Source organism: Caldicellulosiruptor bescii DSM 6725 (assembly GCF_000022325.1).
In the GTDB taxonomy this organism is placed as follows: domain Bacteria; phylum Bacillota; class Thermoanaerobacteria; order Caldicellulosiruptorales; family Caldicellulosiruptoraceae; genus Caldicellulosiruptor; species Caldicellulosiruptor bescii.
Genome location: NC_012034.1, coordinates 567,844 through 625,514, shown reverse-complemented (window position 1 = coordinate 625,514; position 57,671 = coordinate 567,844). Strand labels below are relative to the sequence as shown.

Annotated in this window: 56 protein-coding genes, 1 tRNA gene, 1 other RNA gene and 1 pseudogene (2 of these 59 only partly in view); 15 read left to right on the top strand and 44 right to left on the bottom strand. The window is 35.9% G+C overall.

Annotated elements, in window-relative coordinates:
* Window positions 1–2,098: the 3' portion of a glycogen/starch/alpha-glucan phosphorylase gene (locus tag ATHE_RS02745; protein WP_015907135.1), read on the top strand. It extends 365 nt beyond the left edge of the window; 2,098 of the gene's 2,463 nt are visible here — the last part of the coding sequence; the start codon falls outside the window, past its left edge; it ends in the stop codon at window positions 2,096–2,098.
* Window positions 2,099–2,169: 71 nt separating this feature from the next.
* On the opposite strand, the gene ATHE_RS02740 is transcribed toward ATHE_RS02745, so the two are convergent.
* Together ATHE_RS02740 and ATHE_RS02735 are read right to left on the bottom strand one after the other, a co-directional pair.
* Entirely contained in the window at window positions 2,170–2,814 is a 645-nt protein-coding gene (locus ATHE_RS02740; protein ID WP_015907134.1) for an SGNH/GDSL hydrolase family protein, read from the bottom strand.
* Window positions 2,815–2,848: 34 nt separating this feature from the next.
* On the bottom strand, window positions 2,849–3,799 hold the full coding sequence (locus ATHE_RS02735; RefSeq protein WP_015907133.1) for an ROK family protein: 951 nt from the start codon (window positions 3,797–3,799) through the stop codon (window positions 2,849–2,851).
* 205 nt (window positions 3,800–4,004) lie between these two features.
* Between ATHE_RS02735 and ATHE_RS02730 the strand changes: the two genes are divergently transcribed.
* From ATHE_RS02730 to ATHE_RS02720, 3 genes are all read left to right on the top strand, one after another.
* Window positions 4,005–4,259 (top strand): DUF4176 domain-containing protein, encoded by a 255-nt coding sequence (locus ATHE_RS02730; protein WP_013289825.1) that lies wholly within the window; start codon window positions 4,005–4,007, stop codon window positions 4,257–4,259.
* A gap of 228 nt (window positions 4,260–4,487) precedes the next feature.
* Window positions 4,488–4,937: a hypothetical protein gene (locus ATHE_RS02725; protein ID WP_015907132.1), complete on the top strand. Its 450-nt coding sequence runs from the start codon at window positions 4,488–4,490 to the stop codon at window positions 4,935–4,937.
* A 14-nt stretch (window positions 4,938–4,951) separates the two neighbouring features.
* A complete protein-coding gene (locus ATHE_RS02720) occupies window positions 4,952–5,350 on the top strand; it encodes a hypothetical protein (RefSeq protein WP_015907131.1) in 399 nt (132 codons plus the stop codon).
* Window positions 5,351–5,412: 62 nt separating this feature from the next.
* Here the strand turns inward: ATHE_RS02720 and ATHE_RS02715 are convergent, their stop codons facing one another.
* Both ATHE_RS02715 and ATHE_RS02710 read right to left on the bottom strand, forming a co-directional pair.
* On the bottom strand, window positions 5,413–7,500 hold the full coding sequence (locus tag ATHE_RS02715; protein WP_015907130.1) for a ribonucleoside triphosphate reductase: 2,088 nt from the start codon (window positions 7,498–7,500) through the stop codon (window positions 5,413–5,415).
* Window positions 7,501–7,718: 218 nt separating this feature from the next.
* On the bottom strand, window positions 7,719–8,393 hold the full coding sequence (locus tag ATHE_RS02710) for a 4Fe-4S binding protein (RefSeq protein WP_015907129.1): 675 nt from the start codon (window positions 8,391–8,393) through the stop codon (window positions 7,719–7,721).
* A 329-nt stretch (window positions 8,394–8,722) separates the two neighbouring features.
* Between ATHE_RS02710 and ATHE_RS02705 the strand changes: the two genes are divergently transcribed.
* Genes ATHE_RS02705 through ATHE_RS02695 form a run of 3 tightly spaced genes read left to right on the top strand, consistent with a single transcriptional unit; the run spans window position 8,723 to window position 11,102 of the window.
* Window positions 8,723–9,958 carry an LL-diaminopimelate aminotransferase gene (locus ATHE_RS02705; RefSeq protein WP_015907128.1) on the top strand — a complete coding sequence of 412 codons (1,236 nt, stop codon included), beginning with the start codon at window positions 8,723–8,725 and terminating at the stop codon, window positions 9,956–9,958.
* Window positions 9,959–9,970: 12 nt separating this feature from the next.
* The gene (locus ATHE_RS02700; protein ID WP_013431005.1) at window positions 9,971–10,291 is read left to right on the top strand and encodes a heavy metal-binding domain-containing protein; all 321 of its coding nucleotides are present in this window, start codon (window positions 9,971–9,973) and stop codon (window positions 10,289–10,291) included.
* 22 nt (window positions 10,292–10,313) lie between these two features.
* Window positions 10,314–11,102, top strand: coding sequence for a type III pantothenate kinase (locus tag ATHE_RS02695; RefSeq protein WP_015907127.1), 789 nt, complete (start codon window positions 10,314–10,316; stop codon window positions 11,100–11,102).
* Window positions 11,103–11,169: 67 nt separating this feature from the next.
* Here the strand turns inward: ATHE_RS02695 and ATHE_RS02690 are convergent, their stop codons facing one another.
* From ATHE_RS02690 to ATHE_RS02675, 4 genes are read right to left on the bottom strand one after another with little or no spacing between them, the layout of a single operon-like run.
* Window positions 11,170–12,162, bottom strand: coding sequence for a CotS family spore coat protein (locus ATHE_RS02690; protein ID WP_015907126.1), 993 nt, complete (start codon window positions 12,160–12,162; stop codon window positions 11,170–11,172).
* A gap of 45 nt (window positions 12,163–12,207) precedes the next feature.
* Window positions 12,208–13,176: a protein kinase family protein gene (locus tag ATHE_RS02685; RefSeq protein ID WP_015907125.1), complete on the bottom strand. Its 969-nt coding sequence runs from the start codon at window positions 13,174–13,176 to the stop codon at window positions 12,208–12,210.
* Window positions 13,167–14,168: a CotS family spore coat protein gene (locus tag ATHE_RS02680; RefSeq protein WP_041727051.1), complete on the bottom strand. Its 1,002-nt coding sequence runs from the start codon at window positions 14,166–14,168 to the stop codon at window positions 13,167–13,169. The genes ATHE_RS02685 and ATHE_RS02680 overlap by 10 nt, the downstream gene beginning before the upstream one ends.
* Before the next feature lie 56 nt (window positions 14,169–14,224).
* Window positions 14,225–15,121 (bottom strand): DUF2156 domain-containing protein, encoded by an 897-nt coding sequence (locus ATHE_RS02675; protein WP_015907123.1) that lies wholly within the window; start codon window positions 15,119–15,121, stop codon window positions 14,225–14,227.
* A 107-nt stretch (window positions 15,122–15,228) separates the two neighbouring features.
* Here ATHE_RS02675 and ATHE_RS02670 point away from each other — a divergent pair, with 107 nt between their 5' ends.
* Both ATHE_RS02670 and ATHE_RS02665 read left to right on the top strand, forming a co-directional pair.
* Entirely contained in the window at window positions 15,229–15,735 is a 507-nt protein-coding gene (locus ATHE_RS02670) for a hypothetical protein (RefSeq protein WP_013431011.1), read from the top strand.
* Entirely contained in the window at window positions 15,722–16,594 is an 873-nt protein-coding gene (locus ATHE_RS02665) for a sensor histidine kinase (protein WP_015907122.1), read from the top strand. Before ATHE_RS02670 ends, ATHE_RS02665 begins: the two co-directional genes overlap by 14 nt.
* A 62-nt stretch (window positions 16,595–16,656) precedes the next feature.
* On the opposite strand, the gene ATHE_RS02660 is transcribed toward ATHE_RS02665, so the two are convergent.
* The 4 genes from ATHE_RS02660 to ATHE_RS02645 all read right to left on the bottom strand — a co-directional run bounded on the left by ATHE_RS02660 (window position 16,657) and on the right by ATHE_RS02645 (window position 19,977).
* Window positions 16,657–16,748 (bottom strand) — tRNA-Ser (locus tag ATHE_RS02660).
* 50 nt (window positions 16,749–16,798) lie between these two features.
* Window positions 16,799–17,776, bottom strand: a complete 978-nt coding sequence (locus ATHE_RS02655) for a zinc-dependent alcohol dehydrogenase family protein (protein WP_015907121.1) — start codon at window positions 17,774–17,776, stop codon at window positions 16,799–16,801.
* Window positions 17,777–17,850: 74 nt separating this feature from the next.
* Window positions 17,851–18,744: a glycoside hydrolase family 130 protein gene (locus ATHE_RS02650; RefSeq protein ID WP_015907120.1), complete on the bottom strand. Its 894-nt coding sequence runs from the start codon at window positions 18,742–18,744 to the stop codon at window positions 17,851–17,853.
* A 204-nt stretch (window positions 18,745–18,948) separates the two neighbouring features.
* Window positions 18,949–19,977 carry a ubiquitin-like domain-containing protein gene (locus tag ATHE_RS02645; RefSeq protein WP_015907119.1) on the bottom strand — a complete coding sequence of 343 codons (1,029 nt, stop codon included), beginning with the start codon at window positions 19,975–19,977 and terminating at the stop codon, window positions 18,949–18,951.
* A 359-nt stretch (window positions 19,978–20,336) separates the two neighbouring features.
* On the opposite strand from ATHE_RS02645, the gene ATHE_RS02640 reads away from it, so the two are divergent.
* Entirely contained in the window at window positions 20,337–20,948 is a 612-nt protein-coding gene (locus ATHE_RS02640) for a DedA family protein (RefSeq protein ID WP_015907118.1), read from the top strand.
* Here ATHE_RS02640 and ATHE_RS02635 read toward each other — a convergent pair.
* Window positions 20,910–22,610, bottom strand: coding sequence for an FAD-dependent oxidoreductase (locus ATHE_RS02635; RefSeq protein ID WP_041727328.1), 1,701 nt, complete (start codon window positions 22,608–22,610; stop codon window positions 20,910–20,912). The two genes, ATHE_RS02640 and ATHE_RS02635, sit on opposite strands and share 39 nt — an antisense overlap.
* Before the next feature lie 193 nt (window positions 22,611–22,803).
* On the opposite strand from ATHE_RS02635, the gene ATHE_RS02630 reads away from it, so the two are divergent.
* Complete coding sequence (locus ATHE_RS02630) at window positions 22,804–23,691, top strand: hypothetical protein (RefSeq protein ID WP_015907116.1); 888 nt, start codon at window positions 22,804–22,806, stop codon at window positions 23,689–23,691.
* A 49-nt stretch (window positions 23,692–23,740) separates the two neighbouring features.
* Here the strand turns inward: ATHE_RS02630 and ATHE_RS02625 are convergent, their stop codons facing one another.
* From ATHE_RS02625 to ATHE_RS15435, 12 genes and pseudogenes are all read right to left on the bottom strand, one after another.
* Window positions 23,741–25,405: a nucleoside kinase gene (locus ATHE_RS02625; RefSeq protein ID WP_015907115.1), complete on the bottom strand. Its 1,665-nt coding sequence runs from the start codon at window positions 25,403–25,405 to the stop codon at window positions 23,741–23,743.
* Complete coding sequence (locus tag ATHE_RS02620) at window positions 25,389–27,065, bottom strand: GGDEF domain-containing protein (protein ID WP_015907114.1); 1,677 nt, start codon at window positions 27,063–27,065, stop codon at window positions 25,389–25,391. The genes ATHE_RS02625 and ATHE_RS02620 overlap by 17 nt, the downstream gene beginning before the upstream one ends.
* Before the next feature lie 154 nt (window positions 27,066–27,219).
* Window positions 27,220–27,627 carry a hypothetical protein gene (locus ATHE_RS02615; protein ID WP_015907113.1) on the bottom strand — a complete coding sequence of 136 codons (408 nt, stop codon included), beginning with the start codon at window positions 27,625–27,627 and terminating at the stop codon, window positions 27,220–27,222.
* 128 nt (window positions 27,628–27,755) lie between these two features.
* Window positions 27,756–28,026, bottom strand: an RNA gene (ffs, locus tag ATHE_RS14220) — signal recognition particle sRNA large type.
* Between the two features lie 47 nt (window positions 28,027–28,073).
* Window positions 28,074–28,361, bottom strand: a complete 288-nt coding sequence (locus tag ATHE_RS02610) for a hypothetical protein (RefSeq protein WP_015907112.1) — start codon at window positions 28,359–28,361, stop codon at window positions 28,074–28,076.
* A 76-nt stretch (window positions 28,362–28,437) separates the two neighbouring features.
* Window positions 28,438–30,663: a Mur ligase gene (locus ATHE_RS02605; RefSeq protein ID WP_015907111.1), complete on the bottom strand. Its 2,226-nt coding sequence runs from the start codon at window positions 30,661–30,663 to the stop codon at window positions 28,438–28,440.
* Between the two features lie 98 nt (window positions 30,664–30,761).
* Window positions 30,762–31,457: a GntR family transcriptional regulator gene (locus ATHE_RS02600; RefSeq protein WP_013431024.1), complete on the bottom strand. Its 696-nt coding sequence runs from the start codon at window positions 31,455–31,457 to the stop codon at window positions 30,762–30,764.
* Window positions 31,458–31,485: 28 nt separating this feature from the next.
* Complete coding sequence (locus ATHE_RS02595; protein WP_015907110.1) at window positions 31,486–32,493, bottom strand: isocitrate/isopropylmalate dehydrogenase family protein; 1,008 nt, start codon at window positions 32,491–32,493, stop codon at window positions 31,486–31,488.
* A 72-nt stretch (window positions 32,494–32,565) separates the two neighbouring features.
* Entirely contained in the window at window positions 32,566–34,497 is a 1,932-nt protein-coding gene (locus ATHE_RS02590; protein ID WP_015907109.1) for an aconitate hydratase, read from the bottom strand.
* A gap of 143 nt (window positions 34,498–34,640) precedes the next feature.
* Complete coding sequence (locus tag ATHE_RS02585; RefSeq protein ID WP_015907108.1) at window positions 34,641–35,813, bottom strand: ABC transporter substrate-binding protein; 1,173 nt, start codon at window positions 35,811–35,813, stop codon at window positions 34,641–34,643.
* 190 nt (window positions 35,814–36,003) lie between these two features.
* Window positions 36,004–36,240 (bottom strand): hypothetical protein, encoded by a 237-nt coding sequence (locus ATHE_RS15440; protein WP_456297516.1) that lies wholly within the window; start codon window positions 36,238–36,240, stop codon window positions 36,004–36,006.
* 7 nt (window positions 36,241–36,247) lie between these two features.
* A pseudogene (locus tag ATHE_RS15435) lies at window positions 36,248–36,556 on the bottom strand (UPF0236 family transposase-like protein); the annotation flags it as partial.
* 397 nt (window positions 36,557–36,953) lie between these two features.
* Here ATHE_RS15435 and ATHE_RS02570 point away from each other — a divergent pair.
* Together ATHE_RS02570 and ATHE_RS02565 are read left to right on the top strand one after the other, a co-directional pair.
* Window positions 36,954–37,664: a nucleotidyl transferase AbiEii/AbiGii toxin family protein gene (locus ATHE_RS02570; RefSeq protein WP_041727048.1), complete on the top strand. Its 711-nt coding sequence runs from the start codon at window positions 36,954–36,956 to the stop codon at window positions 37,662–37,664.
* Window positions 37,661–37,990 carry a DUF6922 domain-containing protein gene (locus ATHE_RS02565; RefSeq protein WP_015907104.1) on the top strand — a complete coding sequence of 110 codons (330 nt, stop codon included), beginning with the start codon at window positions 37,661–37,663 and terminating at the stop codon, window positions 37,988–37,990. The genes ATHE_RS02570 and ATHE_RS02565 overlap by 4 nt, the downstream gene beginning before the upstream one ends.
* Before the next feature lie 51 nt (window positions 37,991–38,041).
* Here the strand turns inward: ATHE_RS02565 and ATHE_RS02560 are convergent, their stop codons facing one another.
* The 10 genes from ATHE_RS02560 to ATHE_RS02515 form a co-directional block, all read right to left on the bottom strand.
* Window positions 38,042–39,439, bottom strand: a complete 1,398-nt coding sequence (locus ATHE_RS02560; RefSeq protein WP_015907103.1) for a beta/alpha barrel domain-containing protein — start codon at window positions 39,437–39,439, stop codon at window positions 38,042–38,044.
* A gap of 177 nt (window positions 39,440–39,616) precedes the next feature.
* The gene (locus ATHE_RS02555) at window positions 39,617–40,855 is read right to left on the bottom strand and encodes a DNA recombination protein RmuC (protein ID WP_015907102.1); all 1,239 of its coding nucleotides are present in this window, start codon (window positions 40,853–40,855) and stop codon (window positions 39,617–39,619) included.
* 109 nt (window positions 40,856–40,964) lie between these two features.
* Window positions 40,965–41,852 (bottom strand): PSP1 domain-containing protein, encoded by an 888-nt coding sequence (locus tag ATHE_RS02550; protein ID WP_015907101.1) that lies wholly within the window; start codon window positions 41,850–41,852, stop codon window positions 40,965–40,967.
* 6 nt (window positions 41,853–41,858) lie between these two features.
* Complete coding sequence (locus ATHE_RS02545) at window positions 41,859–42,821, bottom strand: DNA polymerase III subunit (RefSeq protein WP_015907100.1); 963 nt, start codon at window positions 42,819–42,821, stop codon at window positions 41,859–41,861.
* A gap of 27 nt (window positions 42,822–42,848) precedes the next feature.
* The gene (locus ATHE_RS02540) at window positions 42,849–43,295 is read right to left on the bottom strand and encodes a YaaR family protein (protein ID WP_015907099.1); all 447 of its coding nucleotides are present in this window, start codon (window positions 43,293–43,295) and stop codon (window positions 42,849–42,851) included.
* 26 nt (window positions 43,296–43,321) lie between these two features.
* Window positions 43,322–43,651 carry a cyclic-di-AMP receptor gene (locus tag ATHE_RS02535; protein WP_013431048.1) on the bottom strand — a complete coding sequence of 110 codons (330 nt, stop codon included), beginning with the start codon at window positions 43,649–43,651 and terminating at the stop codon, window positions 43,322–43,324.
* Window positions 43,652–43,723: 72 nt separating this feature from the next.
* Window positions 43,724–44,350 (bottom strand): dTMP kinase, encoded by a 627-nt coding sequence (gene tmk / locus ATHE_RS02530; RefSeq protein WP_015907098.1) that lies wholly within the window; start codon window positions 44,348–44,350, stop codon window positions 43,724–43,726.
* On the bottom strand, window positions 44,337–45,731 hold the full coding sequence (locus tag ATHE_RS02525) for an aminotransferase class I/II-fold pyridoxal phosphate-dependent enzyme (RefSeq protein WP_015907097.1): 1,395 nt from the start codon (window positions 45,729–45,731) through the stop codon (window positions 44,337–44,339). Before ATHE_RS02525 ends, tmk begins: the two co-directional genes overlap by 14 nt.
* Window positions 45,691–46,248, bottom strand: a complete 558-nt coding sequence (locus ATHE_RS02520) for a FumA C-terminus/TtdB family hydratase beta subunit (protein ID WP_015907096.1) — start codon at window positions 46,246–46,248, stop codon at window positions 45,691–45,693. The genes ATHE_RS02525 and ATHE_RS02520 overlap by 41 nt, the downstream gene beginning before the upstream one ends.
* 121 nt (window positions 46,249–46,369) lie before the next feature.
* The gene (locus ATHE_RS02515; protein ID WP_013431052.1) at window positions 46,370–46,543 is read right to left on the bottom strand and encodes an indolepyruvate ferredoxin oxidoreductase subunit alpha; all 174 of its coding nucleotides are present in this window, start codon (window positions 46,541–46,543) and stop codon (window positions 46,370–46,372) included.
* A gap of 154 nt (window positions 46,544–46,697) precedes the next feature.
* Between ATHE_RS02515 and safA the strand changes: the two genes are divergently transcribed.
* A complete protein-coding gene (gene safA, locus ATHE_RS02510) occupies window positions 46,698–47,309 on the top strand; it encodes a SafA/ExsA family spore coat assembly protein (protein ID WP_015907095.1) in 612 nt (203 codons plus the stop codon).
* A 97-nt stretch (window positions 47,310–47,406) separates the two neighbouring features.
* Here the strand turns inward: safA and cimA are convergent, their stop codons facing one another.
* The 9 genes from cimA to ATHE_RS02470 form a co-directional block, all read right to left on the bottom strand.
* The gene (gene cimA / locus ATHE_RS02505) at window positions 47,407–48,987 is read right to left on the bottom strand and encodes a citramalate synthase (protein WP_015907094.1); all 1,581 of its coding nucleotides are present in this window, start codon (window positions 48,985–48,987) and stop codon (window positions 47,407–47,409) included.
* 93 nt (window positions 48,988–49,080) lie between these two features.
* On the bottom strand, window positions 49,081–49,245 hold the full coding sequence (locus ATHE_RS14745) for a hypothetical protein (protein WP_179121858.1): 165 nt from the start codon (window positions 49,243–49,245) through the stop codon (window positions 49,081–49,083).
* Window positions 49,246–49,323: 78 nt separating this feature from the next.
* Window positions 49,324–50,847, bottom strand: a complete 1,524-nt coding sequence (locus ATHE_RS02500) for a 2-isopropylmalate synthase (protein ID WP_015907092.1) — start codon at window positions 50,845–50,847, stop codon at window positions 49,324–49,326.
* A gap of 16 nt (window positions 50,848–50,863) precedes the next feature.
* Complete coding sequence (gene ilvC, locus ATHE_RS02495) at window positions 50,864–51,865, bottom strand: ketol-acid reductoisomerase (RefSeq protein ID WP_013431057.1); 1,002 nt, start codon at window positions 51,863–51,865, stop codon at window positions 50,864–50,866.
* Window positions 51,866–51,867: 2 nt separating this feature from the next.
* A complete protein-coding gene (gene ilvN / locus ATHE_RS02490; protein WP_015907091.1) occupies window positions 51,868–52,380 on the bottom strand; it encodes an acetolactate synthase small subunit in 513 nt (170 codons plus the stop codon).
* 50 nt (window positions 52,381–52,430) lie between these two features.
* The gene (gene ilvB, locus ATHE_RS02485) at window positions 52,431–54,038 is read right to left on the bottom strand and encodes a biosynthetic-type acetolactate synthase large subunit (RefSeq protein ID WP_015907090.1); all 1,608 of its coding nucleotides are present in this window, start codon (window positions 54,036–54,038) and stop codon (window positions 52,431–52,433) included.
* A gap of 173 nt (window positions 54,039–54,211) precedes the next feature.
* Complete coding sequence (locus tag ATHE_RS02480; protein WP_015907089.1) at window positions 54,212–55,006, bottom strand: SDR family NAD(P)-dependent oxidoreductase; 795 nt, start codon at window positions 55,004–55,006, stop codon at window positions 54,212–54,214.
* Between the two features lie 23 nt (window positions 55,007–55,029).
* Window positions 55,030–55,824: an MBL fold metallo-hydrolase gene (locus ATHE_RS02475; protein ID WP_015907088.1), complete on the bottom strand. Its 795-nt coding sequence runs from the start codon at window positions 55,822–55,824 to the stop codon at window positions 55,030–55,032.
* Between the two features lie 57 nt (window positions 55,825–55,881).
* Window positions 55,882–56,697: an amidohydrolase family protein gene (locus tag ATHE_RS02470; protein ID WP_015907087.1), complete on the bottom strand. Its 816-nt coding sequence runs from the start codon at window positions 56,695–56,697 to the stop codon at window positions 55,882–55,884.
* 717 nt (window positions 56,698–57,414) lie between these two features.
* On the opposite strand from ATHE_RS02470, the gene ATHE_RS02465 reads away from it, so the two are divergent.
* Window positions 57,415–57,671 carry the 5' portion of a hypothetical protein gene (locus ATHE_RS02465; RefSeq protein ID WP_015907086.1) on the top strand. Its footprint extends 1,291 nt past the window's final position, so the window shows 257 of its 1,548 coding nt (coding positions 1–257); its start codon is at window positions 57,415–57,417; the stop codon falls past the right edge of the window.

Sequence of the window (57,671 nt, the reverse complement as noted above, 5' to 3'; positions counted from 1 at the left end):
AAACGGCGGTCTTGGCAGACTTGCTGCATGTTTTTTAGATTCTATGGCATCAATGGGTCTACCTGGTCATGGAAATGGAATAAGATACCGCTACGGTCTTTTTGAACAAAAAATTCAAAACGGGTATCAGGTTGAAGTACCCGACAACTGGCTTGCAGAAGAGTATGTGTGGGAGGTAAAAAGAAGCGACAGAGCCTGCATCGTAAAGTTTGGTGGAACAGTCCGATTCGACATTGTTGATGGAAAACTAAAAGCCTTCCATGAAAACTATGAACCTGTATGGGCAATACCTTATGATATTCCTATAATAGGTTATGGTTGCAACACTGTCAACACTTTGAGGCTTTGGAGTGCAGAACCATTTGAAAATGTGTTTGACTTTGCTTCGTTTTCGAGAGGGAATTATATAAAGGCTGTGGAATACAGGTATATGGTTCAGTCCATCACTCAAGTCCTGTATCCTGATGATACAAATGAGCAAAACAGGATTTTGAGGCTCAAGCAGGAATACTTTTTTGTATCAGCCGGTGTTCAGAGTATAATAAGGACATTTAAAAAACGTAGAAAACCAATTTATGAGCTTCCAAACTATGTAATGATTCAAATCAACGACACACACCCAGCACTTGTTATACCAGAACTTATGAGGATACTAATCGACGAAGAGGGACTTCCATGGGAAGATGCATGGAATATCACAACAAAAACTGTTGCATACACAAATCATACTATAATGGTAGAAGCTCTTGAAAAGTGGCCAATTGATATGGTAAAAACTCTTCTTCCAAGGATATATACGATAATCGAAGAGATAAATAGAAGATTCTGCAGTGAAATGCTTGAACGTACTGGCGGTGACTGGCAAAAAGTATGCAATGTAGCCATTATCCATGATGGTCAAATAAACATGGCGCACTTGGCTGTTATTGGTAGCAGCTCTGTAAATGGGGTTTCAAAACTTCACACTGAAATTTTAAAGAATGAAGTTTTGAAATGTTTTTACACTATATACCCTGAAAAGTTTAACAGCAAAACAAATGGTATTACACACAGAAGATGGCTTGTTGAAGCAAACCCAGATTTGGCAAGGCTTATCTCTGAAACTTTGCAGACAGACAGGTGGATAAAAGATCCTATGCTCATGCTCAGATTCAAAGATTTTGCAGAAGATAAGCTAACACAGGAGCTTGTTGCGAATATTAAATTTAACAACAAGGTCAAACTTGCCAAGTATATAAAAGAAAAATACAACATCGTGGTTGACCCGCGTTCAATATTTGATGTGCAGGCAAAAAGACTCCATGCTTACAAACGCCAGCTTTTGAACGCTCTTCATATTTTGCATCTTTACAATATGCTAAAAGAAAATCCCAGCTTGGATATTTATCCACGAACCTTTATCTTTGCAGCAAAGGCAGCACCAGGTTATATACTTGCAAAAAAGATTATAAAGCTTATAAACTCAATTGCAGATAAAGTCAACAAAGACCCAGATGTAAAAGACAAGCTCAAAGTGGTGTTTCTGGAAAACTACTGTGTGTCTTTAGCTGAAAAGATTATCCCTGCAGCTGATGTGTCAGAGCAAATCTCAACAGCCTCAAAAGAAGCGTCTGGTACAGGCAACATGAAGTTTATGATGAACGGTGCAATTACCATTGGAACCTTAGATGGTGCAAATGTAGAAATAAAAGAAGCTGTGGGTGACGAGAACATTGTCATTTTCGGACTTTTGGCTGAAGAGGTTTTGGACTACTACAAAAATGGCGGGTATAGTAGTAGCCAGCTTTATCAAAAAGATTTGAGAATCAGAAGGCTCATTGACCAGTTAATCGGAAACTTTTTTGATGTGCCACCTGGTGAGTTTATGGATATCTACAATCACCTGATAACATACAACGATGAATACTTTGTGCTGAAAGATTTTGATTCTTACCACGAAGCTCAAATGAAAATTGATAAGCTCTACAGAAACACCAAACGCTGGCGAAAAATGATGATAATCAACATAGGAGCATCTGGAATTTTTTCAAGTGATAATACCATTCAAAAGTATGCTGATGAAATTTGGCATATAAAAAGGGTTGAAATTCCAGACTAAACTTGCATAAAAACTTAAAAAAAGGCAGGCAAAAAATTCAAAGTTCTAATGGGCCTGCCTTTTTTGTTTATTTAAAACTCTATAGCTTTTAAAAACGCATTGGCTATAATCATATGGCCTGTGAGATTTGGATGAATTCTGTCAAGCGCAAGTGCATATGAATGATAGTATTTTAAGAATTCATCAAAAGCTTCCTGAACATCAACAAATATTGCACTATGTTTTTGAGCTATTTCTTTCATTGCAAATCTGTACTCATCCATTCTCTTTCGCATAGCATCATTCTTGTTATCATCAATTATAAACGGCGACATCAAAACAAGTCCTTTTAAAGTTGGCTTTGCTTCTTCTATCAATTGGTTTAATGTTGAAACATATTCGTCTAAATATACATGACATTCAGGAATTAGAGGGTTGTCAAACTGTCTCCAAACATCATTTATACCTATCATGATAGAAAGCCAGTCAGGCTTTAAATCTAAAACATCTTTCTGCCAACGCGCTTTGAGATGCCTTACAGTATCTCCACCAACACCCATGTTTATAACTCTTATTTTGCTCTCAGGATACTTTGAAAGAAGCTGAGCTTGTACAAGAGAAACATACCCATTCCCCAAATTATTCCAATGTAGCCCTTCACCAACTGGTCTTGCTCTGCCGCAGTCTGTAATTGAATCGCCTATGAAAAGAAGTTTGCTTCCATTTTCAATCTTCATTTTTGTTGCCCACCTTCTTTTGTAATTTTACATTTCACAGCTGCTTTGCTAAAAGCGCAGCCCCAATTATACCAGCATCATTGCCCAAAACGGCAGGAATGATTTTGGGCATTGGAACCTGTTTGCAGTAGAATTTTTCATATACAAGCCTTCTCACAGGCTCTAAAAGATACTCTCCTTCTTTGCTAACTCCACCGCCAATACATATAACTTCGGGTTCAAATATATTGCAGATGTTTGCAAGGCCTTCAGCAAGGTATTTTACATACCTGTCAACAATTGCTGTACCAGTGCTGTCTCCCATTCGCTTTGCGTCAAAAGCTGTTTTTGCATCAATCTTTGAAATATCGCCATTTACAAGTTTCATGATAGTACCATTGATATTTCTTGCTGCAGCCTCTCTTGTCATACGAATAAGAGCTGTTGCAGACGCATACGCTTCCCAGCACCCTTTTCGGCCACATGTGCACTGCTCACCGTCAACACAAATCACCATATGCCCAAGCTCAGCACCTGCATGGTGCGAACCTGTGTAAATCTTACCATCAATTATAATTCCACCACCAATTCCCGTGCCAAGAGTTATTGTTACCGAAATCCTTGTGCCTTTTGCACCGCCTGCTATATACTCGCCATATGCTGCACAGTTTGCATCGTTTTCTATGTTAACAGGCTTTGGAATGTATTTTTGTATCTCTTCTCTCATAGGGACATTCAAAAACGCAATATTGTTGCTGTAAAGAATCATGCCCTTTTCATTGTCAGGTGCACCTGGACTTCCAATTCCAACAGAATGAATATCATCAAGTGTAAGTCCACATTCCTTTACAAGATTTAAAGAAAGCTCTGCCATATCCTTCATAATCTCTGTATAATGTCTGTGCGCTCCTGTTGGCACAGAACCTTTTTTTATAATCTTCCCTTCTTCATCCACAATTCCTGCTGCAATGTTTGTTCCTCCCAAGTCAATTCCTATGTAATACACTTTCTCTCTCCTTTCCAATTCTTAAGATTTTGATTTTATTATATCAACAAAAAGAGATTAAGTAAAATAGACTTTTTAGTCTTTATTTTTAGATATTTTGCATAATAAGTTTGCATAAAAATTAAATATTTTTTGTTAGCTACACGAATTGTTTTTTTTTTGATATTATGAAAACAAAGAAATTTATTACATAAAAGTGGGGTGAATGAAAATAGAAAAGTGGCTACCATTAGGAAGTGTTGTTATTCTTAAAAATGGTAGTAAACCTTTAATGATTTTTGGTAGAAAACAAATTAATGTAAAAACCCAAAAGGAATTTGATTATGTAGGATGCCTATGGCCTGAAGGCAATATAGCATCCGACTTTAATTTCTTTTTTAATAATGAAGATATTGAAAAAATTTTATTTAGAGGTTTTGAAAATGAAGTTGAAATTGAATTTAGAAAAATGCTAAAATAAGGGAGGATTGATTGGAAAAACACCATTGGAGTCAAAATTGGCGGAGTTTCTGTAGAAGTAGGCGGTTCTTTAAATGCTGGTATAGGTGGAGAGTTCAAAGTCGAGGCTGGTAAAAATGGAATTAAGTTTAAATTAGGTGGAACTCTTGGGATAGGTGGTGCCGCAATAATAGATATTAGATGGTAATTTAAATAATTTGCAAAATAACTTTATAAAGGAAGAGATACTATGAAATTAATTGGCAAGATATTCGAGTCTTTTTTTAAATATTTTGCTTTAGTTCCAGCTTTTATTGGTTTTATCGGGGGTACTATTCTTTCCATTATTAATAAATCATTTGGTGGTTTACTATTAATGTTAAGCGTTTTAGTTATCTATTTGTTTTTACCCGAATTAGCATTGCTTATTGGAAGACAGGGATTTGAGGAAGTATGGAAACAATTTAGTATTCAAGCAAAACCCGACTTTTCAAGACATTGGAAACTAACTAGAATAGCATTATTAATTTCTTCTTGTACAGCAGCATTAATTTTCATCCTGAAAACAGCTGAAACTAAAAATCTCTTTTATCTTTTTGGTATCCCAATTAGTGGTTTGTTGTTTTATCTGGTGTTGATAGCAGATAAGCTCATCCTTAGACTTATCTTAAACAAAAAATCTACAAAACAAAAATCATAAGGAGACTGAGAAATTTGAGAAGGTTGACCAAAAGTGCTATAGTAAAATTGTTGAGAATATTTGTATGGACAACACAAATTCTATTTTTAATCTTTGGAATATATTTTTCAATAACCTCAAAGAATATGTTATTTATTGAAATATTTTTAATTGTTAGTATAAGCGGTATTTTATTTTTTGAAACCATTGTCAAAAATTTTACTACAAATATCCCTGTTAAACTTAAAGTGTGGAATATGTCCAAAATATCATGGTTTATAGCCTGCGCTATCATAGCAGTGGTATTAGTAAACTATAAACCCAAAATCTCGTTGGCTTATATTCTGTTAGCAATAATCATAATAATTTTATCAATAGCAGCAGTCTTCATAATTGATATAAAAATAAAAAGTCGAAATATGAAAAAGAGCTAATCAGTGTGTGAAAAAAACACATCTGATTAGCTCTCTTTGTTTTTAAAGTAAAGTTTTCATCTTTACCTTCTCACAGCAATCTTATACTCTTTTCTAAACTTAAACTCTTCCTGCTTGCCTTTGTTCCAGCACTGAACAGGTCTGTAGTAGCCCACAACTCTTGAGTAAACCTCACATTCTTTCCCACAGGTTGGACAGCTAAAGTGCTCACCTGCAACATAGCCATGGTCTGGGCATACAGAGAATGTCGGTGTTATTGTGTAGTATGGAATTCTATAGTTGTATGCAATCTTTTTGACTATCTCTTTGCAAACCTCAATATCGTCAATCTTCTCACCAACAAAGCCGTGTAAAACAGTTCCACCTGTGTAGCGAATCTGAAGCTCTTCTTGATGGTCCAAAGCTGTAAATATATCATCTGTGTAATCAACAGGAAGCTGGGTTGAGTTTGTGTAAAATGGCTCGTCTTTGCCTGATGTAATTATGTCCGGGAACATCTGCTTGTCTTTTCTTGCAAGCCTGTAAGAGGTTCCTTCTGCAGGTGTTGCCTCAAGGTTGTAAAGAATTCCTGTCTCTTCCTGGTACTTTATAATTCTTTCTCTCATAAAGTCAAGCACTTTTATAGCAAACTCTCTTCCCTCTTTTGTATCAATACCAACGCCCATGAAGTTAAGCAGGCTTTCGTGCATTCCAACAATTCCTATTGTGTTGAAGTGATTCTTCCAGTACTCACCAAATCGTGCATAGATGTCGCGCAGATAAAATCTTGAATATGGATACAAACCTTTCTTGGTAAGATCTTCTAATACCTCTCTTTTTATCTCAAGGCTTGTCTTTGCAATGTCCATAAGCCTTGCAAGTCTTTCAAAGTATTCATCTTCAGATTTTGAAAGATACCCTATTCTTGGCAGGTTAATTGTGACAACCCCAATAGAACCAGTCAATGGATTTGCACCAAAAAGACCTCCACCACGTTTTCTGAGTTCACGGTTATCCAATCTTAATCTGCAACACATGCTTCTGGCATCTTCGGGTTTCATATCCGAATTTATAAAATTGCTGAAGTAAGGAAGACCATACTTTGCTGTCATCTCCATTATCTTGTTTACGACTGGGCTGTCCCAGTCAAAGTCCTTTGTGATGTTGTATGTTGGAATCGGGAATGAGAAAATTCTCCCTTTTGCGTCCCCTTCCATCATAACCTCAGCAAATGCCATGTTGAACATATCCATCTCGCGCTGAAATTCTTTATAGGTCCTGTCCATAATCTGCCCGCCAATGATAACAGGCTCATCCTTTAAAGTGGAAGGAGGTACCAAATCCAAGGTTATATTTGTAAATGGACTCTGGAAACCTACCCTTGTTGGCACGTTTGTATTGAACACAAACTCTTGCAGAGCCTGTTTTACATCAGAGTATGTGAGCTTGTCGTAGTATATAAAAGGTGCAAGGTATGTGTCAAAGTTAGAAAAAGCCTGTGCACCTGCTGCCTCACCTTGAAGTGTATAGAAGAAGTTTACAATCTGACCAAGAGCACTTCTAAAGTGTTTTGCAGGCTTTGATGCAACTTTTCCTTCAACTCCTGTAAAGCCATTCAAAAGAAGGTCTCTCAAATCCCAGCCACAGCAGTATACTCCAAGCACACCCAAATCATGAAGATGAAAATCACCGTTTATATGCGCCTCTGCAACCTCTTTTGGATATATCTTGTTTAGCCAGTACTTTGAAATAACTGCTGTTGATATGTGGTTGTTCAGCCCCTGGAGAGAATAGCTCATGTTGCTGTTTTCATTTACTCTCCAGTCCATCTTGCCAATGTACTGGTCAACTGTGTTTTCAATGTCCAAAAACAGGTTTTTGAACTCTCTCATATCCTGATGCTGTTTTCTGTAGAGAATATAAGCCTTTGCTGTCTTTGCATGACCGTTTTCTATCAAAACCTTTTCCACTATATCCTGAATATCCTCTACATGCGGAATTGAATAGCCGAATTTTTGCTCTAAGATTTCAATAACTTGGTCTGTAAGCTTTTCAGCAATTGAGTAGTCAGAACCACCAACAGCCTTTGCAGCTTTAAATATAGCATTTTCGATTTTCTTTCTGTCAAAGTCAACTATAGTCCCATCCCTTTTCATTACCTTTGTAATCATCGCTATCTTTCTCCCTTCAATTGCTTTTTCAGAATTTAAAAGTTTCTAAAAACTCAAAAGCCTTTTAATGAATCAATAACCACTATATATTGTGTCGTTATTTTTCATCCAGCACAATATATTATATTCCAACCTCATTTCCAAATCAATGGAGAACAAAAAATTTTTTAAAAAACAAAAGGCAGGCATATTCTAAAAAATTGGTGCCTGCCTTTTACTCAAACCATTTCAATTGCGTTTTTAGGACATACCAATTTGCAGCTTTCGCATTTTATACAGTTTACACTTTCAATGTTTCCATTTTCCTTGAAATAACAAACTTCCACTTCCATCGGACAATTTTTGTTGCAAAGCTTGCAGCTTACACATTTTTGGGCATCTATCTTGAGCATCCCTCTTTTTTTGCCCACAACTCCGCTAACTGTTCCCATCGGACATAAAACACACCATGTTCTTGCTCTAAATAAAATTCCCAAAATTATTGCAATCAAAGTTGTAACCCATAAAAGCATCACAACACCTTTTGTGAATCTCTCTAAATCTCCCCCGCTTAAAATAGCATTCGCACTCATCATCACAACAAAAAATGTAAGCATAAATGCTTTTGCAACCTTTGATTTTAAAACTGCAGGAATATTTTTATTAAAGCTTGCCTTTGCAATAAACTCATCTAAAAATACACCTCTTGGGCAAAACCTGTAGCACCAGTACCTTCCTTTGTAAAAACTCAGCAAAACGCTACCTATCATGCACACAAATGCAAACAAACCTACTTTCGGATAAAAAAGTCCGCCTATTAAAACTCCAAAAAATACAAAAGTCAAAAATATCTTTGCAATGTGACTTTTGTCCATCTTCAATCTTTTTTCATCTCTTCTTTCCAGTATTTCCATCTCACATACCCCCCTCACTTTTTTCTTTTGTGTTATATGTAATCCAGACATTTTTTATACCATGGGTATGTATTGTATGTCAATTAGAAGCCCTTTATGAAATTTGCTAATAAATGTGAAAAATAAATTTTCTAAATTGCACAATCAGTTTAGTTTTGCTGTAAATTTCGAAACTAAATTACCCTTTCATAAATCTGATGTTTTATGTTAAAATATCACTAAATCTATTTTTGACCTTATCGACTTGGATCAGCAATCAAATTGTGAATAACCATATCAGAACACCATAAAACAATGCTATACACTAAATTTTGAAGGAGGGGTTTTTGGTGGAAAGCTTTATTCAGAACATGTTTGCAGAGAGAATTGGCGGAAGCAAATTTGGTAAAGAAACCATTCTTTATAAGTTTGAAAAGATTAAAAGGGCAAAGGCAAAAGCAAAAGAGCTTCACCCTGACATGGAACTCATTGATATGGGTGTCGGTGAACCTGATGAAAAAGCTGACATGGGTATAATTGGAACGCTTGCCTATGAAGCAGGAAAAGATGAAAACAGAGGGTATGCCGACAATGGAATCTATGAATTTAAAGTGGCAGCTGCCAAATACTTAGAAAGAGTGTACGGCGTCAAAGGAATTAACCCTGATACAGAGGTAAACCATGCAATTGGTTCAAAGTCAGCCTTAGCACTTTTGCCCTATGCATTTATAAACCCTGGTGATGTAACAATAATGACAGTACCAGGCTACCCTGTTTTAGGAACAATCACAAAATGGCTTGGTGGCGAAGTGTATAACGTGCCACTTTTGAAAGAGAATAATTTCCTGCCAGATTTGTCATCAATCCCGGCTGACATAAGAAAAAGGGCAAAACTTATGTATTTGAACTATCCTAACAATCCATGCGGTGCTGTTGCAACAAAAGAGTTTTTTGAAGAGGTCGTAAAATTCGCAATGGAAAACAACATAATAGTTGTGCACGATGCAGCATATGCAGCTTTGGTGTTTGACGGTTACAAGCCACTATCCTTCTTGTCGGTTGAAGGGGCAAAAGAAGTTGGTGTTGAGATTCATTCTCTATCTAAAGCATACAATATGACCGGGTGGCGACTTGCATTTGTTGCAGGAAATGAGCTTGTTGTAAAGGCATTCGCAGCTGTCAAAGACAACAACGATTCTGGTCAGTTCAAGGCTATACAAAAAGCAGGAATTTATGCACTGGAACATCCTGAGATCACTGAGAAAATCAATGAAAAATATTCACGCCGTCATGACCTTCTTGTAAAAACATTAAGAGATCTTGGTTTTGATGCTCAAAAGCCAAAGGGGTCTTTCTATTTGTACGTTGAGATTCCAAAGGGAATTAAAAATGGCCGAAGGTTTGAGACAGCTGAAGAGTTTTCGGAATACTTAATCACTGAAAAGTGCATCTCAACAGTTCCATGGGACGACGCAGGACATTTTGTGAGGTTATCTGTCACATTTGAAGCAAAGACACCTGAGGACGAAATAAAAGTTATGGAAGAGCTCAAGAAAAGACTTTCTGATGTGGAATTTGAATTTTAGGAGGTTTTTTTGATGATTGTTACAACAACTCCCTCTATTGAGGGCAAAAAAATTGTGGAATATAAAGGAATTGTGAGCAGTGAAGTAATTGTAGGAGTCAATCTTGTAAAAGACTTTATAGCTTCTATCACAGACATATTTGGCGGAAGGTCTGGAACATATGAAAATGAGCTTATAAGGGCAAGAGAAGAAGCTCTGCAAGAACTTCAAAATAGGGCTGCAATGCTTGGTGCAAATGCAGTTGTTGGAATTGATATAGACTATGAAGTTTTGGGGGCAAATGGAAGTATGCTGATGGTTTCAGTTACAGGAACTGCAGTTGTTGTGGAATAAACTCTTTAATAGGTGAGAGAAAATGAAAGATAAACTTTTAGTTGTTGACATTGGCAATACTAATATTGTGTTCGGTGTTTACAAAGGGAAAGATTTAATAGCGAGTTACAGGATGAAGACTGATAAAGAAAAGGCTGCAGATGAATTTGGAATACTTATGACACAGATGCTTCTGTACAGTGGTATAAACCCAGCTGAAATAATGGATGTTATAATTTCTTCTGTTGTACCACCAATTATGTATTCGTTTGAAAGAGCAATACAAAAGTATTTTGGAACAAATCCTATGGTGGTGGGTCCAGGCATCAAGACGGGACTGAACATCAAAACTGAAAACCCGAAAGAGGTTGGTTCAGATAGAATTGTCAATGCTGTTGCGGTAAATGAACTTTACGGAGGTCCAGCAGTAATAATTGATTTCGGAACAGCAACAACTTTCTGTGCTCTCTCAAGAAAATCAGAATACTTAGGTGGTGCAATTGCACCAGGTATTAAAATCTCGGCAGAGGCACTTTTTTCTCATGCAAGCAGGCTCCACAGAATAGAACTTCAAAAGCCACCAAGTGTAATTGGCAAAAATACAGTACATGCTATGCAGTCTGGTATCCTCTATGGTTATGTCGGTCTTGTTGATTACATGGTAAACAGGATAAAAGAAGAAATGAGTGAGATAAATGCAAAGGTCGTTGCAACAGGTGGTCTTGCAAGGCTTATTGCTGAAGAGTCAAAAACAATTCAGATTGTAAATCCTACCTTGACATTAGAAGGACTCAGGATAATATACTATAAAAACAAACAGATGTCAATTTAAAAATGCTAAAATAAACACGGGGCAATAAAACCTTAAAAAAAACAGCAGGTTTTGTTGCCCCTTCTTTTTATATCAGTTTTTCAAGCCACCTAATAAAATCATAGTGAAATTCTTTTTCTGCAATAACTTCATGAAGCTTGTTTGTAAATGCTTTTTCAGACCAGCTCTTTTTACCATTATAATATCTGTTGCATGTTTTCCAATATCTGTAGGGAAAAAGCAGGATTATATAGACAAGTTCAAGCTCGTCTTTGTTCAGCGGCGATACATTTGAATACCAGTTCAAGATGCTCTCACCTGTTTTTATGTCCCAGTGAATCCTTTTTAACACCTTTTGCATAAAGCTTGTGAGGTCAACTATTCGAAGGTCATAGGTAAGATAATCAAAGTCTATTATATACACATCACCATCGTGAGTGTAGAGAATATTGTGGTAAGAGTAATCTCTGTGAATAAATCCTCTTTTTTCTCTTGCCTCATCACAAAGTTTTAAGTAATTTGAATTTTTAAGTTTTTCAAGCGCTTCCTTTGCAAGATCAAAATAATATGAGTATGTAAATAAATACTCGTAATCAAACATGCTCTTTTTTTTCTCTGCCATCTTTCTCATACGCAAAAATTCATTGCAGCGCTTTTCAAACTTAGTCAAAAGTTTTCCCAAATCATCTCTGACCCTTGCACCTTCGGGAACATTTGTATAACCTATAGATGCCTCGTGCATCATAGCAAGTTTTTCTGTCGCAGCTTTCAATTCTATCGGGTTTTCAAGTTCACACTCTCTCGCGTCAATCCAGTCTGTCAGAACATAGATTTCATCACCCAACATAACATAAGGCAAGCCTTCCTTGCTTAAATTAAACCTGTCAATGTCTATAAATCCTCTTGAAACAAGGTGTTCTTTGCCCCCGTGAATAAACAAAAGCGTTTCTATCGAATAATCTACTCTTTTAAAACACTTAAGACCTCTGTCTGTTGAAAGAACCAAAATGTCACGGATAGGCATAAAATAAAAAACCTCTATATCAAAAAATTGAGTTATCTCCTCTCTCAGAGCAATCATAACAAAAACACCTCCCACTAAAAACTATATGATCACACAGCTTTTTTAATGCAGGGAGGCTAAAATTTTATCTTTATATTGTTCTTTTTCACATAAAATTGTAAATTTTTCTTCAAATTCTTCAGACGCCCAGTCCAAATCTCTAAATCTTATAATTTTTTTTAGAAGAGAGAAATACTCATATGGCAGAAGTATCATAGCCAATACTAAACATTTTTTGTAATTATCATATGAGGTAACATAAAATTTATTTATACATTCTTCAAAATCAAAATTTTTATCTATTTTAATCAGGCTTTTCACAAACGTGGCTATGTCCTTTTCACGCACATTTAGTTCTAAGTTAAACATATTTGCAAGTCTTAATTTACTGTAACATTTGTATATGTTGTAAATAGTTAGTTTGCCATGTATGAATCTATTTTCTTGCATGCTGCGCGATATTACCTCAAGATACCTGTCATCTTCTAAAATTTCTAACGCTTTTTTTACATATTCGATGTTTAAGTCAATTGTCCTCAAAATTATGTTTCTCAGCTTTTCATTTTTTATGAGCTGAGGTTTTTCTTTCAGCTTAACGAACATCGAATACATATTCCGTGCAGTAATCCTATCTTTTCCATATTGAACATTGTATCTTGCACCTACAGCTGATTTTAAGTTGGTAGACGCTGCATGAAAAGAATTTATAAATTCAATACAGCTGATCACCTGTTTTTCAGAAAGTTCAACCGGTTCTTTTTTAAAATGTTCTATCAGCACATATGTCACCTTGTCAATTCTCAGATAAGGACAACCATCCTTTGTGGGAATAATCTTCTCAAAATTGACAAATCTGTTGTCTTTTAAATGCTGATGGCAGTGAAATATAAAGACAATTTCTGCTGGCGACATTTTAGTCTTTTTCAAAAGGTATTCTTCTTTGCCTGTTTTTAATAAATATCCATCTTTGAACTTCTTGAGCTCTTTTATGTCAAAGCCATAGTGAAGCTTAAATTTTTGTTTCAATGCCATTTAAAAATCCCTCCCGCAAATTCCTTAATTATCATCTCCTTTTCTTCTTGTATTCTTTCTGATCCTTTAAGTCTTTTGAGAAAATACTCTTCTGTCCACGGTTGTTTTTCGAAATAGTACTGAAGTCCAATTTGCCAAATCTCTTGCGGGAAATACATCAAAATCCAAAATGTTTGCAACCAGAATTTATTTAAGATATTTTTATCCTGTAGAAATTTTAAATAAATTCTAAACATATTTCTGTCCCAATCATTTGTTTTCAAAACCCTCACACCAAGGTTTGCAAAGTCATGTACACTATAATCTACCATCGCATAATCGAAGTCGATAAGGTATACACCTTTTTCAGAAAATATAAAATTGTGATGAGCAGGATCATGATGAATTAATACCTTTTGATTCTCTTCTTTGAAGTAGTCTTCAATTTTTTTTATCATATGTATGCTTTCCACAAATCTATCTTCAAATCTACTTAGAACATTCAAAAATATCTCATCAAAATAGCTAAGATTATCTTTTTGATGTATAATATTCTTCATTTGGATAACTTGTGAATACTTTCTACAAAACACTTCTTGATAAGATGGATAAAAACTATCTTTTATTTCCTCAGCAAAAGAAAGTGAGGCTAAATGAAGGTGATACAAGATTGAAACTACTCTTCTCAAGTCATAAACATTTCTGAAATCTGCACTTCTGCCATCTATCCACTTACATAGAAGATAAACCTTTTTGTTTTCATCTAAAAAATAAAAGCCACCGTCAATGGTCTTCTGAAAATCAATCAGGTGGCTTTTAAAACTTGTATTTTTCAGGTGTGAAAAAATCTTGATAATAAAATCAACATAGTCTTTGGCAACTCTACTGACCTTCAAAAAAAATTCTTTACCATCCTTTGTCTTCACAAAATAGGCATTAGATTTTATTTGTTTTATTTCATCTATCTTTATATAATAATTCTCTTCAACTAACTTAAGTTCAGGTGTTCCCATGAAAATATACATTTTTCATTGCTCAATTTCATTATATGGCAAGTCTGCAGTGAGTGTTAATCAAAAAGAATAGTAAACTTCTCTGCAAACTTGAATGGATGGTAAGACATCTTTGCCTTCCTTATTCCCTCCTTACCCAAATCTTCTTCACGGTTTACAAATTCATAATTCTGCCAAAACTCTGCTAAGAATTTTTGGTTAATAAAAGCATAAAGCCCTTCAACATCCGGGTCTGCCTTTTCTATATGTATGACCACTGTATTTTTATTTAAAGGTTCTCCAAACGTGAAGGCTTTTATTCTGCCATCAATAAAAATTACCATACCTTCATAAGAAAGTTTTTCAAAATTTCTTATAGCCCTTTCTATAGCCATTTTTTCAAATGTAAGCCCTATATCCTCCTTCCCATTTCTCTTTTCGTACCATTCACATTCAAAGTCCCAGCAAAGCTTTACAATTTCTTCATCTATTTTTTTCCACTCATATCTCTCTGAATAGAGTCTTAAAAACTTGTTAATATGATTCTTTTTGGGATGATATTTTTTTCCTTTTAGCTGAACCAAATCTTCAACTCTGTAAACATAGTCAGAAAGGTCTCTTTCAAAAATACTTTTGAACTCCATTTTACACTCAGAAAGCATATCTATTGTCTTTTTAGAAGCTCTTTTTATCATGAAATTATATCCTTCAGATTCAAAAAAACTTCTGGCTTTTTCAATAACAATGGGAAGTTTGTCTAAATCTTTGCCCACAGGTCCATGTAAAAAAGGTGGCTGATTGTACGGCTTTGCCATGATGAGCAAAAATCCATCTTCCTCAGTAAAATGAATATCATAAAACGGATCCCACATAAAGAGGTTTGTAAATGTCAGGTCAGCAATCTCAGGCTCAAATTCGGCAAAATATTGGTCAAAAATGCTTTTGTGTGAAATGTCTATTTTGTAAAATTTCATATTTTCTACCCCCATATCGATACAAAAGTTTTGAATAAAACACAAATAAAATATATAATATCATATAGAAGGTTTCTGCAATCCATAAAAATAAAGGATGGTAGACAATGGCTACATATGTAGTGTTGTACTGTTTGTACTTCTTAAAAGTATTTTTTCTTGTAAGCCTGATTTTAAGTTTGTTTGGGATATGTTACAGCATAAAAAAAGTTGTGGTTGTGAGTTTTATTCAAGCTTTCTGGGATACCATTGTATTTGGCAACCATATAAATCTTATGCTGGGACTTATACTTATGACTACTTGCTTAATACTTTTGTATATCTTATACCTCAGACTTCTACCCTTATATGGTATCATCTTGGGACTTATTTCGCAATCCTTATGTCTGACATTGAAATTTGGAGGTTATTCAATAATTAGTACAATTGCTAATAATCTCTCGCTCACACCATCAGTGCTTGCATGTGATATCACAACACTTGTAATTGAGATAGCTGTTATGAGCGTACTTCTTGCTATTATAAAGAGTAGAAACTACTTGGTATTTGAAATTTGCAAAATATTGCCTTCGCATATTGATAAAGGGAATGAGGTAAAGTATGAAGAAAAGTGACCATACAAAGCTTTTGATATCAATGCTTTTTTTGCTTGCACTTATTATCCTTTTGCTCATCTATTCGATATACTTTATAAACACAGAATTCATAAAACATCAAAAGATACCTCAGTGGCAAAGAACGCTTGTTATATATTCTTTTACTCTGCTTGCAATTTTAAATTTGTACACTGTAAAAAACCTTTTTTCAGCACTAAGTATACTAAAGGCAACTCAGGTTTATAAAGACAATATAAAATCATTAGACAATTTTATAAACATCTTAAGAGCTCAAAGACATGAATTTAACAACCACCTTCAAATTATATGGGGACTTATTTGTGTTGGAAAATATGATGATGCCATTCGTTATATTGAGCAAATCAGCGAAAATCTTAAAAATACATCAAAATTTTACGGACTTGGATGTGCAGAACTTTCTGCTTTGATATTTGCAAAAAGTGCTTTGGCTGAGAAGTACGATATAAATTTTAAATTTCATTACAGCGTAGACTTTAGCAATCTCAAGTTTGATTCAATGGACCTTATAAATATCTGCGGCAACTTAATTGACAACGCATTTTACTACGCCAAATCTTCATTTTCAAAATATGTCGGACTTAATATAGAAGATGAAGGTAATCAAATTGAAATCACTGTAACAAATTCGGGGTCATATATAGACAAATGTAAAAAGGATAGAATATTTGAACTTGGATATTCTACAAAAAATTCAAGTGGTCTTGGTCTTTTCATTGTAAAATCAACAGTTGAGAAATACAAAGGTAAAATTGATGTTTTCTCTGAATACAGAGCACTTGACAAAATGGAAGAAGGATATACAACCTTTACAGTCACACTGCCAAAAAAAATATAACCTCTTCAGCTTTTCACTTGAAGAGGTTATATTTTATTTCAACTAATCTATCTTTCATTTCCTGGCGGAGAAGGAGGGACTCGAACCCTCGCGCCGGTTTTACCCGACCTACGCCCTTAGCAGGGGCGCCTCTTCACCACTTGAGTACTTCTCCGCACCCTCTAAATAGGACATTAATTATTATACCCAAACCTTTTGCACTTGTCAAGGTTGGACAATCACTTTTAGTTGATTCTCAAACTTTTTTGAAAGTACCTCAGGAAGCTTATCAAGCGAAATTTTGTGAGTTATTATATGCTTTAAATTTATCTTCCCCTGCCGCAGCAGGTCAATTGCAAGATTTTGGGTAAACGGGTTCACAAATGACCAAAAAATTTGTGCCTCTTTTCTGAACATCTCAAACGGACAAATTTCAGTAACAACAAGTGGTGACGGTACTGAAAACACCAAAATTCTGCCACCTTTCCCTATCTTCTTAAATGCCATTTCGATACTTTCTTTTGTCCCTGCACACTCAATTACAACATCAAAGCTTTCCTCTTCGCAATCTTCATCAACAATACCTTTAACTCCATACTCTTTAGCAATATTTTTTCTAAAATCATCAACTTCATAGCCAAAGATATTGTCAGCCCCATACATTTTTACTAGCTCAAGCATTATAAGGCCAATCGGACCAAAACCTATTATCAAAACTTTGTCGGTGGGAAAAATCTTTATTCTATCAAGACCATGAAGACAGCAAGCCAGAGGCTCTGCCAGTGCCGTCTCAGCAAAATCTATATTATCAAATTTTATCGCCTGTTTTTCTGGCACAGCGGCATACTGTGCAAACCCGCCGTTTATGTTCACACCAAGCGCTGTTAAATTTTCGCAAAGCTGAGGCCTTCCACTTCTACAAAACTTGCACACTCCACAGTAGATGTTAGGATCAATACTCACCTTGTCTCCTACATTGAAAAGCTTAGATTTTGTCTCAACAACTGTGCCACAAAACTCATGACCCAACACTATCGGCGGTGTGACCTTTACAGACCCTTCTTCTCCATTGAATATATGCACATCTGTACCACATATACCACACGCCTCAACCTTGACTAAGATCTCATTCTCTTTTATCTGTGGCAAGTCAATTTCTTCTACTTTTAAGTTTCTCTTACCATAAAATATGGCTGCTTTCATTGTCTTTTTTAAACCCTCTTTGATGAAGTTTTTGATTTTCTGTTATAAAGTTTATCACTAACTTGAAAGCTACTTCAATCAAATTTTATCTTCTCTTTATTAAATTTTGCAACTCCAATAACAGTGTCAGCACCACCATAGTATACCCAGACCTCATCGCCAACCTCTGCATGACCACAGCTGAAAACCACATTAGGTATGTAACCATCAACTTCCCAGGAAAGCTCAGGTTCCAAAATAGGTTCTGAAAAACGAGACAGAATCTTTGCTGGGTCTTTTGCGTCCAAAAGCACTGCTCCGAGTCTGTACACATTCTTATGGTCTGCTGCGTGGTATATCACAAGCCAGCCAAACTTGACCTTTATTGGTGGTCCTGCAATACCTATGCGGCTACTTTCCCATGAATTTTCTCTTACAGTCATTATCTGAACATGGTCTGTCCAGTTTATCATGTCGTCAGAAAACGCAAGCCACATGTTAGGATATCTTCGGTGAAACATAACATACCTGCCATTTATCTTCTCTGGAAAAAGAGCTGCATCTTTGTTGGGCTCGTCAAGAGCAACCCCCATTCTCTCCCATTTTATGAGGTTCTTTGATTTTGCTATCATTATTCTAAAATCACCATCATATCTTCCGCCAAAACCTGTGTATGTCATGTAAAACGTCCCATCAATCTCAACTATGCGCGGGTCTTCAATCCCTCTTCTTTCTTGTTCGTTTTCTGCCACCATTATAGGCTTGTCAAGCCTGTAAAAGTTAATACCATCTGTTGATACAGCGTATCCTATGGTAGATACATACTCACCATAATCCTTGTGAGGTGGAATGTTTGTTGCTCTGTAAATCAAATGAAAAAGTCCTCTGTGATATATTGCTGCAGCGTTGAAAACTGCACTTCTTTCCCATTCATTTTCCTGTTTTGGTTTTAAAACTGGCTTGTCAGTCACCCTTTGAAGTTTAAACATAAAAGTATCTTGCGCCCCCTCTTGTTTTTTTATCAAATAATTTTATTTCGAAATTTCAACACATAATTTTAATTCAAGTTTTGAAAATTTCAATTGAAAAAATAACCTGAACTTTTCTTGTTTTAAATTTTTGAAAATGATATGTTACATTTTTACAAACAAAAGAGCCTCCTTTTTGGCAAGGAGGCTTTTTTTTTCAATTTTTTAGTCTGCAAGCACATAAACTTTTACGCGCCGCACACCAAATTTATACGCATCCTTTTCAACAAACACATCTATCCTGTTTCCCTTGATAGCAGAACCTGTATCAAGAGCTCTCGCAAAACCATATCCTTCTATATAAAGCCTTGTTCCAAGCGGAATCACGCGCGGGTCAACCGCAACAACCCCGCGCTTTACTTTGTGACCTGTTGCAGTTCTGCCATAATCAGGATGAGATGGACTTTTTCCTGTATCACTTGGGGTCAAAGAATATGCAGTTGCTATCATTGTATAAACTTTTCTGTATCTGACCACTTCTCCTCTTGATGTCTTGAACCACCTTATTGCTCCAACTTCAACAATCCTCGGCTTCGAATTTTTGACAACTCTTTCCTCAATCAACTTTCTCTCAACTTCTTTACCATCTTCCAAGACAACTTTGTATCTTCTTTCTTTAATACCATCCTGCCCTTGCTGGATAACCTTTTGCTTTCCGTAGTCCATATTATAGTTTATTTTTGTCACTGTACTGAAAGGTATTTTTTGTTTTTCTACGACCACCTTCTCTGTCACCTTAGTAATTTTAATGACAGTTGACTTATCAAGAAGCTGAGAGAGAGGAAGATTTATCTTGTCCAACTTTCCAAGAACAACTCCAGCTTTTTTGATAGCATCCTCAACAGTACCGCTTGGAATATATACAACTTTTTCCTCGTCGCCAACAAGTATTTTCACTTCAAAAGCTCTTTTTATTATTATCTGGGTATTTTCATTTATTTTTGAATCCAAAGAAGGCGAGACATAGTCATCTTTTGTCAAGTAAATTTGATTTTCTTCTAAAACCTCTCTTACTGTGGATTTAATCGTTTTATAATAAAATGTCTTGCCGTCAATTGTTATGCTAACTTCTTTCACCAGTGCCTGTGCAGTCATGGCGCCAAGCAGGACTGACAAAACAAATACAATGACAAAAGCCAGGATAAGCTTTTTCATATCCCTTGGCTTTGCCACAAGGCACTTAAATTTATTCATAATCAACCTCCTACAAAATGGATTTATTTTCTAAAAAACTTCTCTGTTATTTTAATTTAAAAAAAATTTTTTGTCAAATAACCTTAAAAGTCAAGAAATTTTCTTGACTTGCAACACCTTTCATATATGAATTTTATACCTTTTGCCCATACTCTATACAAAAATTTTATCAACTTTAAACTAATTTTTATGCCATTTATGTGTCTTAAGAGTTTTTATTAGTTTGAATTCCCTTTTCTGTATTTAACAAAATTTTGAAAAGTCATATTAGCAAATCCATAGTTTATCTTTCTGTTTATTCTATGAAAAAAAGAGTAAAATAGATAGTGTAAAAACTTGTTTTAAGAGATGATGGAAATATGATAGAATTTTTGAAATACATTGTTGACAGTTTTGGTCTTTGGGGTATTTTTTTAATACTGGCAATAGAAGGACTTGGAATTCCATTTCCAACACAGATTGCTTACCTTGGTGCAGTGGCACTTTTAAACTCTCACAAATTCACACCTTTTACATTGATAATGGTAATATCTTTGGGAAATCTTTGTGGAAATGTGATTGTCAACCTTCTTCTCAGAAGTGGGAGAAAAAGAATTATAAGCTTTTTTGAAAGACTTTTGAGGATAAAAAAAGAGACGCTTGAGAGCGTCAACAGCTTTTTTGTAAAATATGGAATATTTGCTGTGCCGGTAGCAAGAATATTAGGAGTTCCGCGCACCCCCGTTATTTTCTTGGCAGGAATTAGTAAAATTAATTTCTATGAATATATCATATCTTCATTTATTGGAAATACTATCTGGGCAACATTCTATGTGTATTTTTACTGGTATGGTTTTAGCTTTTTCAAGTTCCTTTACAAAAAAGACATAAATCTTTTCTGGCTTGCCATCTCAGTGTTGGTTTTTATTGTAATATTAGTATGGACCATATTTTTAAACCTGTGGAGAAGAAGAAGAAGAAAAAGAGTCTGAAGTATTTTTTTCAAGCAGCTGCTCTAAAGTCACGTTTGAAATTCCGCCTGAGAGATTATAAACTTTTCTAAATCCGTTTTGCTGAAGGATATTTTGTGCAATATTTGAGCTTACACCACTGTTACAATATACAATTATCTGTTTTTCCCGTGAAAGCTCATTCATCTTTTCATAAAGCATCTCAAGAGGGATATTTATAGCACCCTTTATGTGCTTGGCTTTATATTGCTCAGGTGTTCGAACATCCAGAACAATAAAATCTTCTCCTTTTTGCATCTTTTCCAAAAGCTTTTCCTGAGTGCAGTTAAACTTTCTCTTGTCAAGAAAGTTTGACATAACCATACCAACATAGTGAATAGGATCCTTTGCCGACGAAAATGGCGGTGCATAAGCTAAATCAAGCTGGAAAAGATCGTCTGTTGTAAGCCCTGCAAAGATTGCTGTTGCCAAAACGTCTATCCTTTTGTCAACTCCTTTCGTCCCAACAATTTGAGCACCTATAACTTTTCGAGAGGAAAGTTCTGCTAAAGCTTTTATTGTCATTTTTTCAGCCCCTGGATATGCTGTTGTGATATGCGGTTTTGTAATATGCCCTACCTCATACTCAATTCCATCTTCCTGTGCCATCTTTTCTGTATAGCCTGTTTGTGCAACTGTAAGGTCAAATACTTTGAAAATAGATGTTGCCAAAACACCACTGAACTTCATGCTCCCACCTGTTGCATTTTCTCCCGCTATTCTTCCCATCTTGTTTGCAGTTGAGCCAAGTGGCACGTACATGGTTTTGCCATTTAGCTTGAAATATACAGCAGCACAGTCACCTGCAGCAAAGATTCCTTCAATGTTTGTTCTCATATACTCATCAACCTTGATAGCTCCATTTGGCAAAAGCTGTATACCACTTTCTTCTAAAAACTTGGTAGAAGGTCTTACTCCCACTGCAAGCAAAACAAAGTCTGCCTCAATTTTGCTACCATCGCTCAAAATGGCTCTTTTCACTCTCTTGTCTCCTTCAAACCTTAAAACAGAGGTGCCCTTTCTTATCGCAACACCGTTTTCTTCAAGATAGCTCTCAACAAGCCTTGCCATGTCACTATCTAAGTTTGGAAGAATATTTTCCTGTTTTTCCACAATGCATACATCCATCCCCAAAACCTTCAAAGCTTCTGCCATTTCAAGTCCAATGTACCCACCACCAACTATCAAGGCTTTTTTCGGAAGATTGTTATTTATAAATTCTTTTATTCTATCTGCATCCTTGACATTTCGAAGGACAAATATGCCCTCAAGTTCTATGCCTTCAATCTGGGGTATCACAGGATGGGCTCCTGTTGCTATAATCAATTTGTCAAAACCATCCTCGAAAATATTACCAGTTTTTAAATCCTTCACAATCACTTTTTTGTTTTGTACATCAACCTTCAAAACTTCATGATCTGTTTTTACATCAACATTAAACTTTTTGAAATATTGGCTATCTCTTGGAACAATGTTTTTTCTGTTATCTATCACACCCGAAATATAATATGCAAGAGAACAACCAGAATATGATATGTCAGTGTCTTTGTCATATACAATGATTTCTGCTTTGTCATCATTTCGTCTTATTTTCATCGCAGCTGTCATCCCACCCGCAACAGCACCAATCACAACATACTTCATCTTCAATTTTCACCTTCCTCCCTTAAAAGTCTTTTTCGATTCTAATATACCCTTTTGATAGCCATTTAAAAACACATCTTGGTGTAAAAATTTTCCTTAAAAATATTTTTACAATTGCGAAACACAAAATCCAATTTTGTGTGGGATAATATAATTGAAAGAAAAATTCAAAATGAAAAGAGGTGATTTTTCAGTGAAAAGGATAAAGACAATAATTGGTATAGGACTTATTGCAATCCTGATTTTAAGTGTAAGCCTTGCATTTGCAGGTTCTTCAAAGGCAGATTTCACTGCACCTTTCAAGGGTACTCTTACGAAACTCTGTTTTGGAAAATTTGGAAAAGATGTTGCAGGCATAAATCTTGATATTGCTGGCACAATTGAAAATATCCTTGGCATGAAAAAAGAGGATATTCAAAAACAGATTCTAAGCGGAAAGTCTTTCACAGACATCTTAAAGGATAAAGGTTTGACACTTGATCAATTCAAATCAAAACTTTTAGAAAGTCTTTACGCAAAGATTGATGAAGCTGTTAAAAACAATAAAATAACAAGCGACAAAGCAACACAGTTAAAGCAGAACTTAAAACAGAAAATAGACAGCTGGGATGGAAAATCCCCATTCTTTGGCTTTAAGGTTAGGGCATTTTCAAAAGATTTATACAACCTCGATATGTTCAGTGATATTGCAACAATCCTTGGTATGACAAAGGATAGTCTTTTAAATGAGCTGAAAAATGGAAAGACCATTGCAGACTTAATCAAGTCCAAGAATATCCTTGAGTCTGACTTCAAAAACAAACTAATATCAATGCAAACAGCCAAGATTGACAAGCTTTTGCAGGAAGGTAAAATAACAAAAGACCAGGCAGACAAAATGAAAGAAGCTATCAAAACAAAAATCTCAAACTGGGACCTTTCAAAGGGATTTGCTCCACGAGGATTTGGCAGAAAATTTAAAGGCGCTGCTGGAATGGATGGAAGCAAGATGGGTGGATTTGGATTTAAGATGAGAGGATTTTGGCCAAATCAGGGAACAAACCAGAACACAAATAACTCTTCAACAAATGTGACATTCTAAAAAAATAAGGGGCTTGAAGGAAAATTTCCTGAAAAGCCCCTTTTCTTTTTCAGAAGTCATAAAAGCAAGACCCTCCAATGAACTCTCTTATGATTGATTGTGGTGGGATTTCTCTTTCGTCCTCAATTGTGAGGATAAAGCTCAAAAAGTGTAAAAGCCTCTGCGCTTCGCTATATTCCTCATCTTCTCTTGTGATTGTCCTAAGTAGCGGCACGGCATATTTCTTTAACACAGCCAGCTCATAAATTAGCGCTGAATTGAACATGGCATCTGCCATCTCCTGGTATGGAAAAATATTCTTTTCTTCACCGTTTCTAACAGACGGCCACATAGAAATTGTTCTTTTAGCAGATGCGCCTCTTGTTCTGGCATCTCTGACAATCCTTCTCAAAATTCTATAATCTGTTGTCTGTATTCTATTGTGTTTGTCAAGATTTAAATGTGTCAAGGCACTTACATATATTTTGAACTTGCTTTCATCAGGTATCATTGGAGTAAGTTTTCTGTTTAGTCCATGTATTCCTTCAATTATTATTATATCGTTCTTTTCAAGCTTGACTGGTCTTTCAAATGTTCGCTTTCTTTCTATAAAATTAAACCGTGGCAGAACAACCTCTTTGCCATCTATCAAATCTTTTAGCTGTTTGTTAAAAAGCTCAACATCAATAGCTTCAATCGATTCATAGTCAGGCTTGCCATTTTCGTCAAGTGGCACTTTATCCTCAAAGAAATAATCGTCAAGCCCTATATAAACAGGGTTTTTTCCATTTACTTTAAGCTGAATAGAAAGCCTTTGTGCAAAGGTTGTCTTTCCGGATGATGAAGGTCCGGATATCAAAACAACTTTTATCAGCGGATTTTGCGAAATCTGGTCAGCCAAATATGCTATCTTTTTTTCGTGTAGAGCTTCTGAGACTCTTATAAATTCTCTTATCTTTTCACTTGCTATCACCTCATTGAGCTCACCGATGCTGCTTACCCCAAGTATCTTGCCCCAGTTTTTGTACTCATGGTATACTGCAAACAGTTTCTTGTTCTCAACAAACTCTTGAAGCTTAAATGGGTCTGACTTGTCTGGGTACAAAAGCACCATACCGTCGTGGTATTGAATTAGATCAAATATTTTTAGATATCCTGTAGAGGGCACAAGATGACCATAAAAATAATCAACATAATCCCCACAGTAATAAATGTAAACATAGTCGTTTTCTGAAAACTTTATTGTTCTTGCTTTATCGTAAAAGCCTTTTTCTTCAAAAAGTTTAACTGCATCATCTTTTGAAACCTTTTCTCTTCTAAATTGAAAATCTTGGTCTACTATCCATTTCATTTTTTGTTTTATAAGATTTATATCTTCAGCTGTCAGCTTTCTGTTTTCAATCTCACAATAAAGTCCTTTTGAAAGAGAATGCTGAACATTTACAGTTTCTTTAAAAAGCATTCTTGTTGCAACAATTAAAACAAAAATGAGACTTCTTCTGTAAATCCTCATACCATCTTCTTGGGTCATGTCAATAAATTTTACCTTGCAATCTCTGTGAATAACATACTTCAGTTCTTTAATCTCATTGTCTACCTTTGCTGCAACTATCGAAGATTTAAAATAACTTTCAAACCTTGGAACAAAGCTCAAAAGATTTGTCCCAACCTCTACATCTTCATATACATTTGCATCTTCAAAAAAGACTTTTACTGTATTATCTTGTTTTTTCATCAAGACCACCTTCCTTGTTTTTTAGTTTTTCTTCATACATTCTCAAGTCTGCAATCTTCAAAAGTTCATCAAGACTTGTAGTATCATCAGGATATACAGCAATTCCACAACTTACTTTTATCTTTTTTGGAAGCTGCTGTTCAGATTCTTTTTCTATAAGCTGCTTTATTGTATTTATTCTATCTTCTATTGCTTCTTTACTGCAATTTTTAAATATAACTGCAAATTCATCTCCACCAAGTCTTGCAGGAATGTCTGTTTTTCTGATATTGTCTCTTATAATCCTCCCTATCATCCTGATAGCTTTGTCACCCACACTGTGTCCATAAAAATCGTTCAAAAGTTTTAAATTATCCATATCAAAGAAAGCTACACAAAACTTGTTTTCGTACCTATCTGCAGATAATGACTCTAATATAAGCTCTTTCATGAAATATCTTCTGTTATATATTCCTGTAAGCTCATCTTCTGTTGACAAATTCTTTATTTTTTCAATTCTTTCAATCTGAAAAAGAAGAGCCTGAGAAAAATTCATAAAGATTGTAAGCCCATCTTTTATCTCATCTGTAAGATTAAAATCTTTGAGTTTCGAATAACAAACCAAAAATCCAACAAGTTTGTTATGCATAAAAATAGGAACAAACACAGCAATTTTGAAAATCTCAGAAACAAAAGATTCTAAAGATCTACACTCAAAAAAACTCTTAAATTCATCAATAGTAAATGTCCTAATTCTATTGATTTGCAACAGTTCCTGACTTACCTTTAATTGGAGGCCAGAGCTTATATCACTACTTTGTTTGTTTTCATCTTTGAATACTATAAGCCTGTAGTTATCATCTTCATGGCAGTAATAAAAACACATTCGTGGTAATACTTTCAAATACATCTCATATACAAACTCTACAAGTAGCTCAAAACTTTTCTGTAAGTCAAGCCTTTCTTTCAACACTTCAGTACTAAATTTTGATAAACTGTGCAAAAACCTGAACCTTTGCATTGCAACTGCAAGAAATATAGCAACAAAAAGATAAAGCAAAGCACCATTTTGAATTGCCTCAGTATACAAAATACCTTTTCTTTTAAACATTGCTAAAAAAATCTCACCTGCAGCAAATGTTAAAACAAATATTCTAAAACTTTTTGTTTGTTTAAAATAAAAGTTTGTAAAGCTTAAATGTAATAAAATCAAAATACCGACTGCAACTATTATTTCACTAAAAATGTAAAGAGTTGTAGCAGTTTTTTGAGAATATAGAAAAACAAAATATCTTGAGTTTTTTATTTTTTCAAACATAAGAAAAACTATTACTGTTATACCTATATTGATTAAAATTGCAGTTTTTTCTAAAAACTTTTTTAGTTTTTCTTGGCACAAAACTGAAAATACAAGCGCATATATTATTAAAAATTTCAAAAAAATATTTAAAAAAACAATAGCCTGTATCCCTTCAACTTTGTTTAAAACATCTTTTTCTAATTTTAGTACATACAAGAACTTCAAAATAACAAGCGATAAAAATATCTTACCAAAACTATAAATCAATGTATTTTTTAGTTCTTTCCCTAAAAAAACTGAAACAATAAATATACCACTTATTGCAACAACACCAACCATTTCAAAAAGCTTATAAAGACAGAATTCCAACTGAGAACTCATCAATTTATCATTCCTTTTGTTTAAATTTATCACTTGCCCATATAATAATATATTCCCTGAGAAGGGGGATTGATTTTTATTATACTCTACTTTACATAAAATTTAAAAGGGAGACTTTTCAAAATCTCCCTTGTTTTTTTTTAGACCAATTTTACTATGATTCTACTTTGAATATTTCATCAGAAATTAAAATAAAGCTACATAAGTCAAAAAGTAAACTTCCTTCGGCGAAAAGTTCATAGAGCAGGATTTTTTTGTTTGCATGCAAAGCCTCACTCCAAGCTTTAAAATGTTTTAAATCTACAAAGTTGTTTTTTATAGTAGTAACATCAATAAACACAACTTCAAGAGATTCCTGCCAGAACTCAACGCAAACGTTTGGGAAAAAAAGTTTTTTGAGTCGCTGGTAAACCTTTTCAGAACCAAAAAAAGAAAACCTCTCAAGTTCAAGAAGGCGTGCAAGAACAAGAATACTTGAGATAAGATGGGCTTCGCCCACATAGGGTTTTAGAACTGTCAGTGCTTGGGAGGTCACAAGTTCATGTCCTTCAAGAACTATCATTTGTATCTTATCCTCCCTTTGTAAACCTCTGTTATACTTTTCTATATTATATTCTAAATCTAAGTACCTGTCAATAAAATTATTTACTTTTAGATTTTTATTCCTGGAAAAAGACAAAAATAAAATGGCTGTGCAACCAGCTTCGATATAACCCTCCTGGTGAAATAGCAGACCCGACAGGCTCCTGTTATGCACCCCTGCGGCACACGCGAAAAACTGCTTACCGTTGCTTCCTTCCGGACCTGGCGGGGTTCACAGCCCTCGCGTTGCGCAGGACACAACCATCCTCACCCCGGCCTGCCCTCAATGCCAAAAGGGTTATACCTCAGTCTGGCTATTCGACCCCGCTATAGCGGATTGCGGGTTACAGGGCACCGCTACCTCCCCATCATAGCACAGCCAATTCTATTATACTCTTAAAACCTTCTAAAATCAACTGCCAAAATTTACTTGCCGTTTGCCTGAACAAGCCATACATGAGCAAGTTCAAGTGCTTTGTAAAGATTGTCTGCTTCGGCTTTTTTCACAACTCTTTCTCTGACAGTGAGCTTTGGATTGTTTATCTGAAGTTCAACCGAAATAGGTGATGCTATCTTGTGTCCTTTATATTCTTCAGTCCCCAGCACTACAAACACAGCAACAAATTTGTCGTCTGGATTTCCATAGTGGATAAGGTTATTTCTAATTTTATAAACTTCTCTCCCTCTATATTTGAACACCTGTGGTAGGCTCATAGCAAAATCAACTCCTAATCACCATAAATTTTAAAACTTCTTATAGTGGATATGATACTAAACTTTATTGTGTTTTTCAAGCATTGTTCACAAAATTCTTCTTCCTCTTAGCCAGTGCCTCTCTTATCTCAAACGTAACATCTCTATTTAAAGGTTCTGGCAGAATGATAAAAACACCATCTCCCTTTTTTGCCTTCTTTATGCCCTCAGATACCATTTCAACTACATCTGAAAATTTTTCTATATGCTTACATATAATTTTACTTCTGTCTTTTATAAAGTCCAGAATTTGTTCTTGTTCTTTTTCGCATACAAAATAAAGATTTTTAATTCCTATTGAGCTTAGGCTCAAAGCAAGAATTTTTATATGTTCCTTTTTACTAACACTGTCAATAATTACTTTTACACCATTTATATCAAATATATTAAATTTTCCTGGATTTTGATGTGAATCATTCTTGTACTCAGTCAAAAATTTATATATAATCTCGCTGTCAACACCATAAAAATATAATGCTGCAATTGCCTGGAGAATATTGTCAACTGCAAACATAAGTTTGCCTTCATATGAGTACGGAATCTCTTTAATGTTGCATAATGAAAAAAACTGCTGACCATCGAAAATCTTCACAAAATCATTTTCAAGATACACACAGGGTCTTTTCATCTCTATATGAGCCTTTAAATCTGGATGATGATTTGAAATAGATGTAAATACAATATTACATCTGGCTTTTGCACTGTATAGATATTTATAAGCATCGTTGATGTTCAAAATTAGATATCCATTTTCCTTAATACTTTTAGAAAACAAAAGGTTTCTTTCTATTTGATTTTGAGAAAATGTATTGGTAATAACGCCTACATCGGGTTCTATTTCTATCTCCTCAATACACTTTTCTGGATTGAATTCAACAAGTTTTATGTCAGACAAGTCCCCAAAATTTCTTAGATAGAAATTTTCAATTTCACTATCAATGGATGTTTCCAAACCGCATCTTTGTAAAATGTACTTCATTATTTGCAATATCGTGCTTTTTCCATATGTCCCTGACACAGCAATTATCGGCACAGTTGGATTGGGCATCTTTTCAAAATATACATCCAAAATAGTATTGAAAATATCGCAGTTGCATGTCTGCGAAAATATACGAAGGTCACAATTTGTCTCAACATCAACAACATATCCTCCTACCACCGAATATGGCAGCGAAATATCTTCTGTAACAAAGTCTAAAATGGTCACTACATATCCAAACTTTTCTGCAATCTTAATAAAAAGTTGTTGGTTTTCGTATGCTATCTTTTCCGTAACATCTGTGGTTATACATCCTGTTTTAAAACTGGTCGGTTCCTTCAAAAAAACCTTCATTCCCTTGGGCAAAATATCGTCCAAGGTAAATCCCTGTTTTAAAATATTCTTTTGAATATATTTATTATTTCTCTCACCTTGGTCTAAAAGTTCTGAAATTCTTCTCTTACCATCGCCTACAATGTATGGAGAGGTTCTTTCAACAGCTGCCACAACTTTCCCATTTACAACCAGGATTTTATAGCTTTTACCCGGCACATATCTTTCAACTATCACTCTGCTATCCAGGTTTTTTACCATATCAAATGCTTCCAACGCCTGTTGATTTGTTCTGATATTCCCTATATTTGGAGAGTCTTTTCTGCAGCCTTTTATCGAAACTGGAAAACCCAGTTTTTTTATGCTGTCCATCAGTTGGTCAGATGTAAAGACCACATCAAACGGCACAACAGGAAAAGAATTGAGCTTTAAAAACCTTCGGGAAAGTTCCCTGTCGTCAGACAGACTAACTCTGCTAAAGTCATGATCACTTATAATGGATGCAAAAAGCTTCGCATACTTTCCCTCTCCCAGCATGAATGTATCTGTATATCCAATCCTTGTAAACTTTATACCTCTTTTCATACAGGCATTTTTCAAAAGTCTTGTATTTGGCGAAAGCTCTGTCTCAATTGTGAGCTTTTTTAACTTTGAAATCTTGTCAGGAAAATGTTCAGGTTCAAACCCTTTTTCTATGCACTCTAAAGCAAACTCTATGACCTTGTGTACAAGCATCTGATTGTCATGTTCAATCAGAACATCAATATGATCTTCCACGCTCAAGCATTCCCAGTATTCAACCAAGTTGTATCCTATAAGGTTTTGAATATGGATGCAAAGCTTTGCAAAGTTTCTTGCCTCTTCAATGTCTCCTTTTACCTTTAATACCACAACTTTTTTGTCTGAGTAAATATTTCTGTGATTGTATACCTTCATACTTTCAATCTTCATGATAGTAAAAGTTTCTCTCCTTTTTTACTTTTTATTTTGTATTCTTCCCCCTTCAAAAAAGACTAATACCTGCAAAAAAAAATAAGCAGGGAAAATGCTTACTTCCCTGCTACTGTTCTCTCTTCACTCTTCTTTTGTTCAATTAGATTTTTTGCTGCGTTCTTAACATGAAGTTTCATATACTCTTCTGCCTTGTCAGGGTCTCTGCTGACTATTGCTTCAAATATGAGCTTGTGTTCCTCCATAGCTTCCTCAAGCCTTCCTGGTGTCTCAAAAGAGGTTGCTCTTGCCCTTATTATATAGCTATGGAAGGTGGATAAAACATGTTCAAGCGGTTTGCTCTTCGATGCTTTGTAAATGAGCTGGTGAAACTGCGAATCAGTTTTCATCACCTTTGGAATATCTTTTTTCTTTGTATAGAGCTCCATAAGAGTTATAATTTCAGTAAGCTCATCTTCTTCATCTTTTGTAATCTTCTGGGCAGCCCAGCGCGCAGCAAGTCCATCTAAAAGCATCCTGATTGTGTATATATCTTCTATATCCTGAGCAGTAACACCTGCAACAAACGCACCTTTGTGAGGAATAGAATATACAAGCCCCTCAAGTTCAAGCTGGCGCAGAGCTTCTCTTATCGGTGTTCGAGAAACTCCAAGTTCTTCAGCAAGTTTTACTTCAACAAGAGGGTCTCCCGGCTTTAAAATTCCCATTAAAATCTTTTCTTTTATCACTTCAAAAATCTTCTCATATAAGGGAGAATATCTTGCATCTTTATCATCTGAATAACTATATACCATCAAAAACCACCTTCAAACTCTTTATTTTTTATATCCTTTCCATCTCGCGGATGACTGCATCTGCAAACTCTTTTGTACCTGTTGAGCCTCCAAGGTCGTATGTAACCTCTTTGCCTTCTTTTATAACTTTAGCCACCGCCTTTTCAACTCTATCAGCTGTTTCAAGCTCGCCCAAGTACCTTAGCATCATAACACCAGAAAGTATAGTTGCAGTTGGATTTGCCAAGTTCTGTCCTGCTCTTTTTGGTGCAGAGCCGTGGATTGGCTCAAATACCGCCCCATCTTCGCCGATGTTAGCACCTGGTGCTATTCCCAAACCTCCCACAAGCCCTGCCGCCAAGTCAGATAGGATATCTCCGTACATGTTTGGCATAACCAAAACGTCGTAGTTTTCTGGGCTTTGGACAAGCTTCATGCTCATTGCATCAACAATCATATCTTCAAACTCTATATCTGGATAGTCCTGCGCTACCTTTCTTGCACATTCTAAAAACAACCCATCAGTAAGTTTTTGAATATTTGCTTTATGAACAGCTGTGACCTTTCTTCTTTTTTCTCTTCTTGCAAGCTCAAATGCGTACCTGACAATCCTCTCACTTGCCTTTCTTGTTATTATTTTAACACCAACCGCCGCATCATCGCCAGCCATATATTCAATACCTGCATAAAGGTCCTCTGTATTTTCTCTTACAATGATCAAATCCACATTTGTATATCTTGAAGGAACACCTTCATAAGACTTTACAGGTCTTACATTTGCATAAAGGTTTAACGCTTGTCTGAGTGCAACATTAACACTTCTAAACCCTGTCCCAACAGGTGTTGTAATAGGACCTTTTAGTGCAACCTTATTTCTCTTTATACTTTCCAAAACATAGTCAGGAAGTGGCGTCCCATACTCCTGCATAACCTTTTCGCCAGCTTCCACAACTTCCCACTCTATCTTTACACCCGATGCATCCAAAACTCTTCTTGCTGCCTCTGTAACCTCTGGTCCTATACCATCGCCAGGAATAAGTGTAATTCTGTATGCCATCTTTAGTCCTCCTAACATTAAAATTTGATAACTTTAATAAAGAGGGGATTAAACTCCCCTCTTTTATTTATCTTATTTCATCCCCATAGCTTTTGTAAGGTTCAAAAGCCCGCCATGCAAAATCATCTGACGCTGTCTGTCTGTCAGGTTTAAAATCATTCTGTACTTTAATCCTTTCGTGACATTTTCAATTATTAAAACATCACTTTTTTCTATCTGTTCTCTTGCATTTTCAATTTTAAGTTCATCCATCTCTTCAATTGTATCATAATCATTCTGATTTTCAAACACCATTGGTATGATTCCGTTGTTTATCAAATTTGCCATGTGTATTCGTGCAAAGCTCTTCGCCAAAACCCCTTTTATACCCAAATAAAGCGGCACAAGCGCTGCATGTTCTCTTGATGACCCCTGTCCATAGTTTATTCCACCTACTATAAACCCTCCACCATTTTCACGTGCTTTTTTAGGAAAATTAGGGTCGCATGGTGTCAAGCAGTAATCAGATAAATACGGAATGTTCGACCTATATGGCAAAAGCTTTGCGTTAGACGGCATAATGTGGTCTGTTGTGATATTATCTCCAAGCTTTATCAAGACTTTTCCCACAACAACATCTGGCAAAGGCTTCCCTTGCGGAAATGGTTTTATATTCGGTCCTCTTATAACCTCAATCTCGTCAGAATTTTCAGCAGGTGGCACTATTAAATTGTCATTTATAAGAAAACTTTTTGGCATCTCAACCTCTGGCTCATCGCCAAGGGTTCTTGGGTCTGTGATATAACCTGTGATGGCAGAAGCTGCAGCAGTCTCAGGAGAAACAAGGTACACTTTGGCAGAAGGTGTACCGCTTCTTCCTTCAAAGTTCCTGTTAAATGTTCTGAGCGAAATGCCTCCTGTTCTTGGTGCTTGACCCATGCCTATACAAGGACCACAAGCACACTCTAAAATCCTTGCACCTGCTGCAACCATTGATGCCAGTGCACCGTTTTGAGCAAGCATGTTCAAAACCTGTTTTGACCCTGGAGATATGACAAGCGATACATGCTCTGCAATGGTTTTTCCTTCCAAAATCTTTGCCACCTTCATGAGGTCCTTGTAAGATGAGTTTGTGCAGCTTCCAATTGCAACCTGGTCAACCTTTATACCTTTTAACTCACTCACAGGCACAACATTGTCAGGGCTGTGCGGGCATGCTGCAAGCGGCACCAGACTCGATAAATCTATCTCAATCTCCTCATCATACTGTGCATCTGGGTCTGGCAGAATCTCAACAAAGTCAGCTTCTCTTCCCTGTGCCTTCAAAAATTCGTATGTCACCTCATCAGATGGGAATATAGAAGTTGTTGCTCCAAGTTCTGCCCCCATATTTGTAATCGTGGCTCTCTCTGGTATAGATAAAGTCTTTACACCCTCACCTGTGTATTCAAAAATTTTGCCAACGCCACCCTTTACTGTAAGCCTTCTCAAAAGCTCTAAAATAATATCCTTTGCAGAAACCCAAGGTTGAAGCTTGCCTTTGAGGTTTACTTTTACAATCTTAGGCATAATTAAGTAATATTCGCCACCACCCATTGCAACTGCAACATCTAAACCACCTGCACCAATTGCAAGCATGCCTATTCCACCAGCTGTTGGTGTGTGGCTGTCTGACCCCAAAAGTGTTTGTCCTGGAACCGCAAACCTTTCAAGATGTACCTGGTGGCAGATTCCATTACCGGGTTTTGAAAAGTAAATACCATATTTTTTTGCAACAGTTTGTATGTATAGATGATCATCTGCATTCTCTGGCCCTGTCTGAAGTGTATTATGGTCAATGTATGCAACAGACCTTTTAGTTTTTACCCTGTCAATACCCATTGCTTCAAACTGAAGATATGCCATTGTACCAGTTGAATCCTGTGTAAGTGTTTGGTCAATTCTGATTGCAATCTCTTTTCCTGGTATCATTTCACCTTTAACTAAGTGTTGTTTTATAATCTTCTGCGCAACTGTCAAACCCATTTCGCTTTTAAACCTCCCAAAAAGCTTTGATTGTAATTGTTAAAAATACCTTATAATATTATAGCATTAAAGTATACCTGTATACAAGAGCGTGAATTTAAAAATCCCCTCCCTGGCTTTATGCCAGAAAGGGGACAAAATTTTTAAGGATTTAGTTTTTGTTTAAATCTCTGAACACCATTTTTTATCTCGATTATAACCGCAGACTTCTTTGCATTATGTTTTGCATCTATTGAGATAATTCCAGTAACACCCTCAAAGTTCTTGGTGATTTCAAGTGCTTTGCGAAGTTTTTCTCTGTCTGTTGTAGAATTCGCTCTTTTTATTGCATCTGCAATGAAATAACCCAAATCATAACCCAGTGCTGAAAGCGCGTTAGGTTCAATCTTATACTTTTGCTGGTATCTTTTTCTAAAATCCTGCACTTTTTTATCTGTGTCCTGAGAGGAATAATGTGTTGAGAAAAATACATTTGTTGCATATTTGCTGCCTGCTTTTTCTATAACTTTCGGGTCGTCAAACCCGTCAGAACCCAAAATAGGTATCCACATTCCAAGCTCTCTTGCCTGTTTGATGATAAGTCCTGCTTCATCGTAGTATACAGGGGCAAAAATAGCTTGCGGTTTTTTGTCTCTTATTTTTGTCAAAATTCCATTAAAATCTTGTTCACCTTTCGAAAATGCTTCTTCAGCTACAAGCTTCCCTCCACCTTTTGTAAATGCCTCTTTGAAATTCTTATAAAGACCTTTGCTGTAATCCGAAGATGCATCGTATATCACAGCTGCAGTTTTGATTTTTAACGTCTTTAGAGCAAAGTTTGCCATCACACTGCCCTGAAATGAGTCATTAAAACAAATTCTGAAAATGTACGCTTTTGTTCTACCTGTTCGCTCATCTACTGTGACAAGGTCATCTGTTGCTGTAGAAGAAATTAGAGGTACTTTATAACGCTGCGCAGCAACAGAGGCTGATTTTGTTGCACCTGACGTAACTGGTCCTAACATTGCAAAAACATTTTCTTTTGTAGCAAGTTTTGTGGCAACATTCAATGCTTCTGTCTTGTCTGATTTGTTGTCGTAAATCACAAGTTCAATTTTTTTGCCTAAAACTCCACCCTTGCTGTTTATTTCTTCAATTGCCATTTTAAGTCCTTCCAAATTTCTCTGCCCAAACTGTGCAACACTGCCTGATAGTTCAAGATTCACACCAAGTCGAATAGTTTTTGTATTTGAAGATTCGGCACTGGTAAAAAGAGAAATTAATAAAACCAAAACTACCGTAATACCAACCAGATTCTTTAAGGTTAATCTTTTCATAGTGCTACCATCCTCCCATTAACATAATAAATTTAATTTGAATACTAAAAAAGGCAAAGGTAACCCTCCTTTTATGGCCCCTTTGCCTTTTTGCCAAGTTCAGATAAAAATATTTTAGCATAATCTTTTATAGTTTTCAATATTTAAAGTGTTGTGGATAGTGTTAAGAGTTTGTAGGAAAAAATTTTTATTAGAATATACCTGCGTTATAGAAGCTACAACTAATCAAAGACTTTAATGCTCTTCGTAACTGGTTAACTTTACCATTTGCTATAATTGGTATATTATTCGACTTTTCCATACCTTTTCGTACTCTTTTCCCGTTCTTTATAATTCCTTTTACTATTTCCTTAACTTCTTGCCTATCTAAATTTTTCGACTTTATATTTCTTAAATATACATTCATAAGTTCAAAACCATAATCCACTTCCCCCCACATATCCTTTGCCTTCCTTATCTTTGTAATATGTTCTCTCATATTCAATATCACCAAATATTGTCTTTAAACCCCTCTTGTCTCTCCTCACAACTTCATACCTCTTCTTCCTCTCTTCGTTTTCTTTCAATGATTCATCTATAAGTTCACATGCTTCCTTTATCATCTCCTTGCCTATCAGGTCTAACTGCTTCTTAAGTTCAATTGAATATTCCGCTAAATCCTTCTCCCTTTTCACTATCTTCTCTAATCCTTCCTCAAAAGTCTTTAAAAGTTCTTCTATTTTTGATACAATATTTTCAGTCATTTTGCTCCCTCCTTTGGTTTGTTTTCCCTTTTTCTTTTTTTATTTTTTCATCATTATATTCTACTTCATTTTTTCTCTTCTACCAAGAGGAGAAAGCTTTTTTCATCCAATGTCAAATAAATATTTTACACTAAGATTGCATTATTTTATATAAAGTTTTTAAGGTGATTTATAATTGTTTTAGATATAGTATATAAAAAGTAATATATATTTGTATAATTTGTGTTTCGTTAAATAAATCTTACAATACTCTATTTGTCAATTATTGCCTAATAACAAATACGCATGATATAACCTGACATAAGTTTTTTAGATCTAAATTAAAATTTAATTCAAGCAAATACGTTTATGTTATAATGACTATTAGTAGGAAAAAATAAAAAAGGAGTCAGCTATGATGGATATGGAAGTATTAGACTCAGTAGGATATGAAATATGTAGAAATATCGCTAAAAGCAATTTGTCAAAAAAATTCTATCTTGCAGGAGGTACTGCATTGGCATTGCAACTTCGCCATAGAAAGTCATATGATTTGGATTTTTTTCAAAAAGAAGTTAGCGAAAAAATAGAATTTGAATATATTTACAATATTTTAACCAAGTCGTTCTCTAAAAAAAATGTAAACATCATTATAAAGCAAGTTGACCAGATGACTTCAACTATATGTGGAGTAAAGATAAGTTTCATTGCATATCCCTTCCCTTTGATTGAGCCATTAGTCCAAGGTGATAAAATAGACATTCGTTTAAAAGGAATCAATTTAGCATCTCCAAAGGAAATAGCTTTGATGAAAGCGTATACCATCGGTAGACGACCAACATATAGAGATTATATTGACTTGTATTTTTTACTCAAAAAAGGTATTGTCAATTTAGAGTATATTTTAGAGAAAGCACCTCAGAAATTTGTAATAGAAGGTGAATCAGTTTTTTCAAAGAAATTGTTCTTAGAACAACTTATGTATACAGAAGATATAATTGATAAAGAAACAGCATTAATCTCTGTAATAGGTGAAGCACCAAAAGTAGGTGAAATAGAAAGGTTTTTAACTCAGCAAGCTAAAATAGCAATTGAAAAGTATATAAAGAAAAGAGGTATGCTACCATGAAACTTCCGGAGGATTTTAAAATCTTATTCAAAAATTATAACTTTGAAATGTTAGATACAGAAAAACACAAAGATTTAATAATAAAGACAGTATTAGCATACGGCAATTGGGAACACATTGAAAAACTTTTTACTTTTTATAGCTTCAACGAAATAAAAGATGTATTCTTAAAAGACTTCTATGGAGCTAAAGAACTTCCTATACCTACAATTTATCTTTGGGGAAGTGTATTTCTTGATGAAAAAGAGTATTGGAAATATAGAAATATGAGAAGTAAGATGAACTTGGTAGAAAAATGGAAACAGACAAGAAAGATACAAAAATAAAAAGCCAGCCCAACTTTTTAGGACTGGCTCTTTTTAAAATATTTAGAAAAACTATTTTACCCTACTTTCATGCATCTTGAAAAGTTCTGGCATGACTTCTCGAACAACCATTTCAAGCTCATCGTCACCAATAACAGTTGTTCTTCCATTTTCGTACTCCCTGTCAACCCACTCTTTGATTTTAGCAACTCTCGGGTCGCGCTTGTCAATCTTCTTGTCACCTTCAAGCCTGAAATATGTGTTAATCCATGCAGCGATACCTGCAAGCCCAGAGTGTGCATCAACTGCAATGACAATTGGACGGTTTAAAATCTTTTTTGTATCAAATATGTTGTAGATTTCCTCATCCTTCAAAATACCATCAGCATGAATTCCTGCTCTTGTTGCATTAAATGCTCTGCCAACAAACGGCGTTCTTGGCGGAATCTCATAGTCAAGCTCTTTTTCAAAGTAATCTGCAATCTCAGTGATTACCTCAAGCCTCATATTCTTTGTTGTGCCTCTAAGCTGGGCATATTCAATTACCATAGCCTCCAAAGGAGTATTACCAGTTCTCTCACCTATACCCAAGAGCGAACAGTTAACTGCAGATGCACCGTAAAGCCATGCAGTGCCAGAGTTAACAACAGCTTTGTAAAAATCGTTGTGACCATGCCACTCAAGCCACTCAGACGGCACCTCTGCGTAATGCCTTAGCCCGTAAATTATTCCCTGCACGCTTCTTGGAAGAGCAACTCCCGGGTAAGACACACCAAGCCCGAGGGTATCGCATGCTCTTATCTTGACCGGCATATTTGCTTGGCGCGCAAGTTTCATAAGCTCATTTGCAAACGGAACAACAAAGCCGTAAAAGTCTGCTCTTGTGATGTCCTCAAAATGGCAGCGTGGAATAATTCCATGTTCAAGCGCTGCTTCAACAATAGAAAGATACATCTCCATTGCCTGTTTTCTTGTCATGTTGAGCTTTTTGAATATATGATAGTCAGAGCAGGACACCAAAATTCCTGTCTCTTTGATGCCCATCTCTTTCACAAGTTGAAAATCCTCTTTTCTTGCTCTTATCCATGAGGTAACCTCTGGATACCTGTAACCTCTTTCCATGCATTTTATAACAGCTTCTCTATCTTTTTTTGAATATAGGAAAAACTCTGTCTGACGGATCACGCCAGAGTCATTGTCAAGTTCATGAAGATAATCAAAAAGCCTTACAATTTGTTCAACTGTATAAGGAGACCTTGCTTGCTGACCATCTCTGAATGTTGTATCTGTTATCCATATCTCATCAGGCACAAACATAGGAACATGCCTGTGGTTGAAGGCTATCTTGGGTATCTCTGTATACGGGAAAATCTCTCTATAGAGGTTCGGCTCTGGAACATCCTGGAGTGTATATTTATACGCTGCCTGCTCAATCAGGTTTGTCTTGGGATTAAATTCTACTCTTGCCACTTAAACTTCCCTCCACATTGTATATATGTATACAATCAAGTGTTATGAGATATATTATATTCTACTTTTGCATTTTTGACAATAGGACATTGCAAATTGTTCTTTTGCACAAGACTATATTTTAAGATATGAGTTGAAATTTTGCAAGATGGCAATTTAAAATCTTCATATGTGAGATTATTTCCCTGAACCTTCTTCAATAGCTTCCTCATCATAAAGAATCATATCTATATCTTTTTCTGAAGAGAGGGTCTCAACACTTTTAAGCTTTCTTTCTATAGTTCTTGTCTTTCTTGTTGCAGTGTCAATTGTATCCTGCGCTTCAGAAAGCTTCTTTTTAACCTTTTCAAGAATCTCAGCAAACCTTGAAAACTCAGTCTTGACGGCAGACAAAAGCTCCCAGATCTCATTTGTTCTCTTTTCAATAGCAAAAGTTTTAAATCCAAGCGAAATGGTGTTGAGCATTGCAACAACTGTTGTAGGTCCTGCAATAATTACCTTGTATTCCCTTTGCACAGACTCAAACAGCCCGGGTATCTTCAGCACCTCTGCATAAAGCCCTTCAGAGGGCAAAAACATGATAGCAAAATCTGTTGTTTTAGGCGGGTCTATGTACTTTTCCTTTATAGTCTTTGCATTCTGTCTTATACTATTTTCAAGCTCCTTCGAAAATCTTGCAACTTCTTCTGTCTCCGCTTTCTCCTGCGCCTCAATAAGCCGCTGATAACTTTCTATGGGGAATTTGGAGTCTATTGGAAGGTATATAAATTCATTATCTTTTGAATTTTTAGAAGGAATCTTTATTGCAAACTCAACTTGCTCTTGAGTGTGCGGTTTTATCCTGACATTTCTTTCGTACTGTGATTGATCCAAAATCTGGTCTATGATATTGCCAAGCTGAATCTCACCAAGTGTTCCACGAACCTTTACATTGCTCAAAATCTTTTTAAGGTCTCCAACACTTCCGGCCAGGGCCTGCATCTCACCAAGCCCTCTGTGGACAAGCTCCAGACGCTCTGATACAAGCTTGAAAGACTGCGAAAGTTTTGTCTCTAATGTGCTTTGTAGCTGGCTGTCAACAGTCTCTCGTATTTTCTCAAGCTTACTATCTATCTCTTTTCGGATACTGTCAAGCCTTTCCTGACTTGATGATGTAAAATTTATTATCTGATTGGATAGATCTGAAAATCTTGTCATTAAAATGCTGCCAAATGAGCTTATTATATTTTGCATTTCATTTTTATTCTGAGAAAATTGCTGTGAGATAGAATTTTGAATTTGTTCAAGTTCTTTTTCAATCTCTAACAGTTTATTTTGAGTATCCAAAGAAGAATTTATATTATTTTTAAGCCTTATTAACAAAATCAAGTTTGATATGACAAGAACAATAGCAACAATTAGCAAAACTACTTCCAATCTTTATCACCTCTGCACAAGAAAAAGAATCTTAAAATTTAAAAAACGGGCTGCTTTCACAGTAACTTTTTAGCAGCCCTTTTTGCCTCTTTCAAGTTCAAATTCATTTTTATTCTTCCAAATCCAAAAGCTCTTTTAGCTCGTCGTCATCAAGTGCAATAACCGGCTGTTGAATCTTCTTGGTGTCTTTTAGAATCTCAAACTCACCAACAGAGTATTCTTTTACCTCTACATTTTGCATTTCATCTTCAAATCTGACCTTTATCTTTTCTTTTAAGAGGCTTACCTCAACTACTTCACCTATACCATCGGCTGTTTTTACAATCGCACCTATCCCGGGAAGCTTTAACATTGCCTCTTCATAGAATTTTTGCTCGTATGTCAAGCAGCACATGAGCCTGCCGCAAAGGCCGGATATCTTTGCAGGGTTTAAAACAAGCCCCTGCTGCTTTGCCATCTTTATTGAAATTGGTACAAACTCACAAAGATGCACTGCACAGCAAACCTCACGACCACATGGTCCCAAACCACCACGGAACTTTGTGTCGTCTCTGACACCTATTTGTCTCAGCTCAATCCTTGTTCTGAAAACTGCTGCAAGATCTTTTACAAGTTCTCTGAAATCAACCCTTCCTTCTGCTGTGAAATAGAAAAGAAGCTTGTTGTTGTCAAATGTGTACTCGGCATGCAAAAGCTTCATAGGAAGACCATGCTTTTGTACTTTTTCCTTGCAAATCTCAAGTGCTCTTGCCGCCTTTTCCATGTTTTCTTGAGCTTTTTTGTAATCCTCTTCTGTTGCCTTTCTTACAACCTTTTTGAGAGGCTGGACTATCTCTTCGTCAGGCACCTCTCTTTTTTCTATCATAACTTTTCCCATTTCAATTCCACGGACCGTCTCAACAATGACGTCATCTCCGGCTTTTAAATCTATGTTATTCGGGTCAAACCAGTATATCTTCCCTGCTTTTTTGAATCTAACTCCAACAACTTCTGCCATCTTTTTTTAGCCCCCTGATAGTTTTAAAAAAATCATGTCAAGCACATTGTCTGAGATTACATTTGCATCTGGGTACTTTTCTAATATTATAAAATCCTGCAATAGCCTGTATATATGAGAGATTGTATGCTTGTTTGCAAACTCAACTATCTTTTCTAACTTGTCTGTGTTTATAATAAGCTCAACAAGGTTTGTCTTTTTGAACATAAGCGCATCTCGTAAAAAGTATATAACTGTCTCAAATAAAAATGCAAAGTCGTCTTTAAACTTTTCAAAATCACTTTCAAATTCTTTTATCAAACTAAAACTTGCCCCGTCGTATGAAAGAAGTTTATCAAAAATATAGTCTCTTTTATTTTGAACCTCTTTATCATAAAAATCAAGAGCAATTTTAGGATTTCCTCTGCAAAGTTTTAAAACATAGTCTTTGGGTTCAAGCCCATGACTTTTCAAAATCTCAGATATTTCGCTTGAGCTGTATCTTTTGAATGAAAGCACTAATGACCTTGAAACCACTGTTGGCAAAAGCCTTTCTAAATTGTTGCATGTGAGAATAAAAAGAGCATACTCTGGAGGCTCTTCTAAAGTCTTTAAAAGTGCATTTTGAGCACTTGTTGACATCTCCTCAGCCTCTTGTATTATATATATCTTTTTTGTTGCAAAAATAGGTCCTCGTGAAATATCTTTTATAATCTCTCTAATAGCGTCAACAGATATCTCTTTTTTATCTTCATCTCTCTTTATTAATTTAAAATCCGGGTGTGTGAGTGCGTCAAAGAGCCTGCAGCTTTTACAAACCCCACACGCAAGCTTTTCTTCACACAAAACTTGCTTTGAAAAGGTCATTGCCAAAAGTTTTTTGCCAAGTCCTCTTTCACCTTCAAAAATGTATGCGTGAAAAGGTTTATTGAGTGCCTTTTTGAGAGTATTAATAATCTCTCTTTGCCCTATAAAAGTATCTAAATTCATACTTTTTCTCACCCTGTATAGATTTTCTTAGATAAATAGGTCAACAAGTAGCCCTTTTATTTCCCCTACATATGACAAAACTTTGAGATTGTCCGCTTCTTTTTTCAAAATCTCCTGAGTTAACATATCCATTTTTTCATCAATTTTTTTAACAATACCAAACACCTTGTGTCTGCCTTTTCTGCCAAAAAGACTTTCACTAAAATATTCGTGAGAAGAGAATACTGTATATCCCAAAAGTTCTCTTATCGCCTTTTTATACTCTTTTAGCGTCGAAAGGTCCAATCTTTCTGCAAGGCTCTTGCCAAGAGAGTCTATTTTGTTAATAAGCTCTTTTATCCTATTGATAATTTCATCTTTCTCAAGCTGCTTTACATAGTTTGAAAAAGAGTCTTTTGACCTTTCAACTCTTCGCTGGTCTTGAAAAAACGCTACATTATTTATATTGTTTCTTTTAACATCTTCTACTCTCATTTTGCTTTCCCACTTCTTAAATTTTTTTAAACCTTCTCAAATCTTTCAACATTGAGGACAAATATTGTTGCACCACCAATTGTTATTTCAATAGGATATGGCATGTATACACCTGTTGACGGATTGTTTGTAACAGGTGATGAAACAATTTGTTTGCGTGTCTTACACTTTTGAGATATAATGTCAATCACCTCAGAAACCCTGTCATCATCAATGCCTATGAGCAAAGTGGTATTGCCAGAGCGCAAAAATCCACCTGACGTTGAAAGCTTTGTTGCCATTATACCTTCTTTTTGAAGAGCGTCCAAAAGCCTGCCAATGTCTTCATTTTGCACAACTGCTACAATAAGCTTCATCTTCTCTCTTCTCTCCTCTCTATTGCAGTAAAAAGGTTCTTATTTAAAAACTCTTCTTCCTTTTCTACTTCTCTACTTCCCATTTACCAATAGCTTCTCTATCTCCAATAACACCTTTTCAAAAACCTCTTTCTCTGAACCCTGCGCCTCAATGTTCACACATCTTTCAAACCATTTTGATACCTCTTTAAAGCCGCTGTACACACGCCTGTGAAACTCCAAATCTTCTAAGTCAAGCCTGTCGTTTTTGCCAGCCATTTTGATTCTCTGCAGAGCTATTTCAGGCTCTAAGGTAAGAACAATGTAAAGATCGGGTTTTATTCTATCTTCAAAGATTGAATTTAATCTCAGAATATTTTCAACGCCAACCCCTCTTACAATGCCCTGGTAAACTACACTACTTAGGATGTATCTGTCGCAAAGCACAATGTACCCTTCATCCAGTGCGGGAATGAGTACATTTTTAACATGTTCGTTTCTGTCTGCAGCTAAAAGCAGAGCTTCAGTAAGCCCATCCATCTTATATTGAGGGTCTAAAAGAAGCTTTCTGATTCGGTATCCTACTTCTGTCCCACCTGGCTCTCTTGTTGTGAGAACTTTGTATCCCTTTTCTTTAAGATATTTTTCAACTTTTACAAGCTGGGTAGTTTTACCTGAACCATCGTTTCCTTCAAATACTATGAGTTTACCCATCCTCAACCACATCAACCTCATTTTTTTTGATAAATTCAATACCCAAAAGCTCTTGCAAATATTCTATAGTATCTTTTTCTATAACCTCACCCTCAACAACAACCGGAAATCCCGGGGGATAAGGAATGATTGCCTGCGCACATACAAAGCCTTCTGCCTCACAAATCTTTACCCTTCTTTTTCTTGCGTTGTCAACTTCGTATATTTTTAAAACCTTTTTCGGTCTTGGCGGTGATAAAAACCTTTTCTCAGGTTCTTCTTTTCCTTTTTCTTTTATTATATCATAAAAAAAGCTTTCCAAGATTTCAAAATTAGAAAGAGAATCCACCAGAGAAAAATAAAACAGAATCCTATTCTGGTCAAAAACCTCTGGAACAATAGAATACCTCTCCAAAAGACTTTTTACAAAACTTTGATTTTTCCCTACTTTGCCAAAGTTTAAAAGAAGTTTTAAAATATCTACATCTTTGTAGACATAGTTTGTATATTCTAAGACCGGCTTGCATAGCTTTTCAAGTTTTCTTTCGAGCTCTTTAAAAAGCTGTCTGCCAAACTTTTTTGAAAACTCTATCCCATACTCACTCCAAGCAAGCAGCACATACGATGGGCTTGTTGTATGAAGATAACCCAATGTTGCAGAAAGTTTCTTATTATCATTATCTGCTAAGTTTGACAAAAGCAGTGCAGACTGGTTTGGACATGGCAATGTTTTGTGAAGACTTAAAATGCATATGTCAGCTCCGTTATCCAAGGCTGTTTTTTTTCCTACAAATTTATAATAACCTCCGTGAGCTTGGTCAACTATGAGTTTCTTCTGATATTTCTTTGCTATATCTGAGAGTACCTTTACATTTTGTTCAATGCCGTAATACGATGGTGAGGTTATTACAACAATTTGAGATTTTGAAGTTTGAAGGACAATTTCAAAGTGCTTTTCGTCGATATATGTAAATATTTCTAAAGAATCATTGTACTGTGGATATATATATTCAATGTCAAGTTTTAAAATCTTTGCTATATTATATATGCTTTTGTGAGCATCTCTGTTTATAAGTATACTGTCGTACGGATTTGAAAATGCAGCAATTGAGGCTTGCAGAAGGTGTGTTGAGCCCTGAAGAGACAAAAAGCTATAATTTGTACCAAAAAACTCATTTATCCCATCTAAAAATTCCTTTATATAACCTTTTGGGTCCAATAAATTGTCTGTACAGAAGGTTTCTGTGACATCAAAGTTGGGAAATATATTTTTAATTGCATCTGGGAAAATCTCTTCTTTACCTTTGTGACCTGGCATGTGAAGACGCAAAAAATTGTAGCTTTTAAGAGCATTGAAAATTTTAAGACTATCTAAAATCCTTTGCATACTTTCTTGGTCCAATTTCATATATATCTTCCCCTTGAGAATCTATTGCAACAATGCAAGGCAAGCTTTCGACCTCAATTTCACGAATTGCCTCTGCACCAAGGTCCTCAAACATAACTATCCTTTGAGATTTGACACAGCTTTGAATCAACACTGCAGCACCACCAAATGTGGCAAGATAAATGCTACCGTGTTTTTTAATTGCCTCTTTTACAGCCTCACTTCTTTTACCCTTTCCAATTAAAACCTTTATTCCAAGCTCAAGCATCATGGGAGTAAATACATCCATCCTGCCTGCTGTTGTGGGACCACATGGTCCTATTACTTCACCCGGCTTTTCAGGACAGGGACCCATATAATATATCGCACCATTTTTAAAATCTATTGGGATTTTACTTCCTTTTTGAATCATTTCAAAAAGCCTTTTGTGAGCAGCATCCCTTGCAACAAAAAGTTTGCCATACACTAAAACTTCTTGACCACATTTTAGCTTTTGTATCTCCTCAGGATTTTGAACTGGAACATAAATCCTGTTCAATTTCTTTTTCGCCCTTCCTTTCAACTATACAGATTTTTCTAATTTTATTTCAATTTATAATTTAAAGACCGGGTGATTGATTTCTTACCCGGTCCTAAGCTAATTTTGCAACTTTCAAGAACTACTCTCTTGGCTTTGGAGCATCAACTGGGCATACATTTGCGCATGCACCGCATGAGATGCATTCTTCTTCGTTAATTACATACTTTCCATCGCCAGGGGATATGCACGAAACAGGGCATTCGCTCTCGCATGCGCCGCATGAAATACAATCATCTGTGATGTAATATGCCATTTTATCTTTGCCTCCTTTTTGAAATTAGATTTACTTCTATAATAATACCACGATTTTGTGGTTTTTAAAATAGATTTTTAATTAGGTTTTTAAAAGGAAAGAATTAAGCAAAAGATTTTTAAGAAAAATAAGATATGAGGAGGTGAAAGCTTAAATGAGAAAAATAGTTGCATTTTTGAGCATACTATTTTTTCTGAATTTTTCAAGTGCCTTTGCACAAACAAAGATTTATACTATCCAAACCGGAGACACTCTGTGGAGTATAGCTGTTAAAAATCAGGTTGGTATAAGCGAACTTTTAGCGGCAAATCCACAGATTAAAAATCCAAACTTAATATTTCCCGGACAAAAGATAAACATCCCCAATCACTCCGATTTTAAATCCTTTGAAGATGAAGTAATAAGGCTCACAAACCAAGAGCGCGCAAAAGCTGGGCTTGCGATACTTAAGTCAAATTGGCAGCTTTCACGCGTTGCCAAATACAAATCTCAGGATATGGCAAGCAAAAACTATTTTTCACACTATTCCCCAACTTATGGCTCACCATTTAAGATGATGGAAAGTTTTGGGCTCAAATTTTCTGCAGCAGGGGAAAATATTGCGTACGGGCAAAAATCTCCTCAAGAGGTTGTTCGTTCATGGATGAACTCCCCAGGTCACAGAGCAAATATTCTAAGCCCCTCTTTTACTGAAATTGGTGTTGGGGTTGCAAAAAACAGCAAGGGAGTTTTGTACTGGACCCAGATGTTCATAAGACCATACTAAATTGAAAATAATAAAAAAGTAATATATTTATTGATTCTGCAAAATTAAAAGCAGGGGCTGTCAAAAATTATTTTGAGATGGACAGTCCCTGCTTTATTTATTTTCCCACTTTTTCTTTGCAAAGCTTATACTCCAGTGAGTCAACAAGTGCAATCCAGCTTGCATTTACAATGTCGGTTGAAACACCTACAGTTGTCCATGTGTCTTTGCCGTCTGTTGACTCAATCAGAACCCTTACCTTTGCAGCAGTTGCAGTCTCGGCGTTGAGCACTCTTACTTTGTAGTCAACAAGATGAACCTCTTTGAGCTCTGGGTAGAACTTTTCCAATGCCTTTCTCAAAGCACTATCTAAAGCATGAACAGGACCATCACCTTCTGCAGCAGTGATTGCTGTAACCCCATCTACCGCAATCTTTACAATTGCAGATGAGCTGTACTCTACTGCCGGTTCATTAATGAGAACTTTAAATTCTTTGAGAGTAAAGAACGGCTGGTAAAGTCCCAGTTTTTTTCTAATTAACATCTCAAATGAAGCCTCTGCAGACTCAAACTGATACCCTTCATTTTCAAGACGCTTTAGCTCATCAATAATCTCTTTTGTGACAGGTGAGTCTTTTGTAACTGTCGGGTCAATCTCGCGAATCTTGTCAAGAATTGTAGCCCTTCCTGCAACCTCAGACAGTACTATTCTTCTTGTGTTTCCAACAATCTCAGGGTTAATATGCTCAAACGAAGCTGGATTTTTCTTGACAGCATCAATGTGCATACCAGCCTTGTGAGTAAACGCATAAGCTCCAACATATGGTGCGCGCTCGTTTGGAATCATGTTGGCAATCTCTGCAACATACCTTGAAAGTGATGTCAGGTGTTTTATGTTCTCATCTGGTACACATTTAAAGCCAAGCTTTAGCTGAAGATTTGGTATGAGTGTAATAAGGTCTGCGTTTCCACATCTCTCACCATATCCGTTTATAGTCCCCTGAACCTGACGAGCTCCTGCCAAAACCGCCATGACTGAGTTTGCAACAGCCATGCCTGTGTCGTTATGACAGTGAATTCCAATCATCGTCCCAGGAAACATCTCAACAACTTCTTTCGTGATGTTGTAAACATCCATTGGGAAAGTACCGCCATTTGTATCGCACAGGTCCAAAGAGTCTGCACCTGCTTCTTTTGCAACCTTTAAAGTCTCCAAAGCGTACTTTTTGTTATTTTTATAACCATCAAAAAAGTGCTCTGCATCAAATACAACATACTTCCCCAATGACTTTAAATATTTTATAGTATCATAAATCATCTGAAGATTTTCATCCTCTGTTGTTTTCAAGACCTCTTTAACATGAAAATCCCATGACTTGCCAAAGATTGCAACAGCTTCGGTATCAGCCGCAATGAGTGACTGAATGTTAGGGTCATCTTTCACGTTAATCCCCACTCGCCTTGTTGAACCAAAGGCGATAAGCTTTGCGTTTTTCAATCTCATCTTTTTAACTCTTGCAAAAAATTCCTGGTCTTTGATGTTAGAACCGGGATTCCCTGCTTCGATAAATTTCACACCAAATTTGTCAAGCCTCTCTACAATCTTGAGCTTATCTTCCAGAGTATATGAAATTCCACCAGCCTGAGCACCGTCTCTTAAGGTTGAGTCATAGATGATGATGGTCTTATTATTTTCCACTTCATTTTCCCTCCTTTTTGATATCAAAAAAGCCCAGCCTGTGATTTTTTAGGCTGGGCTTTTAAAATTCAATCTCAAATCTGATTGCAAATTCTAAAGATGCCCTAAGGGTCTTTTCAAAAACCCTCTTTGCTCATACACAGGCCAAAATGGGTGCAATGCGGCATATGAAATTTTATAAATACACTTAATTATTCTCTTTCTAATTATTGAAATAATGCTAATTATTGTGATTGCGCCGCATATTCGTATTATCATTTTTTGCACCCCTTTGACCCTCAAGTTTTATTTGCTAATTATTTTAAACCCAATTTAAAAAATTGTAAAGAGTCAATTTTACTCCTCTGAAATTTTATACAGCATCTTATTTATAGCATTTACATACGCTTTTGCGCTTGCTTCTAAAATATCTGTAGATAAGCCTCTTCCCAAAAACGCTTTGCCATCCTTCTTAATTCTGACTGTTACCTCGCCAAGAGCATCCTTGCCCTGGGTGACAGCCTTTATACTATAATCATCAAGTTCAACCTGAAGACCTGTAATTCTGTCAATTGCCTTGAAGATTGCATCAACAGGACCATCACCTGTCGCCGCCTCTTCAAACTCTTCCTCACCCGATTTTATCCTTACAGATGCAGTTGATATAAGACCATTTCCGCTTATTATCTGGAACCTTACAAGCTCATATGTCTCTGGAATATTGAGTGACTTTTGTTCTAAAAGTGCCTCAATGTCTTTGTCAAGTACAACCTTCTTTTTGTCTGCCAAAACTTTAAACTTTTCAAATGCAGCGTCAATCTCTTCTCTTGTGAGGTCTGTGTATCCAAGCTCTTTGAGCCTTTCTTCAAACGCATGACGACCAGAGTGCTTGCCCAAAACCATCCTGTTTTTCGGAAGACCAATTGACACAGGGTCAATAATCTCATATGTTGTTCGTTCTGACAATACTCCATGCTGATGTATACCAGACTCGTGCGCAAATGCATTTGCACCAACTATTGCTTTGTTTGGCTGAACAAATACGCCTGTAAGAGAAGACACAAGCTTGCTTGTTCGATAAATCTGGGTTGTATCTATCAAAACATCAACATCATAAAAGTCTTTTCGGGTTTTGAGAGCCATTACAATTTCTTCTAAGGCAGCATTCCCAGCCCTCTCACCAAGACCATTTATTGTACATTCAACCTGATGAACCCCTTCTTCAACAGCAGCCAATGAGTTTGCAACAGCAAGACCTAAGTCGTTGTGGCAATGAACTGAAATTTGAACCTTGTCAATGTCAGGAATGTTTTCTTTTATTGCTCGAATAATTCTTTTCATCTCTTCAGGTGTTGTGTAGCCTACCGTGTCTGGTATGTTTATAACTGTTGCACCGGCTTTTATTACAGCGTCAAACACCTTTATTAAAAATTCAATTCTTGAACGTGTTGCATCCTCACATGAAAACTCTACATCAGACACATATTTTTTTGCATATTTTACCATAGCAACTGCTCGCTCAAGTACCTCATCTTCTGTCATCTTGAGCTTGTATTTCATATGAATATCACTTGTTGCAATGAATGTATGAATTCTTGGGGATGAAGCCTTTTTGAGCGCCTCATACGCCCTATCTATGTCTTTTTCAATTGCTCTTGCCAAAGAGACTATTACTGCATCCTTTATATTCTCAGATATTACTTTTATTGCCTCAAAATCCCCAGGAGAGGCAATTGCAAATCCTGCTTCTATCACATCAACTTTGAGTTTTTCAAGCTGTTTTGCAATCTCAAGTTTTTCATTGACGTTGAGCGACACACCTGGTGTTTGCTCACCGTCTCTGAGCGTGGTATCAAATATTCTAATAACTCTTTTTCCCATTAAAAACCCCTCACCCTTATTCTTTTATTGGCTTTATCCAAGGCATCATCTTTCTGAGCTCTTTACCAACCTGTTCAATCAAAAGATTTTGTTCTCTTTTTCTTATGCTATTGAACTCAGGTCTTCCTGCCATGTTCTCCAAAATCCACTTCTTCGCAAATGTACCATTTTGAATCTCCTCTAATACTTTTTTCATCTCTTTTCTTGTCTCTTCTGTTATAATTCTCTTACCTGTCATGTAGTCGCCATACTCAGCTGTGTCTGAAATTGAATAGCGCATAAGTGAAAGTCCACCCTGCCAAATCAAATCAACTATAAGCTTCATCTCATGCAAACACTCAAAATACGCAATTTCTGGCTGATACCCTGCTTCAACCAGTGTATCAAACCCGGCTTTGATAAGCTCTGTAAGACCGCCACACAAAACTGCCTGTTCACCAAAAAGGTCTGTCTCTGTCTCCTCTTTAAATGTTGTAAGAATTATCCCTGCCCTTGATGCACCAATACCTTTTGCATAAGCTAAGGCAACATCTAAGGCTTTTCCTGTATAGTCCTGATGTACAGCGACTAAAGCTGGTACACCTTTTCCTTCCTCATACTGGCTTCTGACTGTGTGCCCTGGTCCTTTTGGAGCTATCATAATAACATCAACGTATGGTGGTGGAACTATCTGACCAAAGTGAATGTTAAACCCGTGCGCAAATGCTATTGCCTTTCCTTCTTTTAAGTTAGGTTCTATACTCTCTTTAAATAGCTTTGGCTGTTTTTCATCATTTACAAGAATCATAATAACATCTGCAACTTTTGTTGCCTCATCAGCTGTCATAACTTTAAGACCATGACTTTCTGCTTTTGCCCAAGACTTGCTTCCATGATAAAGTCCAACAACAACATTTATACCAGAATCTCTCAAGTTCAGTGCATGTGCATGACCTTGGCTGCCAAAACCAATTACTGCAACCGTTTTGTCTTTAAGCAAATCTAAATTGCAATCACTATCATAGAATATCTTTGCCATCTTTACTCATCCTCCTCAGACTTAGATTTTGATATGACTTTATTTCCACGCTCTATCGCAATAAGTCCTGTACGGACTACCTCGCGAATACCATATTGTTTTAAAAGTTCTATCAGCGCTTCAATCTTGTCCTCATCACCTGAAATCTCAATTGTAAGCGTTTCTTTTGACACATCAACAATATTTGCTCTGAAAATCTCTGTTATTTGAATAATGTCTGAACGTGTCTGAGAATTAGCATTTACTTTGATAAGCGCAAGCTCTCTTTCAACAGCTTCTTTTGGGTTTAGCTTTTTGACTTTTATAACATCAATAAGCTTATTTAGCTGTTTTGTCACCTGCTCGACAATATAGTCGTCTCCATTTACAACAATTGTCATGCGGGATATTGTAGGGTCTTCTGTAACACCAACAGCAAGGCTGTCTATGTTAAAACCTCTTCTTGAAAAAAGCCCTGCAACTCTAGACAGTACACCCGGGTGGTTCTCAACCAGAACAGAAAGTGTGTACTTCACCTTCTTACATCCCCCTATCACCAAAAATTTTGGTAAACTCAATTAAACCCTTAAGGTATAGTTGGCTCATCAGGGCTTGTTACAACTTCAAGCAAAAATGGACCATTGTGGCTTTTCATAATCTCAATAGCCTCTTTTAACTTTTCCTTGCTCTCAAGCCTCATACTCTCAATGCCATATGCTTTTGCTAATATCATAAAGTTAGGGTTACCATCCAAGCATGTTGCAATAAATCTGCCTGTACATCTTTTTTTCTGAAGCTCATATACCATTCCAAGCCTTGTATTGTTAAAAAGCACAATTTTTACCGGTACCTGCTCTCTTTTTATTGTTGCAAGTTCCTGCAAAAGCATCTGAAAACTTCCATCGCCAGTGATGCTAATTACCTCCTTCTCGGGTCTTCCAAACTTTGCGCCAATTGCAGCAGGGACGCCATATCCCATTGTACCAAGTCCACCCGAAGTTATAAAGGTTCCTGGTTCTTTGATATATAGATTATGAGCCGCCCAAATCTGATGCTGACCAACATCTGTTGTGATTATATAATCACCATTGTATGCCCTTGAAATTTCTCTTAGCACATCATAAGGATGAAGCTTGTCATCATCTGGAAGAACTTTCCTTTGCGCTTTAATCTCATGAGCCCAAAAATCTTTTCTTTCTGAAATTCTTTTATTAATCTCTGAAAGCACCTGTTTTGCATCGCCAACAATTGGAATGTTTGTGTCAACATTTTTGCCTATCTCAGCAGGGTCAATGTCTATATGAATAATCTTCATATTGTCAGTAATCTTTGTATCACCCAGCGCCCTGTCGGCAAGCCGCGCACCTATCACAATTAAAAGGTCTGCTTGTCTGAGCGCCAAATTTGCCTCTCTTTGCCCATGTGAGCCTATCATGCCAAGATAGTAAGGATGGTCTGTAGGAATACAGCCAATTCCCATTAGGGTTGAAATTACAGGGATCTTTTGCTTTTCTACTAAAATTCGAAGCTCCTCTGATGCCCCTGATGCAATAACTCCACCACCGCTGCATACAACAGGTCTTTTTGAGCTTTCTATTGCCTCTACTGCCCTTTTTATCTGCAGAGGATGCCCTTTTTCTTTTGGCTTGTAGCCAGGAATATCAATTTCTTTTGGGATTTCAAATTCAATCTCCTGCATCTGAACATCTATAGGAACATCTATCAAAACAGGTCCTCGTCTTCCTGTTGAAGCTATATAGAATGCTTCTTTTAAAATCCTTACAATTTTTTTAGGGTCTTTTACAAGATAGTTATGCTTGGTAAACGGAGCTGTTGCCCCTGTTATATCCACTTCTTGAAACACATCTTTTCCAATTAAACTTGAATTTACCTGACCTGTGATAGCCACAATAGGAACTGAATCCATATATGCAGTTGCAATGCCAGTTATAAGATTTGTAGCACCAGGCCCAGAGGTTGCAACGCACACACCTACCTTGCCAGTTGTGCGCGCATATCCACTTGCCTCATGAACTGCTGCCTGTTCTGTTCTCACAAGGACATGCTTTATGTTAGAATCATAAAGAGCATCATAAAACGGATATATTGCCGCACCTGGAATGCCAAAGATAATCTCTACACCTTCGCTTTTTAAAACCTCTACCATTGCCCGTGCTACCGTCATCTTTGCCATAAATACAATCCCACCCTTTATATATGAAAAGTCCGACCATGCTACTTTAATTTGTCGGACAATTGCTTTTTTGCTAATAGCTTTTTGTTATTTTCAAATTAAATTTTGAAATATTTTAGCACGTATTTTTATTCGTGTCAAGGAATTTAGGTGCAAAGACTATTACAATCTTTTTAACTTTTTTTAAATGCTTTTTCAACTATAAAATCTGAAAGGTGTGGAAAAAGGCGGGTAAAAAGCACAAATATATAGTCTTTTTTAGATGTGTATATCTCTTTCCTGTTCTTCTCAATACCCCCGATAATTCTTCTTGCAGCAACATCCGGCGAAAGCCTTGAAAGCCGAATTTCATCTTCTGGATATGGCTTTCCTAAAGCTTTTTTTCTAAAGCTTGTTGAAATAGAACCTGGATATGCATTTAAAATGGTTATATTGTACTTTTTTAATTCAATTCTTGCAACATCAGCCATGACCGACAATGCCGCTTTTGAAGCTGTATAGCCGCTTGTGAATGGCACAGGTCTTTTCACACCAAGCGAACAAATATTCACAATTGTGCCTCCTCCTTGTTCTTTAAAAAAGGCTATTCCATACTTCATCATGTAAAAAGCACCAAAAAAGTTAGTATCAAATACCTTTTTAAGATCAAGCTCATCGATTTCTTCCACTTCACATCTCAAGCCAACTCCTGCGTTGTTAATTAAGAAATCTGCCGTTTTTAGCTCATCTTTTATGGTTTTAAAAACATCTTCACAATCTTTTTTGAAGCTCACATCAGCCTTTATTAAAAAGAGATTTTTCGAAAACATTATGAGCTCATTCTGAAGCCCTTTTAAAGACTCTTCTGACCTTGAAATGGCAACAACCTTTGCACCTTTTTCAAGTAAAATCTTTGTCATTTCCTTCCCAAGACCAGATGTTGCCCCTGTAATAATGATGGTCTTATCTTTCCAGAAATCTTTTCTCATGCGGTACTACCACCTTTTAATAATTATGATGATATTTCAATCACATCTCCCACACCACAAACTTTTAGCTTATTTGGTAGATTATTACCAAAATAAATTAATGCTTCTGTCCCAGAGCAGTGAAGAGGTACAAGCTTATAGATTCTCTTATTCTTGAAAAACTGACAAAGCCTTTGCAAATCATCTTGTTGAAAGTCCTTTGAATGAAATCCGCCGATTACTGCGAAGATGCTCTGAGAAAAGCATTTTTCCACTTTTTCTATAATATTCTCAATTCCATTATGACTGCAGCCAACAATAAGTATAAGTTTGTTATCTTCTTTAACTACTAGAGATTGTTCTTCTAAAAACAAATCGCTTTGAAACCGACCATCTTTGAGAATATAAAACTCATCAGATTCCTTACCTGAGGTAACATTCACCACAAAAATACCATCAAACATCTCATAGACATCTTCATTAACAACCTTAAACCTTGCCATGTCAAGCACTTCAAAATTTTCACCTATAAATTTATACTCCCCTTCTCTTTTGGCAAACTTTTTCTCAAAAAATCCATGGTGCACCCAAATATTACAATCTGTTCTTTCAATAAGAAATTTAAGACCACCTATGTGGTCATAATGGGCATGGCTCAGAACAATTGCATCAAAATCAAAGCCCACACCCATCTTCTCAATGTTTTTCACAATGGCATTTGTCTGCCCACAGTCAAACAAAATCTTTTTGTCATCTTTTATAACCAAAATTGAAAGACCATGCTCTGCTAAATACCCACCTTTGAACGTCCAGTTATTGACAATTATTTTGGCTCTCAATTTTAAAAAGCCTCTCTTTCTAATATTTGCTGTTAAGTGACCTTTGAGCAAAACATCTCACTTTGCCCTATGGACAATTTTAAGTCCAAGTAGCTGCTGTGCATTCTTCCAAAAAATCTTTTCTTTCTCTTCTACAGAAAGTCTTAAGCTATTTACATACTCAACTTCTCTTTTCTGGTCTTTCCAGGGAGAGTCTGTTGCAAACAAAATCTTATCTATCCCATGATTTCTGAAAATCTCTTCTGGATTTTGTATATCAACTTCACCAAAGAAAAAGGATGTATCAAGATACACATCTTCACCTATCAAGTGCTCAAGCGTCTCATCAAAAAATCTATATCCACCCATATGCGCTGCAACAATCTTTGCACCCGAAAAATCTTTTAGGACCTTATGAAGCTTTTTTGGTGTACAATGGTAAGGTGGCATAAAAGCCGGATCAACTCCGCTGTGAAAAAGTATAACCATATCGTTTTTTGCAATAGCATCATAAATGGGGTACATCTTTTTATCATCTACAAAAAAATCCTGATAATCAGGGTGAAATTTTATTCCAGCAAACCCGTTTTCTTTTAACCACCTTATCTCTTCTTTCCACTTATCAAACTCAGGATGAACTGTGCCAAAACAAATTATGTCCTTGTTTTCTTCCATTACCGACAAGGCCCATCTGTTAATTGTCCTTGTTTGCTGAGGTTTTGTTGCAATGGGCAGAACTACGCACATGTCAATTCCAGCTTTTTTAGCAGACTCTTTCAAACCTGACAGACTGCCGTTGTGATAATATGGCATACCAGAATTTTGTGAAAGTTTTGACATTGCTCTTGGTGCAAGTTCATCTGGAAAACAGTGGGTGTGAAAGTCTATAATCATACTCTCCTACTCTCCTTTTTTCTTTTCTAAATTTTTCATTTGATTATTGCAAATATCTTTCATTTTCAGGTGGCTGGAGCATAAAATTTTTTAAAACTTATCTCCAGTTTTAATATTTTACCATAGTTTCCTTATTAATTATTCACAAAATTTCTTTTTGTCTTCATCTAAAACTTTATTTAAAATGCTAATTGTTTTTTTCTTTTTTTTTTTTTTTTTTTGCTAATATGAAAGTAAATAATTAACTTGAGAGGTGATTTCATTATCTAAAACTTTTGTCTTCTAATTCAACAACTTTGTTCTTCTTATTCTATTTTCAAATATACCAAAGAGTCGAAGGGTGATTTACTAAGGATTTCTAATATACTAAAAACTATAAAAGCACAAAGAATAACTTTATAGCATTCTATATTACTATGGTATATATTAGGTTAAATTATACAAAAGTACAGAAAAAAGAAACATTAAGAGGAAACTTTTTATGTAGCAGCAAAAAATTATGTGCAGAAAAAATAAAAATTGGTTTTTGTCTTTGCTAAAAGTTCTTTGGCGTCTTCGGCTTTCTGAAGTTTATTTTGTAGTATGTGTTATGCGGTGCATAAATGAAACAGCATTTATATCCGATTCTGATCAAAATATAATGTAAGAAGGGAATTGTTGTTAAAATTGTGAATTGCAGTTATATAAATAATTAACTTGAGTAGGAGGAGGAGTATTATGATAGTTAGAAATAAAATAATTACTAAAATACTAGCAGTATTGATGATAATATCTTTTTCTCTTATTACGAGTGCCTTTAATATTAAAGCGTATGCAGAAAACAATGAATTGATTGTTGACAATGGTATTTTAAAAGGAATACAATATAAAGGTGGAAATTTTGTTAAAGTTGATTCCGAAAATCAACTGGATTCTAAATTGATAATTAAAAAAATGCAAATAAAAAATGATGAGCTTATTTTAGAAGCTGTAAT

Excerpts from the sequence above, each read along its gene's own strand:
- ATHE_RS02570 (WP_041727048.1), top strand. The coding sequence starts at position 36,954 with ATGGATATGGAAGTATTAGACTCAGTAGGATATGAAATATGTAGAAAT.
- ilvB (WP_015907090.1), bottom strand. The coding sequence starts at position 54,038 with ATGGCAAAGATGACGGTAGCACGGGCAATGGTAGAGGTTTTAAAAAGC.
- ATHE_RS02610 (WP_015907112.1), bottom strand. The coding sequence starts at position 28,361 with ATGAGCCTACCACAGGTGTTCAAATATAGAGGGAGAGAAGTTTATAAA.
- ATHE_RS02715 (WP_015907130.1), bottom strand. The coding sequence starts at position 7,500 with ATGATTACAAAGGTAATGAAAAGGGATGGGACTATAGTTGACTTTGAC.
- ATHE_RS02525 (WP_015907097.1), bottom strand. The coding sequence starts at position 45,731 with ATGAAATTGGACCAAGAAAGTATGCAAAGGATTTTAGATAGTCTTAAA.
- ATHE_RS02620 (WP_015907114.1), bottom strand. The coding sequence starts at position 27,065 with ATGAGTTCTCAGTTGGAATTCTGTCTTTATAAGCTTTTTGAAATGGTT.
- ATHE_RS02690 (WP_015907126.1), bottom strand. The coding sequence starts at position 12,162 with ATGATTGCTCTGAGAGAGGAGATAACTCAATTTTTTGATATAGAGGTT.
- ATHE_RS02535 (WP_013431048.1), bottom strand. The coding sequence starts at position 43,651 with ATGAAGCTTATTGTAGCAGTTGTGCAAAATGAAGACATTGGCAGGCTT.
- ATHE_RS02695 (WP_015907127.1), top strand. The coding sequence starts at position 10,314 with ATGAAAGATAAACTTTTAGTTGTTGACATTGGCAATACTAATATTGTG.
- ATHE_RS02680 (WP_041727051.1), bottom strand. The coding sequence starts at position 14,168 with ATGGGAACACCTGAACTTAAGTTAGTTGAAGAGAATTATTATATAAAG.
- ilvC (WP_013431057.1), bottom strand. The coding sequence starts at position 51,865 with ATGGCAAAGATATTCTATGATAGTGATTGCAATTTAGATTTGCTTAAA.
- ATHE_RS02650 (WP_015907120.1), bottom strand. The coding sequence starts at position 18,744 with ATGTTTAAACTTCAAAGGGTGACTGACAAGCCAGTTTTAAAACCAAAA.
- ATHE_RS02585 (WP_015907108.1), bottom strand. The coding sequence starts at position 35,813 with ATGAAAAGATTAACCTTAAAGAATCTGGTTGGTATTACGGTAGTTTTG.
- ATHE_RS02565 (WP_015907104.1), top strand. The coding sequence starts at position 37,661 with ATGAAACTTCCGGAGGATTTTAAAATCTTATTCAAAAATTATAACTTT.
- ATHE_RS02605 (WP_015907111.1), bottom strand. The coding sequence starts at position 30,663 with ATGAAGATTGAAAGTATGAAGGTATACAATCACAGAAATATTTACTCA.
- ATHE_RS02670 (WP_013431011.1), top strand. The coding sequence starts at position 15,229 with ATGGCTACATATGTAGTGTTGTACTGTTTGTACTTCTTAAAAGTATTT.
- ATHE_RS02725 (WP_015907132.1), top strand. The coding sequence starts at position 4,488 with ATGAAATTAATTGGCAAGATATTCGAGTCTTTTTTTAAATATTTTGCT.
- ATHE_RS02740 (WP_015907134.1), bottom strand. The coding sequence starts at position 2,814 with ATGAAGATTGAAAATGGAAGCAAACTTCTTTTCATAGGCGATTCAATT.
- safA (WP_015907095.1), top strand. The coding sequence starts at position 46,698 with ATGAGAAAAATAGTTGCATTTTTGAGCATACTATTTTTTCTGAATTTT.
- ATHE_RS02625 (WP_015907115.1), bottom strand. The coding sequence starts at position 25,405 with ATGAAAAAACAAGATAATACAGTAAAAGTCTTTTTTGAAGATGCAAAT.
- ATHE_RS02655 (WP_015907121.1), bottom strand. The coding sequence starts at position 17,776 with ATGAAAGCAGCCATATTTTATGGTAAGAGAAACTTAAAAGTAGAAGAA.
- ATHE_RS14745 (WP_179121858.1), bottom strand. The coding sequence starts at position 49,245 with ATGATAATACGAATATGCGGCGCAATCACAATAATTAGCATTATTTCA.
- ATHE_RS02515 (WP_013431052.1), bottom strand. The coding sequence starts at position 46,543 with ATGGCATATTACATCACAGATGATTGTATTTCATGCGGCGCATGCGAG.
- ATHE_RS02480 (WP_015907089.1), bottom strand. The coding sequence starts at position 55,006 with ATGAGAAAAGATTTCTGGAAAGATAAGACCATCATTATTACAGGGGCA.
- ATHE_RS02675 (WP_015907123.1), bottom strand. The coding sequence starts at position 15,121 with ATGAAATTTTACAAAATAGACATTTCACACAAAAGCATTTTTGACCAA.
- ATHE_RS02635 (WP_041727328.1), bottom strand. The coding sequence starts at position 22,610 with ATGAAGTATGTTGTGATTGGTGCTGTTGCGGGTGGGATGACAGCTGCG.
- ATHE_RS02645 (WP_015907119.1), bottom strand. The coding sequence starts at position 19,977 with ATGAATAAATTTAAGTGCCTTGTGGCAAAGCCAAGGGATATGAAAAAG.
- ATHE_RS02665 (WP_015907122.1), top strand. The coding sequence starts at position 15,722 with ATGAAGAAAAGTGACCATACAAAGCTTTTGATATCAATGCTTTTTTTG.
- ATHE_RS02595 (WP_015907110.1), bottom strand. The coding sequence starts at position 32,493 with ATGGCATACAGAATTACACTTATTCCTGGCGATGGTATAGGACCAGAG.
- ATHE_RS02730 (WP_013289825.1), top strand. The coding sequence starts at position 4,005 with ATGAAAATAGAAAAGTGGCTACCATTAGGAAGTGTTGTTATTCTTAAA.
- ATHE_RS02540 (WP_015907099.1), bottom strand. The coding sequence starts at position 43,295 with ATGAGAGTAGAAGATGTTAAAAGAAACAATATAAATAATGTAGCGTTT.
- ATHE_RS02500 (WP_015907092.1), bottom strand. The coding sequence starts at position 50,847 with ATGGGAAAAAGAGTTATTAGAATATTTGATACCACGCTCAGAGACGGT.
- ATHE_RS02470 (WP_015907087.1), bottom strand. The coding sequence starts at position 56,697 with ATGATTATAGACTTTCACACCCACTGTTTTCCAGATGAACTTGCACCA.
- ATHE_RS02640 (WP_015907118.1), top strand. The coding sequence starts at position 20,337 with ATGATAGAATTTTTGAAATACATTGTTGACAGTTTTGGTCTTTGGGGT.
- ATHE_RS02710 (WP_015907129.1), bottom strand. The coding sequence starts at position 8,393 with ATGGAAATACTGGAAAGAAGAGATGAAAAAAGATTGAAGATGGACAAA.
- ATHE_RS02685 (WP_015907125.1), bottom strand. The coding sequence starts at position 13,176 with ATGGCATTGAAACAAAAATTTAAGCTTCACTATGGCTTTGACATAAAA.
- ATHE_RS02615 (WP_015907113.1), bottom strand. The coding sequence starts at position 27,627 with ATGATAGTTCTTGAAGGACATGAACTTGTGACCTCCCAAGCACTGACA.
- ATHE_RS02545 (WP_015907100.1), bottom strand. The coding sequence starts at position 42,821 with ATGAATTTAGATACTTTTATAGGGCAAAGAGAGATTATTAATACTCTC.
- ATHE_RS02590 (WP_015907109.1), bottom strand. The coding sequence starts at position 34,497 with ATGGGTTTGACAGTTGCGCAGAAGATTATAAAACAACACTTAGTTAAA.
- ATHE_RS02700 (WP_013431005.1), top strand. The coding sequence starts at position 9,971 with ATGATTGTTACAACAACTCCCTCTATTGAGGGCAAAAAAATTGTGGAA.
- ATHE_RS02600 (WP_013431024.1), bottom strand. The coding sequence starts at position 31,457 with ATGGTATATAGTTATTCAGATGATAAAGATGCAAGATATTCTCCCTTA.
- ATHE_RS02550 (WP_015907101.1), bottom strand. The coding sequence starts at position 41,852 with ATGGCAGAAGTTGTTGGAGTTAGATTCAAAAAAGCAGGGAAGATATAC.